The sequence below is a fragment of the Bradyrhizobium sp. 195 genome (assembly GCF_023101665.1).
GTDB lineage: Bacteria > Pseudomonadota > Alphaproteobacteria > Rhizobiales > Xanthobacteraceae > Bradyrhizobium.
In genome coordinates this window covers 1,944,099-1,999,209 of record NZ_CP082161.1, presented here as the reverse complement: position 1 = coordinate 1,999,209, position 55,111 = coordinate 1,944,099, and the positions used below count along the sequence as shown (strand labels likewise).

56 protein-coding genes (2 of these 56 only partly in view) are annotated in these 55,111 nt (G+C 64.8%); 27 read left to right on the top strand and 29 right to left on the bottom strand.

Translation table 11 applies throughout. The features are described from left to right. Positions 1 to 10, top strand: the final stretch of a protein-coding gene (locus IVB26_RS09235; RefSeq protein WP_247971379.1) for a heme ABC transporter ATP-binding protein. 791 nt of this gene lie to the left of the window's left edge; the window shows 10 of its 801 coding nt (coding positions 792–801); its start codon lies off the left edge, out of view; its stop codon occupies positions 8 to 10. A gap of 59 nt (positions 11 to 69) precedes the next feature. Here IVB26_RS09235 and IVB26_RS09230 read toward each other — a convergent pair whose 3' ends face one another. Both IVB26_RS09230 and IVB26_RS09225 read right to left on the bottom strand, forming a co-directional pair. Then, positions 70 to 1,746 (bottom strand): mucoidy inhibitor MuiA family protein, encoded by a 1,677-nt coding sequence (locus IVB26_RS09230; RefSeq protein ID WP_247971378.1) that lies wholly within the window; start codon positions 1,744 to 1,746, stop codon positions 70 to 72. 170 nt (positions 1,747 to 1,916) lie between these two features. Beyond that, positions 1,917 to 2,537, bottom strand: a complete 621-nt coding sequence (locus tag IVB26_RS09225; RefSeq protein ID WP_247971377.1) for a response regulator transcription factor — start codon at positions 2,535 to 2,537, stop codon at positions 1,917 to 1,919. 204 nt (positions 2,538 to 2,741) lie between these two features. Here IVB26_RS09225 and IVB26_RS09220 point away from each other — a divergent pair, with 204 nt between their 5' ends. Continuing rightward, the gene (locus IVB26_RS09220; protein ID WP_247971376.1) at positions 2,742 to 3,779 is read left to right on the top strand and encodes an AraC family transcriptional regulator; all 1,038 of its coding nucleotides are present in this window, start codon (positions 2,742 to 2,744) and stop codon (positions 3,777 to 3,779) included. A gap of 2 nt (positions 3,780 to 3,781) precedes the next feature. Here the strand turns inward: IVB26_RS09220 and IVB26_RS09215 are convergent, their stop codons facing one another. Then, positions 3,782 to 4,993 (bottom strand): NnrS family protein, encoded by a 1,212-nt coding sequence (locus IVB26_RS09215; RefSeq protein ID WP_247971375.1) that lies wholly within the window; start codon positions 4,991 to 4,993, stop codon positions 3,782 to 3,784. 129 nt (positions 4,994 to 5,122) lie between these two features. Here IVB26_RS09215 and IVB26_RS09210 point away from each other — a divergent pair, with 129 nt between their 5' ends. Next, positions 5,123 to 5,833, top strand: a complete 711-nt coding sequence (locus IVB26_RS09210) for a Crp/Fnr family transcriptional regulator (protein WP_247971374.1) — start codon at positions 5,123 to 5,125, stop codon at positions 5,831 to 5,833. A 109-nt stretch (positions 5,834 to 5,942) separates the two neighbouring features. On the opposite strand, the gene IVB26_RS09205 is transcribed toward IVB26_RS09210, so the two are convergent. Together IVB26_RS09205 and hemN are read right to left on the bottom strand one after the other, a co-directional pair. Continuing rightward, the gene (locus IVB26_RS09205; protein ID WP_246931101.1) at positions 5,943 to 6,140 is read right to left on the bottom strand and encodes a DUF1858 domain-containing protein; all 198 of its coding nucleotides are present in this window, start codon (positions 6,138 to 6,140) and stop codon (positions 5,943 to 5,945) included. A gap of 217 nt (positions 6,141 to 6,357) precedes the next feature. Beyond that, positions 6,358 to 7,710: an oxygen-independent coproporphyrinogen III oxidase gene (hemN, locus tag IVB26_RS09200; RefSeq protein WP_247971373.1), complete on the bottom strand. Its 1,353-nt coding sequence runs from the start codon at positions 7,708 to 7,710 to the stop codon at positions 6,358 to 6,360. A 202-nt stretch (positions 7,711 to 7,912) separates the two neighbouring features. Here hemN and IVB26_RS09195 point away from each other — a divergent pair, with 202 nt between their 5' ends. The 4 genes from IVB26_RS09195 to IVB26_RS09180 all read left to right on the top strand — a co-directional run bounded on the left by IVB26_RS09195 (position 7,913) and on the right by IVB26_RS09180 (position 11,169). Beyond that, positions 7,913 to 8,113: a hypothetical protein gene (locus IVB26_RS09195; protein ID WP_247971372.1), complete on the top strand. Its 201-nt coding sequence runs from the start codon at positions 7,913 to 7,915 to the stop codon at positions 8,111 to 8,113. A gap of 25 nt (positions 8,114 to 8,138) precedes the next feature. Next, entirely contained in the window at positions 8,139 to 8,966 is an 828-nt protein-coding gene (locus IVB26_RS43500; protein WP_458309343.1) for a copper chaperone PCu(A)C, read from the top strand. A 170-nt stretch (positions 8,967 to 9,136) separates the two neighbouring features. Beyond that, positions 9,137 to 10,234 carry a copper-containing nitrite reductase gene (gene nirK, locus IVB26_RS09185; protein ID WP_247971371.1) on the top strand — a complete coding sequence of 366 codons (1,098 nt, stop codon included), beginning with the start codon at positions 9,137 to 9,139 and terminating at the stop codon, positions 10,232 to 10,234. A gap of 56 nt (positions 10,235 to 10,290) precedes the next feature. Next, positions 10,291 to 11,169 carry a formylglycine-generating enzyme family protein gene (locus tag IVB26_RS09180; RefSeq protein WP_247971370.1) on the top strand — a complete coding sequence of 293 codons (879 nt, stop codon included), beginning with the start codon at positions 10,291 to 10,293 and terminating at the stop codon, positions 11,167 to 11,169. Between the two features lie 102 nt (positions 11,170 to 11,271). On the opposite strand, the gene IVB26_RS09175 is transcribed toward IVB26_RS09180, so the two are convergent. From IVB26_RS09175 to IVB26_RS09165, 3 genes are all read right to left on the bottom strand, one after another. Further along, a complete protein-coding gene (locus tag IVB26_RS09175; RefSeq protein WP_247971369.1) occupies positions 11,272 to 11,907 on the bottom strand; it encodes a GNAT family N-acetyltransferase in 636 nt (211 codons plus the stop codon). A gap of 22 nt (positions 11,908 to 11,929) precedes the next feature. After that, positions 11,930 to 12,580, bottom strand: coding sequence for a 3-oxoacid CoA-transferase subunit B (locus tag IVB26_RS09170; protein ID WP_011089829.1), 651 nt, complete (start codon positions 12,578 to 12,580; stop codon positions 11,930 to 11,932). 68 nt (positions 12,581 to 12,648) lie between these two features. Next, positions 12,649 to 13,356 (bottom strand): CoA transferase subunit A, encoded by a 708-nt coding sequence (locus IVB26_RS09165; RefSeq protein WP_246925096.1) that lies wholly within the window; start codon positions 13,354 to 13,356, stop codon positions 12,649 to 12,651. Positions 13,357 to 13,642: 286 nt separating this feature from the next. Between IVB26_RS09165 and IVB26_RS09160 the strand changes: the two genes are divergently transcribed. From IVB26_RS09160 to IVB26_RS09140, 5 genes are all read left to right on the top strand, one after another. Further along, positions 13,643 to 15,535, top strand: coding sequence for an AsmA family protein (locus tag IVB26_RS09160; RefSeq protein ID WP_247973122.1), 1,893 nt, complete (start codon positions 13,643 to 13,645; stop codon positions 15,533 to 15,535). Positions 15,536 to 15,742: 207 nt separating this feature from the next. Next, the gene (locus IVB26_RS09155) at positions 15,743 to 17,128 is read left to right on the top strand and encodes an ABC transporter substrate-binding protein (protein WP_247971368.1); all 1,386 of its coding nucleotides are present in this window, start codon (positions 15,743 to 15,745) and stop codon (positions 17,126 to 17,128) included. Positions 17,129 to 17,223: 95 nt separating this feature from the next. Continuing rightward, entirely contained in the window at positions 17,224 to 18,096 is an 873-nt protein-coding gene (locus IVB26_RS09150) for a carbohydrate ABC transporter permease (RefSeq protein WP_247971367.1), read from the top strand. Beyond that, entirely contained in the window at positions 18,093 to 18,944 is an 852-nt protein-coding gene (locus tag IVB26_RS09145) for a carbohydrate ABC transporter permease (protein WP_247971366.1), read from the top strand. Before IVB26_RS09150 ends, IVB26_RS09145 begins: the two co-directional genes overlap by 4 nt. Positions 18,945 to 19,058: 114 nt before the next feature. Beyond that, a complete protein-coding gene (locus tag IVB26_RS09140) occupies positions 19,059 to 20,051 on the top strand; it encodes a hypothetical protein (protein ID WP_247971365.1) in 993 nt (330 codons plus the stop codon). On the opposite strand, the gene IVB26_RS09135 is transcribed toward IVB26_RS09140, so the two are convergent. The 5 genes from IVB26_RS09135 to IVB26_RS09115 form a co-directional block, all read right to left on the bottom strand. Further along, positions 19,984 to 20,796, bottom strand: coding sequence for an ABC transporter permease (locus IVB26_RS09135; protein WP_247971364.1), 813 nt, complete (start codon positions 20,794 to 20,796; stop codon positions 19,984 to 19,986). The genes IVB26_RS09140 and IVB26_RS09135 overlap by 68 nt on opposite strands. Positions 20,797 to 20,800: 4 nt before the next feature. Further along, positions 20,801 to 21,715 (bottom strand): ABC transporter permease, encoded by a 915-nt coding sequence (locus tag IVB26_RS09130; RefSeq protein WP_247971363.1) that lies wholly within the window; start codon positions 21,713 to 21,715, stop codon positions 20,801 to 20,803. Continuing rightward, a complete protein-coding gene (locus tag IVB26_RS09125) occupies positions 21,712 to 22,872 on the bottom strand; it encodes an ABC transporter ATP-binding protein (RefSeq protein WP_247971362.1) in 1,161 nt (386 codons plus the stop codon). The genes IVB26_RS09130 and IVB26_RS09125 overlap by 4 nt, the downstream gene beginning before the upstream one ends. 169 nt (positions 22,873 to 23,041) lie before the next feature. Further along, complete coding sequence (locus IVB26_RS09120) at positions 23,042 to 24,493, bottom strand: glycerol-3-phosphate dehydrogenase (RefSeq protein ID WP_247971361.1); 1,452 nt, start codon at positions 24,491 to 24,493, stop codon at positions 23,042 to 23,044. A gap of 139 nt (positions 24,494 to 24,632) precedes the next feature. Continuing rightward, positions 24,633 to 27,320, bottom strand: coding sequence for a sensor domain-containing protein (locus IVB26_RS09115; protein WP_247971360.1), 2,688 nt, complete (start codon positions 27,318 to 27,320; stop codon positions 24,633 to 24,635). A gap of 202 nt (positions 27,321 to 27,522) precedes the next feature. On the opposite strand from IVB26_RS09115, the gene IVB26_RS09110 reads away from it, so the two are divergent. Next, positions 27,523 to 28,626, top strand: coding sequence for an NAD(P)/FAD-dependent oxidoreductase (locus IVB26_RS09110; protein WP_247971359.1), 1,104 nt, complete (start codon positions 27,523 to 27,525; stop codon positions 28,624 to 28,626). A 108-nt stretch (positions 28,627 to 28,734) separates the two neighbouring features. Here the strand turns inward: IVB26_RS09110 and IVB26_RS09105 are convergent, their stop codons facing one another. Continuing rightward, positions 28,735 to 28,914: a YdcH family protein gene (locus tag IVB26_RS09105; RefSeq protein ID WP_247552770.1), complete on the bottom strand. Its 180-nt coding sequence runs from the start codon at positions 28,912 to 28,914 to the stop codon at positions 28,735 to 28,737. A gap of 330 nt (positions 28,915 to 29,244) precedes the next feature. On the opposite strand from IVB26_RS09105, the gene IVB26_RS09100 reads away from it, so the two are divergent. The 3 genes from IVB26_RS09100 (at position 29,245) to IVB26_RS09090 (ending at position 30,056) form a co-directional block, all read left to right on the top strand. After that, entirely contained in the window at positions 29,245 to 29,451 is a 207-nt protein-coding gene (locus IVB26_RS09100) for a YdcH family protein (RefSeq protein WP_008546179.1), read from the top strand. A 112-nt stretch (positions 29,452 to 29,563) separates the two neighbouring features. Continuing rightward, the gene (locus IVB26_RS09095; protein WP_247971358.1) at positions 29,564 to 29,782 is read left to right on the top strand and encodes a hypothetical protein; all 219 of its coding nucleotides are present in this window, start codon (positions 29,564 to 29,566) and stop codon (positions 29,780 to 29,782) included. A 22-nt stretch (positions 29,783 to 29,804) separates the two neighbouring features. Next, the gene (locus IVB26_RS09090; RefSeq protein WP_247322107.1) at positions 29,805 to 30,056 is read left to right on the top strand and encodes a hypothetical protein; all 252 of its coding nucleotides are present in this window, start codon (positions 29,805 to 29,807) and stop codon (positions 30,054 to 30,056) included. Positions 30,057 to 30,115: 59 nt separating this feature from the next. On the opposite strand, the gene IVB26_RS09085 is transcribed toward IVB26_RS09090, so the two are convergent. Then, a complete protein-coding gene (locus IVB26_RS09085; protein ID WP_247973121.1) occupies positions 30,116 to 30,754 on the bottom strand; it encodes a GGDEF domain-containing protein in 639 nt (212 codons plus the stop codon). Between IVB26_RS09085 and IVB26_RS09080 the strand changes: the two genes are divergently transcribed. The 3 genes from IVB26_RS09080 (at position 30,657) to IVB26_RS09070 (ending at position 32,574) form a co-directional block, all read left to right on the top strand. Continuing rightward, positions 30,657 to 30,890, top strand: coding sequence for a hypothetical protein (locus IVB26_RS09080; protein WP_247973413.1), 234 nt, complete (start codon positions 30,657 to 30,659; stop codon positions 30,888 to 30,890). The genes IVB26_RS09085 and IVB26_RS09080 overlap by 98 nt on opposite strands. 92 nt (positions 30,891 to 30,982) lie before the next feature. Beyond that, the gene (gene purE / locus IVB26_RS09075; RefSeq protein WP_247971357.1) at positions 30,983 to 31,471 is read left to right on the top strand and encodes a 5-(carboxyamino)imidazole ribonucleotide mutase; all 489 of its coding nucleotides are present in this window, start codon (positions 30,983 to 30,985) and stop codon (positions 31,469 to 31,471) included. Next, entirely contained in the window at positions 31,468 to 32,574 is a 1,107-nt protein-coding gene (locus IVB26_RS09070) for a 5-(carboxyamino)imidazole ribonucleotide synthase (protein ID WP_247971356.1), read from the top strand. The genes purE and IVB26_RS09070 overlap by 4 nt, the downstream gene beginning before the upstream one ends. A gap of 94 nt (positions 32,575 to 32,668) precedes the next feature. Here the strand turns inward: IVB26_RS09070 and aqpZ are convergent, their stop codons facing one another. Then, positions 32,669 to 33,391 (bottom strand): aquaporin Z, encoded by a 723-nt coding sequence (gene aqpZ, locus IVB26_RS09065; protein WP_246930118.1) that lies wholly within the window; start codon positions 33,389 to 33,391, stop codon positions 32,669 to 32,671. A 260-nt stretch (positions 33,392 to 33,651) separates the two neighbouring features. On the opposite strand from aqpZ, the gene rpsU reads away from it, so the two are divergent. Both rpsU and IVB26_RS09055 read left to right on the top strand, forming a co-directional pair. Further along, the gene (gene rpsU / locus IVB26_RS09060) at positions 33,652 to 33,948 is read left to right on the top strand and encodes a 30S ribosomal protein S21 (RefSeq protein ID WP_008546194.1); all 297 of its coding nucleotides are present in this window, start codon (positions 33,652 to 33,654) and stop codon (positions 33,946 to 33,948) included. Positions 33,949 to 34,077: 129 nt separating this feature from the next. After that, complete coding sequence (locus IVB26_RS09055) at positions 34,078 to 34,728, top strand: tetratricopeptide repeat protein (protein WP_247971355.1); 651 nt, start codon at positions 34,078 to 34,080, stop codon at positions 34,726 to 34,728. A 27-nt stretch (positions 34,729 to 34,755) separates the two neighbouring features. Here IVB26_RS09055 and IVB26_RS09050 read toward each other — a convergent pair whose 3' ends face one another. From IVB26_RS09050 to IVB26_RS09010, 9 genes are all read right to left on the bottom strand, one after another. Further along, on the bottom strand, positions 34,756 to 35,718 hold the full coding sequence (locus IVB26_RS09050; protein WP_247971354.1) for a hypothetical protein: 963 nt from the start codon (positions 35,716 to 35,718) through the stop codon (positions 34,756 to 34,758). Between the two features lie 93 nt (positions 35,719 to 35,811). Then, entirely contained in the window at positions 35,812 to 36,096 is a 285-nt protein-coding gene (locus IVB26_RS09045) for a cupin domain-containing protein (RefSeq protein ID WP_247971353.1), read from the bottom strand. Between the two features lie 170 nt (positions 36,097 to 36,266). After that, positions 36,267 to 37,601, bottom strand: a complete 1,335-nt coding sequence (locus IVB26_RS09040; protein WP_458309360.1) for a sodium:proton antiporter — start codon at positions 37,599 to 37,601, stop codon at positions 36,267 to 36,269. A 97-nt stretch (positions 37,602 to 37,698) separates the two neighbouring features. Further along, positions 37,699 to 38,496: an alpha/beta hydrolase gene (locus IVB26_RS09035; RefSeq protein ID WP_247971352.1), complete on the bottom strand. Its 798-nt coding sequence runs from the start codon at positions 38,494 to 38,496 to the stop codon at positions 37,699 to 37,701. 211 nt (positions 38,497 to 38,707) lie between these two features. Beyond that, a complete protein-coding gene (locus IVB26_RS09030; RefSeq protein WP_247971351.1) occupies positions 38,708 to 40,105 on the bottom strand; it encodes an NAD(P)(+) transhydrogenase (Re/Si-specific) subunit beta in 1,398 nt (465 codons plus the stop codon). A gap of 39 nt (positions 40,106 to 40,144) precedes the next feature. Beyond that, positions 40,145 to 40,462 carry a proton-translocating transhydrogenase family protein gene (locus IVB26_RS09025; RefSeq protein ID WP_018317801.1) on the bottom strand — a complete coding sequence of 106 codons (318 nt, stop codon included), beginning with the start codon at positions 40,460 to 40,462 and terminating at the stop codon, positions 40,145 to 40,147. Between the two features lie 11 nt (positions 40,463 to 40,473). Continuing rightward, positions 40,474 to 41,601, bottom strand: coding sequence for a Re/Si-specific NAD(P)(+) transhydrogenase subunit alpha (locus tag IVB26_RS09020; protein ID WP_247971350.1), 1,128 nt, complete (start codon positions 41,599 to 41,601; stop codon positions 40,474 to 40,476). 141 nt (positions 41,602 to 41,742) lie between these two features. Continuing rightward, the gene (locus tag IVB26_RS09015; protein ID WP_018317799.1) at positions 41,743 to 41,895 is read right to left on the bottom strand and encodes an aa3-type cytochrome c oxidase subunit IV; all 153 of its coding nucleotides are present in this window, start codon (positions 41,893 to 41,895) and stop codon (positions 41,743 to 41,745) included. Positions 41,896 to 42,049: 154 nt separating this feature from the next. Next, positions 42,050 to 43,969 (bottom strand): M3 family oligoendopeptidase, encoded by a 1,920-nt coding sequence (locus IVB26_RS09010; RefSeq protein WP_247971349.1) that lies wholly within the window; start codon positions 43,967 to 43,969, stop codon positions 42,050 to 42,052. 127 nt (positions 43,970 to 44,096) lie between these two features. Here IVB26_RS09010 and IVB26_RS09005 point away from each other — a divergent pair, with 127 nt between their 5' ends. The 4 genes from IVB26_RS09005 (at position 44,097) to IVB26_RS08990 (ending at position 50,763) form a co-directional block, all read left to right on the top strand. Continuing rightward, positions 44,097 to 45,593 carry a sigma-54-dependent transcriptional regulator gene (locus tag IVB26_RS09005; RefSeq protein WP_247971348.1) on the top strand — a complete coding sequence of 499 codons (1,497 nt, stop codon included), beginning with the start codon at positions 44,097 to 44,099 and terminating at the stop codon, positions 45,591 to 45,593. Positions 45,594 to 45,939: 346 nt separating this feature from the next. Further along, a complete protein-coding gene (locus IVB26_RS09000; RefSeq protein WP_247971347.1) occupies positions 45,940 to 48,108 on the top strand; it encodes a L,D-transpeptidase family protein in 2,169 nt (722 codons plus the stop codon). Positions 48,109 to 48,380: 272 nt separating this feature from the next. Further along, positions 48,381 to 50,000 carry a DUF882 domain-containing protein gene (locus tag IVB26_RS08995; protein WP_247971346.1) on the top strand — a complete coding sequence of 540 codons (1,620 nt, stop codon included), beginning with the start codon at positions 48,381 to 48,383 and terminating at the stop codon, positions 49,998 to 50,000. Between the two features lie 229 nt (positions 50,001 to 50,229). Continuing rightward, on the top strand, positions 50,230 to 50,763 hold the full coding sequence (locus IVB26_RS08990; RefSeq protein WP_247971345.1) for a hypothetical protein: 534 nt from the start codon (positions 50,230 to 50,232) through the stop codon (positions 50,761 to 50,763). Positions 50,764 to 50,822: 59 nt separating this feature from the next. On the opposite strand, the gene IVB26_RS08985 is transcribed toward IVB26_RS08990, so the two are convergent. The 3 genes from IVB26_RS08985 to IVB26_RS08975 form a co-directional block, all read right to left on the bottom strand. After that, positions 50,823 to 51,248, bottom strand: a complete 426-nt coding sequence (locus IVB26_RS08985; RefSeq protein WP_247971344.1) for a DUF1801 domain-containing protein — start codon at positions 51,246 to 51,248, stop codon at positions 50,823 to 50,825. 98 nt (positions 51,249 to 51,346) lie between these two features. Further along, on the bottom strand, positions 51,347 to 51,619 hold the full coding sequence (locus tag IVB26_RS08980) for a DUF2312 domain-containing protein (RefSeq protein ID WP_014492426.1): 273 nt from the start codon (positions 51,617 to 51,619) through the stop codon (positions 51,347 to 51,349). 204 nt (positions 51,620 to 51,823) lie between these two features. Then, a complete protein-coding gene (locus IVB26_RS08975) occupies positions 51,824 to 52,129 on the bottom strand; it encodes a DUF1244 domain-containing protein (protein WP_247971343.1) in 306 nt (101 codons plus the stop codon). Positions 52,130 to 52,315: 186 nt separating this feature from the next. Here IVB26_RS08975 and IVB26_RS08970 point away from each other — a divergent pair, with 186 nt between their 5' ends. Next, the gene (locus IVB26_RS08970; protein ID WP_247322062.1) at positions 52,316 to 52,909 is read left to right on the top strand and encodes a DUF1036 domain-containing protein; all 594 of its coding nucleotides are present in this window, start codon (positions 52,316 to 52,318) and stop codon (positions 52,907 to 52,909) included. Continuing rightward, positions 52,906 to 54,342 (top strand): pyruvate kinase, encoded by a 1,437-nt coding sequence (pyk, locus tag IVB26_RS08965; protein WP_247971342.1) that lies wholly within the window; start codon positions 52,906 to 52,908, stop codon positions 54,340 to 54,342. The genes IVB26_RS08970 and pyk overlap by 4 nt, the downstream gene beginning before the upstream one ends. 151 nt (positions 54,343 to 54,493) lie before the next feature. Here the strand turns inward: pyk and IVB26_RS08960 are convergent, their stop codons facing one another. Beyond that, positions 54,494 to 55,111 carry the 3' portion of a TetR/AcrR family transcriptional regulator gene (locus tag IVB26_RS08960; protein WP_212088150.1) on the bottom strand. It continues 63 nt past the right edge of the window, so 618 of the gene's 681 nt are visible here — the last part of the coding sequence; its start codon lies off the right edge, out of view; its stop codon occupies positions 54,494 to 54,496.

Sequence of the window (55,111 nt, the reverse complement as noted above, 5' to 3'; positions counted from 1 at the left end):
GCCGCGGTGAAGGTGTGCCCCCTCCCCCGCAAGCGGGCGAGGGGGCACACCTCGTTCGTGGCCGGCAACCTACCCCGCCGGCACGATCACCATGCCCTTGTCCTTCGGCCAGCGGATGCGCCAGGCGAAGTTGATGTCCTTGACCTCACCGGCCTTGGCGTCGAACGACCATTCCAGCACGCCGCGCTTGTCACGGATGTCTTTTGCTGTGGGCGGCGTGGTCGCGGGCAGCATCTCGACGACGATGTCCTCGCTCTCGCTGACCGGCAATTGATCCTCGATCGCGACCTTGATCGGGAAGTCGTGACCATTGCGGATGGTGGTCTTGAACGAACGCTCGTCGGTCTTGGACGTCGTGACCAGCAGGCCCGCCGAGCCTTCGTTGCGCTTGAGCACGGCGCGCTCGATTCGGACCTTGTCGTCGGCGCCAAAGCCGAGCCGCACGATGTCGTCCTTGGCAGAGGCCGAGATCTTGCCGCGACCGACAAAGACGCCGTCGCGATAGATCGCGACCTTGCCCGGCAACAGCGTCGTGTCATCCGTCTGCTTGAAGCTGGCTTCGAGGAAAGCGGTCGGATCCAACACCGGCGCAGCGCGGACAGCGAGATCGGCCGGCACCGTCATTACCGCGATGCGCAGGCTCTTGGCGCCCTCGGCGGCGCCAAGGCTGACGCGACCGGGAATCTTGAAGGTGGCCTGGAAGTCGCCGATCTCGGCGACGGCCTGCTGTTCGTCGGCGCGTTCACGCGGCTCGGCCGACTCCGCGACCTTGGCCATCGCGGGCGATTGTGCCTGACGCGTCATCGGCGCGGGCCGCGCCAGATCGGAGGCCGTGCCGAGTGCCATTGGCCTCTGCGGTTGCGGATATTGCGCCACGAGCGAGCCCAGCTCCGGCGCGCTGCCGCCGCGGCTGATGCGAACCGTGGAGACGCCGAGCGTGACGTTGGACCAATCCTCCCCGGTCGATTGCGTGATCTCGGCGCGACGGACCAGCTCCAGTTGCGCCTTGCGGTCCTTGGCGCCGGTGTCGAGCCGGGCGTCGTAGAGCGGCATCCAGCGCGCATTGCGCACATTGTAGGTGACCCGCAACGTCGCCTTGGTCGCGGCCGGCGCGGCAATGTCCATGCGAACCTCGAGCTTGCTCGCCGGCTTGGCCTTGCGCTCGGCTTCGAGCTGGGCGATCTGACGATCGATCTCGCGCAATTTGCGCGTCGCGTCACGGATGGCCGTATCGGCGCTCGCAATTTCCTCACCGACCGCGGCAAAGGCCGTGCGCCATTCCGCAATCGGCCGCGCCTCGCCCTTCTCTCCGATGCCGACGGGGGCGGCTTCTGCAAAGTGCTCCGCGAACTTGCGGCGGGCATTGGCCGAGTCGATCGCGCCTTGCAGGTCGGCGCGCTGGTCGCTCAGGGCTTCGAGCCGCTTTTCCAGCTCGGGGAGGTTGACCGGCGCCGCGCGCGGCGGCCGCGCATCGATCGTGCCGATGGTGAGTTTGGCTCCGCCTTCACCCTCGACCCGGATCGAGGACGTATCGAGGGCCAGAGGAAAGTCCTTCGCGACCAGCGTCGAGTCCCCGGATGGCAGGTCGACGGTGATGATGCGGGTGACTGTGGCGCCATCGGGATAGACGGTGACGGTGTCGATCGCCGAATTGGTGTCCAATTCGGCGGCCCATGACGGCGATGCCGTCGCCATGGTCACCAGAACCAGGCTCGTTGTCGCCAAACATCTCGCGGTGATGCGCATAAAGTCCCTCCTGCCGGTATCGCCGCGCCGCCAGCCGGACGCACGCGATCAAATGCCTCGCCAACATGGTTGGACGCGGCAGGGAAGGAACCGGTTCGATTGGGGTTTCCGTGGGGCGCCGTCGCGGCGGCACCATGGCCGCGGAACGTGTGACAGTGCCGCGGCAGTCCTCACGCCTGGGTTGGCGAGCCCTGGCCGAAAATGCGCCGCAGCAGATCGGTCACGTTCTTCGCGCCGGCTTTCTTCAGGATGCCGGCGCGGTAGCCTTCGACCGTCCGTGCGCTCAGATGCATGCGGCGCGCGATCTCCTTGTTGGTCAGGCCGGCGGCAAGGTGCTCGAGCACGTCGACTTCGCGCGCTGTCAGCGGCTCGCAACCGGCCAGCCAGCGTTGCCGGCTCGCGCCGGGCTGCGCGAATTCATCGATGGCGGCATCGATCCGGCCGACGATATCGTGGGTGCGGAACGGCTTTTCGATGAAGTCGGCCGCGCCGCTCTTGATGGCGTCGACCGCCATGGCGATGCTGCCATTCGCCGAGGTCACCAGCACCGGCGCCATGCAGTTTTCCTCGCGCAGCCGCCTGAGCATGTCGAGGCCCGAGCGATCGGGCGGCAGCTCCATCAGCACGCAGGCCGGCATCCGGGCCTTTGCCTCGGACAACAGAGACGCACCGTCAGCGAAGCAGATCACGTCGTAGGCGCTCTGTTGGAGCGCAGTCGAAAGTTGTTCGCGGGAGGCAGCGTCGGTATCGATGACGAATACCTCACCCTTGGAAAGCGTGTTTCCCGGCATAATCCCGATCCAGCAATGTCTTGGTCAAATGGCCCGAGACGGCGGCGGGCTCCATCACCCGGGCGCGACGTCGTGAGCACGGCATTCACGCCAGTGCTTCGGTTTCCCCTATGTATGTTTCGCCCGGTTCCTGGATTTGACGGATCGAGACAGAAACTTTACATTTCGGGACATCTGCGGGAATGGCTGGCAGGAACGGTTCGCATGACCGACCTCGTTCGCAGCGCAGGCTTGAGCTATTACCCGGAGATCGCCCGGTCGGTCGGGCTCGATCCCAAACAGATGATGCGCAAGGCCAGGCTGCCGCTGGCCTGCCTCGACAAGCCAGACACCCCCATTGCCGTCGCCGGCCTGCGCCATCTGCTCGAATTGTCGGCAGAGGCGTCCGGCGCCGAAGATTTCGGCTTGCGTCTCGCCGAGCGCGGCGGCCTGACCAATTTCGGTGCGGTCGGCCTGATCGTGCGCGAACAGGCGACCGTCGGCGAGGCGATCGAGGCGTTTTCGCGCTTCATCCATATCCATCATGACGGCATGCGGCTGGGCGTTGCGCGCGGCAAGCAGACCGTGACCGTCACGCTGCACCTGCGCGGCCGTCAGCCGATCGCGCCGCGCCAGTCGATCGACATGGCGCTCGGCAGCGTCCACCGCATCATCCAGTCGCTGTACGGGCATGACTGGCGGCCGCAGGAGGTCCACCTGCATTATCCGCCGCCGCGCGATCGCAATCGCTATCGCGACTTCTTCGGCTGCCGCGTCACCTTCAACGCGGAGGACGATGCGATCCTGCTGTCGGCGCACGACATGGAGCGCCGGATCCCGAGCGCGCATCCCCTGATCGCGACTTATCTGCGCAAGCGGATCGAGGCGATCGAGACACGGCCCGCGAGTTGGGAGGGGAAGGTCGACGAGGTCGTGCGGACCCTGCTCGCCAACGGCGACTGCACGGTCGAGCGCGTCGCCGAGCATCTCGCCTGCACCCGCCGCACCATCCACCGCCACCTCGCCGCATCAGGCACCAGCTTCTCGTCCATCCTGGATGCGCAACGCGCGGGTCTCGTGACCCAGTTGATCGACGACCCCGGCCGGCCGCTGGCCGACATCGCGGTGCAGCTTGGCTTTTCCGCGCAGAGCGCCATGGCGCGCTGGTTCCGCGGCCGGTTCGGCTGCACCATCACCGACTGGCGCAAGGGCGTGCGGCCAGAGGCAGCGCCGTCCGATGCGCCCTCGGCGACCGCAGCCTGAGTTCAGCGTGCCGGCGCGGGCACGCCCATCGTGGCGAGGGCACGCCGCCGGCTACCGGCGAGCAGCGGGCCGAACGCGACGGCAAATCCGAGGAACGCGACGAGCCAGCCGCAGGCGGCGATGTGCAACAACGCATCGCTATGCGCGGGCAACGCCACGGCGGCAACACGGGCCAGAGCCGCGATGACGATCGCAGCATAGATTCCCTGGATTGCCGGCGAAGCCGTCAACGCCTGGCCGGTATGGCCGAGGCTCGCGCGAGTCATCACTGCGAGCGTCATGGTTCCCGCCGCACCCGTCATCCAGGCGTGGATGCCGGCGCTTGGCGGCAGCGTTCCGAGAACCGCCAGGGCGTGCAGGATGAAGCCGAGCGGCACGAAGACGTAGCCGACATGCAGGATCACCAGCAGCCGCTCACGGAAGGTGCGATCGCCGGCCCAGCGCGCAAGCCGCACCAGATGCAGCCCGCCGACCAGCGCCATCAGAACACCGGTGACGGCATTCAACGGTGCCACGACCCACGAGATGAGCGCGAGCGCGCTCAATCCGATCACTGCGCCATCGAAGCGCCCGAACGGCACCGGCAGACGGCCAGGATTGAACTTGACCAGCCAGTTGCGGGTGAAGCTCGGAATGATGCGGCCGCCGATCAGCGCGATCAGAAGCACGACCACACCGATGCCGACGCGGATGCTGACATCGGCCGCGCCCTGGTAATGCGCCTCGAGATGAAAAGCGACATTGCCGGCGAGCAGAACGGACACCAGCACCACGACGGGCAGGTTGCGCCAGTTGCCGCCTGCGATGATCTCGCGCGCCGCGGCGGCGACGACCAGCGTCAGGAAGGCGGCATCGACGACCAGTGCAAACGCCCAGCCGATATCGGCCGACAACGTCACCGCGGCACGCCCGGCAAGCCAGACCATCAACAGCGCCCCCAGCGAGGTGCCCTGGATCGGCAACCGCCCGGTCCAGTTCGGAATCGCCGTGAACAGAAACCCGGTGATCACCGCCGGCAGGAAGCCATAGAGCATCTCGTGGACGTGCCAGTCGCGCGGCGCGAATGCGGAACTCACCGACAATTCGCCATAGAACATCGGCAGCCAGGCGAGGATCGACAGCCCCGCCTGGATCGCGGCGAGCAGGAAAAAGGGCCGAAAACTGTTCGCAAACAGCGGCCAGCCCTGAAAGTTGCGGGATCGGGCTCCAGCCATGGGGTCAACTCCAATAAAATTCAGACCGTTGTCTGAAAAATACTGCCAGCCGGCCTCCCCGTTTTGCGCTATCGCAAACTACCGGACGATTGCAGGTGCCATCACACTCCCCAGCGTCAAGGAGGCAAAATGGCCAAAGTCGACACATCGCTGGTTGCGCATTTGCCGCTGTTCGCCGGGGTGACGCCGGAAGCCCTGGACGAGATCCTGCGTGAGGCCCGCTCGGCGCGCTATCCCAAGAACAGCGCCATCTTCGAGCAGGGCGCGGACGCACAATCCTTCTTCCTGCTGCTGCACGGCCATGTCCGCGCCGCCAAGACCACGCCGACCGGCGAGCAGATCGTGGTACGCTATGTCGCGCCCGGCGAAACCTTCGGGCTGGCCATGGCGATCGGTGCCACACGATATCCGGCGACGGCAATCGCGGTCGACGACAGCGTGGTGCTGATCTGGCCGACCTCGGCCTGGCCGCGGCTGATCGAGCGGTTTCCCTCGCTTGCCGCCAACACGCTCCAGACCGTCGGCACGCGCCTCCAGGAGAGCCACACCCGCATCCTGGAAATGTCGACCCAGCAGGTCGAGCAGCGCGTCGCCCATGCGCTGCTGCGCCTCGCCAAGCAGTCCGGCAAGAAGCTCGACCACGGCATCGAGATCGACTTCCCGATCAGCCGCCAGGACATCGCGCAGATGACCGGCACCACGCTGCACACCGTCAGCCGCATCCTGAGTGCTTGGGAAAGCCAAGGCCTCGTCGAGAGCGGCCGTCAGCGCATCATCCTGCGCGATCCGCACGGGATCGTCGTGTTGGCGGAGCGGAGCCCCGACAGTGGGCCGGCGTGAGCACACCAAAACGTCTCGCCCAGGATAGGGGTGAGGGGCGCTTCCGCTTACGGCGAAAGCCCTCCCTCACCCGGGAATCCGCACGCGCCGGCGCGAATTCCTGACTGCTTCACGCCGGCACGCAATCGCACAACGCGGCGAGGAATTTTTCGCGGTCGATGCCATGCTCGCGGCAGGCATCATCCACCGTGTGGAAGGTTGCGATCGGGCAACCGACACAAGCCATCCTGAAGGCCAGAAACACGCGGATCGTGTGCGGCGCCGTGCGCATGATGTCATCGACCAGATCGTGGGATCCAAAAGACATGGACAACTCCGTTCCGATAAGACGATAACGGAGGGGAGCGGAGTTTCTATGTGGAAGCGCAAGCTGGTGCTGCTTCTCTCCGCTGCGGGGCGCGACGAAATCGCGAACGTTGATACGCAATTGCGCATCTGAGAATCCATCGACCAGCAAGCGCCAAGGAGCGAAATGGATTCCGGGCTCGCGCCAAGAGGCGCGCCCGGAACTGACGGAGAGAGGGTTACACAGCGCGGCTGTGCAGTTGCTTTGCCGGATTCAGGTGCGCGTCGAACGCGGCGGCGACGCTCCGAACCAGGAAGCGCGAATCTTTTGCGACTGCGAGGCGATTGCCCTCCAGCCTGACGACGCCGTCGGAGATCAGCGGCTTCAGACGCGCCGCCGAGTTCAGCATCTCCCCGGCCTCTGCACCATGGCGCGCGCAGATGTCGCCGAGGTCGGCGCTGAACTCGCACATGATCCGTTCGATGATGTCGGCGCGCAATCGGTCGTCGGCGGTGAGCCCATAGCCCTTCGCCGTGGCGAGACGGCCGGCGGCGATGTTCTGCGCATAAGCGCCGATCTGCACCTCGTTCTGGACGTAACCCTGCGGCAAATGCCCAATCGCGCTCGCGCCGAAACCGAGCAGGACTTCACCCTTGTCGGTGGTGTAGCCCTGAAAGTTGCGCCGCAATGTCCGGTCCTCGAAGGCCACGGCCATGGAATCGCCGGGCCGCGCGAAATGATCGAGCCCGATCTGCACGTAACCGGCCTCCTTCAACGCGCTGGCGATCGCGCAAGCCTGGTCGTGACGCGCTAGACCGTCCGGCAACACGGCCTCGTTGATCATCTGCTGATGCTTCTTGAAGCTCGGCACGTGCGCATAGCCGAACACCGAGAAACGGTCGGGCGCGAGCGCAAGGCTGCGCCGGACCGTATCCAGACACGACGCGACGGTCTGGTGCGGCAACCCGTAGATCAGGTCGAAATTCAGCCCCTCGATGCCGGCGCGCCGGAGCATGTCGACCACAGAAGCCGTCTGCTCGTAGCTCTGCACGCGGTTGATCGCCCGCTGCACCACGGGATCGAAGCTCTGCACGCCAAGGCTCGCACGGTTGACGCCGGAGAGCCGCATCGCCTCGACCATGTCGGCGGTCAATGTGCGGGGATCGATCTCGACTGCGATCTCGGCCGAGGGCAGCACGAAGAATTTTTGGCGCATCGTCGCCATCAACTCGGCGAAAGCCTCCGGCGCCATGATCGTCGGCGTACCGCCGCCGAAATGGATGTGCTCCACCTTGATACGGCGGCCGATGGTTTCGGCGGCCAGGGCGATCTCGTTGCGCAGCGTCCGCTGATAGCCGGCGATGAGTTCGTCGCGGCGGACGATCTGGGTATGACAGCCGCAATACCAGCACATCTCGCGGCAGAACGGCACGTGGAGATAGAGTGACGCGCTGGTGCCCGACGGCAGCTCCGCCAGCCACCGGGCGTAGGCGCCTTCTCCGATTTCCGACGAGAAATGCGGTGCGGTCGGATAGCTCGTGTAGCGTGGCAATCGTTCTTCGCCGTAGCTCGCCGCAAGATCAGCTCTCATGTCTTACCCATTCGTAAATTTCCGCCGTGTGCAGTCATCACGGCAAATCACGGAATGCGTTCCAATACCCCGGATCCGCGGAGGCGACCTTGCGCTCGCGCAAAGTCGGCCGGGGTGCCCAGACATTGCGCTCGCGCAAAGCGCAACGACCGTTTCCGGGCCAAGATTGTGGCAATTCGCACGGCATCCGGAGCGTTTGTCCATGAGGCTTCTCGCACTCGAACTGATTTTCTCCTTGCTCGACATCCGCGGCCATATCCCGCGTTTCGACGACTTCCGGCCGGCCCCGGTCGCACCGGCCCCGACCGGCACCGCGCGCGCTCTGGCCGCCGCGATCGCTGCCTTCGCCGTGCTGTCGCTGGCGATCTGGGCCGCGGTCCGGCTCGCCGTACATCTCTTCTAGCCGCATCTTTTCCAAGGCCTCGATCATGATCTCATCCAAGCGCGCATTCGCCGGCGCGGTCATCCTGACATGCCTTGTCGGGGCGCCCGCCTTCGCAGCCGACACGTCCAGTGGCGATCTCGTCATCACCAGGGCCTGGAGCCGGGCGACGCCCGGCGGTGCCAAAGTGGCTGGCGGCTATCTAACGATCGAGAACAGGGGCCACACGCCGGAGCGGTTGCAGGCTGCATCGGCCGCCCATGCGCTTCGAACCGAGATCCACGAGATGACCGTCAACGACGGCGTCATGACCATGCGCCCGCTCGACAAGGGGCTCGTCATCGCACCGGGACAAGTCGTCACGCTTGCACCCGGCGGCGGACATCTGATGTTCATCGGCCTCGATGTGCCGCTCCATGCCGGCGACCAGATGCCGGTGACGCTGGCATTCGAGCGCGCCGGCAAGGTGAACGTGACGCTCGACGTGCAGGCCATCGGCGCACAGGCTCCTGAAAGGACGAAGAGCACGGCGACGGTGCAGCCGGCGCATGGCTCGGTGCAGGCGACGACGGCGCCACCCGCAGCGACATCCGAAGCCGACGAAAGCTTCTTCACCCATCTGCATGCTGAAAAGGCCATGGCCAACGTCACGGTCTCGCCGGGGCGCGCCGGTCCGGTCGAGATCGCAATCCAGCTCGAAGATGCGAACGAATTGCCACTGAGTGCCGATGCGGTTGCGGTGACGCTCGGCAATCCCGAGCATGGCGTGGCACGATCACTGCAAGCGCCGAACGCGTCGGCATCGATCAATGGCGAGTCAGAATGTCGGCACCGCTGTCCGGCCGCTGGTCGCTCGGCCTCGACATCCGCATAACGCCCTCGGACGCGGTCAAGGTGGTGTCACCTATCCTGCTCCGTTGAGGCACCTAAGTACTGTAGCGGAGGCGAATCCGGCAAAAGCTTGTCGCAGCGCAAACACTCTTGCCACGATCGGCGCACACTGCATCCGTCATCAAAAACCTTTCCAGATGAAGGATGCTTCCGATGTTCACCCGCAGAGTCGCATTGATCGGCGCCGCCGCGACCGCCCTGATGCTGGCGACGCCCGCTTTGGCTGCCGATGATCTCAAACTGCCGCGTCAAAAGGTAGAGTTGGTCGCGCCGCCGTTCGTGCATGCGCACGAGCAAGCGACCAAGCAAGGTCCGAAGATCATCGAGTTCACGCTCTCGATCGAGGAGAAGAAGGTCGTCATCGACGAGAAGGGTACCACCTTCCAGGCGATGACCTTCAACGGCTCGATGCCGGGCCCCCTGATGGTCGTGCATGAAGGCGACTACGTCGAAACGACGCTGGTCAACCCCTCGACCAACACCATGCCGCACAACATCGACTTCCATTCCGCGACCGGCGCGCTCGGCGGCGGTGCGCTCACGCTGATCAATCCCGGCGAGCAGGTCGTGCTGCGCTGGAAGGCAACCAAGACCGGCGTGTTCGTCTATCACTGCGCCCCGGGCGGCCCGATGATCCCCTGGCACGTCGTCTCCGGCATGAATGGCGCCGTGATGGTGCTGCCGCGCGATGGACTGAACGACGGCAAGGGCCACGCGCTGAAATACGACAAGGTCTACTACATCGGCGAGCAGGACATGTACGTGCCGCGCGACGAGAAGGGCAATTTCAAGTCCTACGACTCGCCGGGCGAAGCCTTCACCGAAACCGAGGAGGTGATGAAGAAGCTGACTCCCACCCACGTCGTGTTCAACGGCAAGGTCGGGGCGCTCACCGGCAAGAGCGCGTTGACCGCCAATGTCGGCGAGAACGTGCTGATCGTGCATTCGCAGGCCAATCGCGACAGCCGTCCGCATCTGATCGGCGGCCATGGCGACTATGTCTGGGAGACGGGCAAGTTCGGCAATGCACCCGAGGTCGGACTCGAGACCTGGTTCATCCGCGGCGGCTCGGCGGGAGCTGCGCTGTACAAGTTCATGCAGCCCGGCATCTACGCCTATGTCACGCATAATCTGATCGAGGCCGCAGACCTCGGTGCCACCGCGCACTTCAAGGTCGAAGGCAAGTGGAACGACGATCTGATGACCCAGGTGAAGGCACCTGCCGAAATACCGGCCCCCAAAACCAACTAGACGCGACGAGGGGCCGGTCAACACCGGCCCCTTTTTTCTTCCTTCGGGGAATGACCATGCTGATCGCATTCAAGCTCAAACTGGCACTCGCATGCGCCGCCGGGCTCGCAGGGCCGATCGCGGTGGCGCCGCTGGTCTCGACAATGGCCGTCCACGGCACGGCGGCTGAGCCTGCGATCGTCAGGGTCGCGCCGGGCAGCGTGTCCTATCGCGAGGCCGGCGATTTCACGCGCGGCGGGCAGCAGGCCGAAGCGCCGCTGCGCGCGATGCGTATCGACCGGCCGCTGCACATCATGCGAAATCAGGTCTCGTCGTCCGACTATCAGCTTTGCGTGCAGGATGGCGCTTGCCGCGCACTGGATCGCGACGTGGCCGTCGCCCCCGATCGCCCCGCAGTGCAGGTGAACTGGCACGACGCCGAGGCCTATGCGGGCTGGCTATCGCGCAAGACCGGTCACCATTACCGCCTGCCGAGCGATGCAGAATGGGCCTTTGCGGCCGGCTCCAGATTCAGGGATGATGGTGTAGCGGTCGACGCGGAGGATCCTTCAAAGCGCTGGATCAGCCGCTATGAGCGCGAATCCGAACGCGACCTCTCCGACACCACGGCCTATCCGTTTGGCAAGTTCGGCCCGAACGAGCACGGCATCGAAGATCTCGCCGGCAACGTCTGGGAGTGGACCTCGACCTGCTTCGTGCGCTCGCGCGTCGACGCTTCAGGCAATGCGGGCCGGCCGACCGTGAACTGCGGCGTGCGTGTCGCCGAGGGCGCGCACCGCGCCTATGTCACCGATTTCATCCGCGATGCCCGCGCCGGCGGCTGCGCCCAGGGCGTGCCGCCTGCCAATCTCGGCTTCCGCCTGGTGCGCGAGGAGACGTCGTGGGTCGCAAGCGCGTCGGCGCGATGGAGCAAGGTGTGGGCAGTGAGGTCGTAGCCGCCTTTGCGTAGTCCGGATGGAGCGCAGCGCAATCCGGGATCAGACCATCTGCTCGCGAGATCCCCCGGATCGCGCTGCGCTCCATCCGGGCTAAAAACCTCAAATCTCCCGCGCGAACATGCGAAATCCGGGCGCGCCGATCAACGCCTCGAACGCGGGATCGCGCTTCTCATCCGCGAAGACAAAACCGGCCTTGGTATAGGCGCGCTCGGCCGGCATGTTGCCGATCAGGAACGAGATCGTCGCCCGGCCAAATCCGGCCGCCCGGCCCTTATCCAGCGCGTGCGCGATCAGTGCCTGCACGAGGCCGTGGCCGCGATAGGCCGGGTCAGTTGCAACATGTTCGATCATCCAGTCGCCCTCGCCGCCTTGAACCCAGCAGGCGCGCGTGTAGGCGCCGCGTCGCCGGATGGCTTCCAGCTCGGACGGATCGAGCCCTGTCTCGGCGGCAACTTCCTCGATCGCGCACCAGGCCGCCGGTCCCGTACCGGCTGCCGGCACAGCACAGAGCGCGGCGGCCGGTCTGCCATCGACCTCGGCGACCAGGAATTGCGAGACGTGCCACATCGACACGGCATGCGTGACCGCGATGCGCGCGATGAGGTCGCGACACTGCGCATCGGGCCAGCCGAGCGCGACATCGAACCAGCCGCGCGACCGATAGCCACGCTGCGATGACAGGATAGTCTGGGCGATGAATTCGGCGTCTTCGGGTCGCGCCGACCGTATCGTCACGCGCGCCCCCTTTGCGACGACCTTACGTGTTCTTCAGCGCGACACGGAACTCGGCTTCGGTCTTGGCCTTGACCTCGTCGAGCGAGACGCCGTCAGCGAGCTCGATCAGGGCCATGCCGCCGTCGCCATGCTTGTCGATGGTGAAGACGGCGAGATCGGTGACGACCATGTCGACCACGCGCTCGCCGGTCAGCGGCAGATTGCACTTCTTCAGCAGCTTCGAGCCGTCCTTGGCCGAATGCTCCATCACGACGACGACGCGCTTGACGCCGGCGACGAGATCCATCGCGCCGCCCATGCCCTTGACCATCTTGCCGGGGATCATCCAGTTGGCGAGATCGCCGTTCTGGGCCACCTGCATGGCGCCGAGGATCGACAGGTCCATGTGGCCGCCGCGGATCATGCCGAAGGAATCCGCGCTCGAGAAATACGAGGTCGAGGGCAGCTCGCTCACGGTCTGCTTGCCGGCGTTGATGAGGTCGGCATCCACCTCGTCCTCATAGGGGAACGGGCCCATGCCGAGCATGCCGTTCTCGCTCTGGAGGCTGACATCGACGCCGTCGGGGATGAAGTTCGAGACCAGCGTCGGGATGCCGATGCCGAGATTGACGTAGTAGCCGTCGCGCAGTTCCTTCGCGGCGCGCGCAGCCATCTGTTCACGGGTCCAGGCCATCATTGTGCTCCTGTCGATTCTTTAGTGGCGCATGATCTGATCGGAAAACCGGTGTCCACTTTTCCGGATCATGCGCTCGTGCGCGGGCGGGTGTTGCGGAATTCGATGCGCTTCTTGGCCGAGCCGACCTCGACGATGCGCTTCACGAAAATGCCGGGCGTGTGGATGTGGTCGGGATTGAGTTCACCGGCGGGAACAAGATGCTCGACCTCGGCCACCGTGATCTTGGCGGCGGTCGCCATCATCGGGTTAAAGTTACGCGCGGTCTTGCGGTAGATGAGGTTGCCGGCGGTGTCGCCCTTCCAGGCATGCACGATGGCGAGGTCGGCGAACAGGCCGCGCTCCATCAGGTACTTCTCGCCGTCGAACTCCTTCACTTCCTTGCCTTCGGCGATCAGCGTGCCGACGCCGGTCTTGGTGTAGAAGGCCGGGATGCCAGCGCCGCCGGCGCGGATGCGCTCGGCCAGCGTGCCCTGCGGATTGAATTCGAGTTCCAGCTCGCCGGCGAGGAATTGCTGGGCGAACAGCTTGTTCTCGCCGACATAGGACGAGATCATCTTCTTGATCTGCCGGGTTTCCAGGAGGCGACTGAGCCCGATGCCGTCGACGCCGGCATTGTTGGAGACCACCGTCAGGCCCTTGACGCCGGACTCGCGGATCGCGTCCGACAGCTCCTCGGCGATGCCGCAGAGGCCGAAGCCTCCCGACATGATCATCATGTTGTCTTTCAAAATGCCTGACAGAGCCGACTTGGCGTCGGGATAGACCTTGTTCATGCAAAAAAACCTCGACTGAACCTTCGGCTTGGAGGCGTCGCGCCCTATTGGCGGCGATTATTAGGCGAAATCCTCCAAAGCCGTCAATGATACGGGGTTCTCCGCACCGCGCCTGGGTGATAGAAGCTGCCCACGCCGTGGGCAGAACCGTCCGCGGCCTTGAAAGCGACAAGAAAACCCATCAAGTTGCGGGACTTAACACAATAGGGCTTAGGCGTGGGCATGCAGGTTTCCCGGCCGCCCTGCTGGCTCCAACGACCAACCCGATCAGGACATGCCATTGACCATGGCCCAAGGAATGAAGCGCCTCGGGACGCCGATCGCGGCGCTGCTCGGCGTGGCACTGATCGCCCTGATCGCGACCTCCTGGCTCATCAACCGCGACGCGCTGCGCAAGGCGGTCGAAGCGCAGATCCGCGATGTCACCGGGCTCGAGCTCAATGTCGCTGGGAACATCGACATCTCGGTGCTGCCGGCAAGCTACATCTCCTTCCACGACGTCGGCCTCAAGGACGGCGGCACCAGCAATCCCGCGCTCCATGTCGACGTGCTCACCGTCAATCTGCGGCTGCTGCCGTTGCTGCTGCAACGGTTCGAGATCGCCGACCTGACGCTGCTGCGGCCCCGCATCCATGTCAGCCTGAAGCCGGACGGCGAGAGCAACTGGACGCCCTTCATCCAGACCATCGCGCGCACGATGAAGCCCGGGGCCGAGAACCAGATCTCGTTCTCCGAAATCCGGATCCAGGACGGCGTGCTCGAATACGAGGACGCCGCCACGCACGCCACCGAGCAGTTCAACGACATCGACCTGTCGCTGGCCTGGCCCTCGATCTCGCGCTCCTTCGCCGCGACCGGACAGTTCGACTGGCGCGGCGAGCGTGTCGACGGTACGATCAGCTTCTCCGATTTCGTCGCCGCCCTCTCCGGCGAGCGATCGGGTTTGAAGGCGCGGATCGCCAGCGCACCACTCAAGCTCGCCTTCGACGGCAGCGTCGCCAACCGCACCAGCCCGATGATGGAAGGCACGCTCACGATCGACAGCCCCTCCTTGCGCAACGCGCTGCGCTGGACCGGGCAGCCGCAGCCCGCCAGCGGCGGTTTCGGCCGCTTCGTGCTGAAGGCGCGCGCCAACGTCGTCGGGGCCTCGATCGCGCTCACCAATGTCAATGTCGAGCTCGACGGCAACGCCGCCGAGGGCGTCATGACCTACGCCAATAACGGCCGACAGACCTTGCAGGCGACACTTGCCGCCGACGCGCTCGACTTCACACCTTACATCTCCACCTTCCGCCTGCTCGCGAGCGGCGCGCGCGACTGGAACAGGCAGCTGTTCGATCTCAACGGATTGTCCACCACAGATCTCGACATGCGCCTGTCGGCGGCAAAGCTGACGGTCGGGCCGACGAAGCTCGGCCGCACGGCGATTGGCGCCAATTTGCGCAACGGCACGCTGGCGCTCTCGGTCGGCGAGGCGCAGATCTATGGCGGGATCGCCAAGGGCTCGTTCGGCATCGCGCGCTCCGACACCGTCGCCGACATCAAGGCGCAATTCCAGTTCACCGACGTCGATCTCCAGGCCTGCGCCACCGAACTGTTCGGCCTCAACAAGCTGTCCGGCCGCGGCAACATCAACGTGTCGCTGTTCGCCTCGGGCTCGAGCCCGTTCGGCCTCGTGCAGTCGCTCGACGGCAGCGCCACCGTCACCGGGCACGACGGCGCGATCTCGGGCTTCAACGCCGAACAGCTCCTGAAGCGCCTGGAGCGACGGCCGCTGTCCGGCGGCGGCAATTTCCGCAACGGTTCGACGCCATACAGCAATCTCACCATCGCGGTAAAATTCTCCGACGGGATCGCCACCGCCGAGGACATCCGCATCGAAGGGCCGGCCGCAAAGATCACGCTGACCGGCACCGCCTCGGTGCCGACGCGCGAATACGACATGAAGGGCGTGGCAAGCCTCAATACGACGTCCGGGTTTCAATTGCCCTTCATGGTTCAGGGCCCCTGGGACGATCCGCTGATTTTCCCCGACCCTGAAAGCCTGATCCGACAATCGCCTGCGGCGTCTCCCTTCCTCGATCTTCTGAAGCAGCGCATTACCGGAGGCGGAAAGCGCCCCGCGCAGGATGGATCGCCGTCGGCGGAGAATGCCAAAGAGAATGCGAAGTCCAACTGAGGATCGCGTTCCTCTGCCGCTGCCCGATGATCGCGAATTGATCAGGGCGAATTGATGCGGCGATTGGATCGATGCACGCGTTAAGCATCCCCACAGGCCGACACACCACGACCTAGGTCTGACAACATGCCGCTAGATCGGATTATCGCCATGCGCTAGTGTTTTATACGACCGGTTAAAAACACCGGCCGTTTGAGGGAGAAAAACGTGAAATCCAAGGTTATTGGCGCAGTATCACTGGCGGTCGCTGCGGCCGGGCTGTTTGCAGCCGCTGCACCCGCATTTGCGCAGCAGAAGACGATCACGGTCTGGTGGGGCAAGGGCTTCTATCGCTCCGAAGACGACGCACTGATCGAGACGATCAAGAAGTTCGAAGCCAAGACCGGCATCAAGGTCGAATTGTCGCAATACGCGATCCAGGACATGATTCCGAAGACGGTCGCTGCGCTCGATGCCGGCACCGTGCCCGATGTCGCCTATTCCGATTCCTATGACGTCCAGGCGCAGGGCAAGTGGGCCTATGAGGGCAAGCTCGAGGATCTCTCCGACATCATGGAGCCGATCAAGGGCCGGTTCGTGCAGAACACGCTCGATGCGTCGATCCTCTACAACGACGTCGCCAAGAAGAAGGCCTATTACGGCTTCCCGCTGAAGCAGCAGAGCATGCACGTCCAGATCTGGAACGACATGCTGGAGAAGGCCGGCTTCAAGCAGGCCGATATCCCGAACGACTGGACGGGCTACTGGACGTTCTGGTGCGACAAGGTGCAGCCGGCGATCCGCAAGGCCACCGGCCAGCGCATCTATGCCGTGGGCCAGCCGATGGGCGTGGAATCCACCGACGCTTTCCAGTCGTTCTACACCTTCATGGACGCCTATCACGTCAAGCTGGTCGACGATGACGGCAAGCTCACGGTCGACGATCCCACGGTTCGCGAGAACCTGATCAAGGCGATGAAGGACTACACCGACACCTACATCAAGGGCTGCACGCCGCCGTCCTCGACGACCTGGAAGGATCCCGACAACAACGTCGCCTTCCACAACAAGACCATCGTGATGACCCACAACTTCACGATCTCGATCGCGGCGAAGTGGTTCGAGGATTCCTCGAACCAGGCACTGACGCCAGAGCAGCGCGAGGCCGGCAAGAAGGCCTATGAGCAGGACATCATCACGGCGTCCTTCCCTAAGGGGCCGGATGGTTCAACCATCCGCTACCGCTCCGACGTCAAGACCGGGCTGGTCTTCACCGCGGCCAAGAACAAGGCCGAGGCCAAGCAGTTCATCAGCTTCCTGCTCCAGGAAGAGAACGTCCGTCCCTACATCGAGGGCGCGCTCGGCCGCTGGTTCCCGGTGACGAAGGAAAGTCAGGAAAGCCCGTTCTGGCAGGCTGACAAGCACCGCAAGGCCGTCTACACGCAGTTCAAGGGCGGCACCGCGGCGTTCGACTTCACCAAGAACTGGAAGTTCACGATCCTCAACAACGAAAACGTGTGGGCGAAGGCGATGAACCGCGTCGTCAGCGAGAAGGTTCCGGTCGACAAGGCCGTCGACGAACTGATCGCCCGCATCAAGCAGGTCGCGGGTTAAAGTCATCCGCCCCTCTCCCCGCTCTGCGGGGAGAGGTGTAAGAACAATACCGGCCGCATTTTGCGGCCGGCTTCTCTTTGAAGAGTCCGAAAAGAATGGCGATCACGCTCTCTGGCGATCAGGCAATCCCCGGCCCGCCCCTGTCGTCGCGGCTGACCCCGGCGCAGGTCTGGGGCATCGTGCTGCTCGCGCCCTATTTGCTGGTTTTCCTGGCCTTCGTGGTCTATCCCGTCTGTTACGGGCTGTGGCTGGCGCGCGCTCCGGCAAACTATGTCGCGCTCTACAACGACCCGATTTTCGCGCGCGCCGCAATCAACACGCTGATCTTCCTGGTCATCGGCATCAACATCAAGATGCTGATCGCGCTATTCCTGTCCGGCTTCTTCGCCGTGCAGCGCCCCTGGATCAAATGGCTCTCGGTGATCTTCATCCTGCCCTGGGCGGTGCCATCGATTCCGACCATCCTGTCGGTGCGCTTCATGCTCAATCCCGAATGGGGCGTGATCAACCATCTCATCTTCTCCTTCACCGGCGATGACGGGCCGAACTGGCTGAACGACCCGACCGTGGCGCTCAGCATGGCGATCGCCGTGCACATCTGGAAATCCCTGCCGTTCTGGACGCTGATCCTGATCACCGGCCGCCTTGCGATCTCGCACGATCTGTTCGAGGCCGCCGAGGTGGATGGTGCGAGCTGGTGGCAGAAATTCCGCTATATCACCTGGCCATCGATGCAGACGCTCTACGTTACCTGCACGCTGCTCTCGATGATCTGGACGCTGGGCGACTTCAACAGCGTCTATCTGCTCACCGGCGGCGGCCCGGCCGACCTCACGCACGTGCTGGCGACGCTCGGCATCCGCTATCTCCGGCTCGACCAGCTCTCGCTGGCGATGGCATCCATCGTCTGCGCAATGCCGTTCGTCCTGCCGCTCGTGTACTTCATGATGAAACGGTTGTCGCGATGAAGCTCCCCACCTTGCGCGAAGTCGGGACCGAAGCGCGGCTCCTGCTGATCGGCATTCCCGTCTTTCTGTGGACGATGATCCCGATCTATCACATGTTCCTGTTCGCGATCTCCCCGAAGGAAGACGCGTTCTCGGGCAAGCTGTGGCCGGATCATCCGACGCTGCACAACTTCGAGATCGTGTTCAAGCAGCAGCATTATTTCCTGCGCGATTTCTACGTGCAGTTCTGGAATTCGGTGGTGATCGCGGCGGCCGTCGGCGCGTTGACGCTGTTCATCGCCACCGCGGCGGCGTTCTCGATCTCGCGGCTGAAGGTGCCGGGCGGGCGCGTGGTGCTCAACCTCGCGCTCTTCACCTATTTCATCCCGGCGGCGTTCCTCGCCGTGCCGATGTACCGGACCATGGGCAATTACGGCCTGCTCAACAATCACTGGTCGCTGATCCTGGCGATGGTGACGATCGCCAGCCCCTACGCGATCTGGGTGCTCAAGCAGGCCTCCGACAAGCTGCCGGTCGAGCTGGACGAGGCCGCCGTGATGGACGGCGCGACGACGCTCCAGATCTTCCGTCTGGTCTACCTGCCGCTGATGATGCCCTCGCTGGTCGCGATCGGGACTTATGCAGTGCTGCTGGCCTGGAACGAATATCTCTACGCGTTCCTGCTGCTCTCCAACGACCGCGAGATCACCCTCCCCGTCGCGCTCGGCAACTTCCTCGCCGCTGACGATTCGCCCTGGGAGCTGCTGATGACCACCGGCTTCATCTACGCGCTGCCGCCGGCCGCGGTCTATTACGCCTTCCGCCGCTACATGGTGGGCGGGCTCACGGCGGGCGCGGTGAAGTCCTGACGCTGCAGGACGCATCGCGGCGCTGCAAGCAAGCCGTTTGAGTGACAGCGTGGGCAATTGAAGATTGTCCACGCCTGCTCTAACCTCCGGGTCCTCAGGCGGGGGCTCGGCATCATGCGCAGCAACGACGCGATCCATCTCGGCCTGATGCTGCTGGCGCTCGCAGCCGCCTATCTGGTCCCGTTCGAGCTGCTGCTGTTGGCCTATGTCGTGCTCGGCCCGGCGCACTATTTCACCGAGATCTCGTGGCTGCACGACCGCAGCTACTATCTGCCTCATCGCGGGATTGCGGCCGCCCTCGCAATCATCGCGGTGGTCGCGGCGCTGATCGACAACGCCTCGTGGTTCGGCTTTGCGATGTGGGGCGCGCTGGTCGTCTGCGCCATGCTGGCGGCCACCACCTCTGCGATCGAGAGCATGCTGCTGTTCATGGTGGCGATCGCGCTGTCCGCAATCATGTATTCAAGCGGATCGTCGCTCGCCGTCATCGGCATCCTGATTCCAACGCTCATCCACGTCTCGCTGTTCACGCTGATCTTCATGGTGCTCGGCGCCTACAGGTCCGGCAGCCGCGCACAGGCCGCGCTGGTGGTGGCCTACCTCGTCGCGATCGCCACGATTCTGCTGCTGCCGCCGGCCGCCGAAATCCGGATCGCGAGCTTTGCCCGCGTCGGCCAGGATTATTTCGGCAATGTCGGCCCGGCCTTGGGGCGGCTGTTCGGCGTACCCGGCCTCGTGCTCGACACCAGGCTGACCAGCCTGCTCGCCTTCGTCTACACCTATCACTACCTCAACTGGTTCATCAAAGCCGACGTGATCCGCTGGACCGCGGTGCCGAAGGCGCGGCTTGCGGCCATGGCGGCCGCCAGTGCGGCGGCCACCGCGCTCTATTTCTACGACTACGCGTTCGGCTTCACCTTCCTGCTGGCGCTGAGCCTGATCCATATCCTGCTGGAGTTTCCGCTCAATGCGCTGGCGCTACGGCAGCTCGGCGCCGTGGTCCAGGATGCAACCCGCGCGCGGTTCGCCGGACGAACGGCTACAGCGGCGCTGCGCTCTCGCCCCGCGAGCTCGACAGCTTCGAAGCGAGCGAAGCGATCACGATGACAATCGCGATCAGGGCGATCACCAGCGTACAGATCGCGTTGATCTCGGGCTTCACGCCCAGCCGCACCTCCGAGTAGATCCTGATCGGCAGCGTGGCCGAGCCGGGACCGGTGGTAAAGCTCGCAATCACGAGATCGTCTAGCGACAGCGTGAACGCCAGCATCCAGCCCGCGACGATGGCCGGCGCGATCAGCGGCAGAGTGACGGCCACGAACGCGCGGGCCGGATCGCAGCCAAGGTCCATCGCGGCCTCCTCCAGCGAACGATCGAGCGAGCCGAGGCGGGACTGCACGACCACCGCCACGAAGCACATCGTCAGCGTGGTGTGGGCGATCGTCACGGTCCAGAAGCCACGCTCGGCGTTCAGCGCAACGAACAACAGCAGCAGCGACAATCCCGTGATTACCTCCGGCATCACCAGCGGCGCATAGAGCATGCCGGAAAACAGCGTCCGGCCGCGAAACCGCTCGCCGCGGGACAGCGCGACCGCCGCGAGCGTGCCGAGCAGCGTGGCGATGGTGGCGGAGGAGACCGCAACCCGCAGGCTCATCCAGGCCGCCTCGATCATGGCGCGGTCATTGAAGAACTCGTGATACCAGCGCAGCGACCAGCCGCCCCACACCGTCACCAGCCGCGAGGCGTTGAAGGAATAGATGACGAGGATGAGGATCGGCAAGTAAAGGAACGCCAGCCCCAGCGCGAGCGAGGCGATGTTGAAGCGGGAGAGGCGGGAGACCTTGCGCATCGTCTCAGCGCCCCTGTTCCAGCTGCCGCTTCTGCAGCCGCTCATACAGCAACAGCGGCACCAGCAGCACGACCAGCAGCACGATGGCCGCCGCGGACGCAACCGGCCAGTCCTTGTTGGTGAAGAATTCGAGCCACAGGGTCTGGCCGATCATCAGCGCGTTGGAGCCGGCCAGAAGGTCCGGAATGACGAACTCGCCGACGATGGGAATGAAGCACAGCAGCACGCCGGCGCCGACGCCGGGCAGCGACAGCGGGAAGGTGACGAGCCAGAACACCTGCCAGGGCGGCGCGCCGAGGTCACCGGCAGCTTCCTCCAACGCCGGCTCCATCTTGGCGAGCGTGGCGTAGAGCGGCAGGATCATGAACGGCAAATAGGAATAGACGATGCCGATATACATCGCGCTGTCGGTTGAGAGCCACACGACGGGCTGGCTGACCAGATGCAGCGCCAGCAGGATCTGGTTGAGCAGGCCGTCGTGCTGGAGGATGTTGATCCAGGCATAGATGCGGATCAGGAACGAGGTCCAGAACGGCACGATCACCAGCACCATAGCCACCGCCTGCCAACTCCTCGGCAGGCGCGCCATGCCATAGGCGATGGGGTAGCCGATCAGCAGCAACAGCGCAGTCGCGGTAACGGCGACGGTGAGGCTGCGCACGTAAGCGAACACGTAGATATCGTCGGAGATCAGCAGCCTGAAATTGTCGATCGACAACGCGGCAAGGGCCGTCTTCAGCGCCTCCCATCCCGCCGTCAGGTCGAACAACGGATCGTAAGGCGGCTGCGCAATCGCCGTCTGCGACAGGCTGATCTTCAGCACGAAGGCGAACGGCACCAGGAAGAACAGCATCATCCAGAGGTAAGGCGCGATAGCTGCAAAACGCGCCGGCCGCGCGAAGATGCGACGGGAACTCATGATTGCAGCACCACGCAGTCGTCGGGCGTGAACCAGGCGACGACGTTCTGGTTCACACTGTAGGCGTCGACGTCGAGGCGCGCGCTGTTGATGACTGAAGCTTGCACCGTTCCGCCGGTCTCGAGCTTCACCTTGTACGTGGTCGTGCCGCCGAGATAGCAGATGTCGGCGATCACGCCATCCAGACTGTTGATCGCCATCTCACGACCGGCCCTGGACACCGGCCCGCGGCGCGAGAGCTTGACCTTCTCGGGCCGGATCGCGACCGACATTTTCGTCTCGCCAACGGGCTCGCGCGGCTCGGCCGTCACCAGCGTGCCGGCCTCGCGCGTGGCAATCACCAGGCGATGACCGTCACGCAGCTTGAACTCGCCTTCGAACACATTGACGTCGCCGACGAACTCGGCGATCCAGCGCGAGCGCGGCGCCTCATAAAGTTCGCGTGGCGCGGCGACCTGCGCCAGCTTGCCGGCCTTCATCACGCCGATCCGGCTCGCCATCGTCATCGCCTCCTCCTGGTCGTGGGTGACGATGATGAAGGTCGTGCCGAGCCGGCGCTGCAGCTCCATCAGCTCGGCTTGCGTGCTTTCGCGCAGCTTCTTGTCCAGCGCCGCGAGCGGCTCGTCGAGCAGCAGCAGTTGCGGCCGACGCGCCAATGCACGCGCGAGCGCCACACGCTGGCGCTGGCCGCCGGAGAGCTGGTCGGGCTTGCGCTTCTCCAGTCCTTCGAGCTTCACCAGCGCAACCATCTCGGCCACGCGCGTGGCAATATCGGCGCGCGCCAGACCGGCGCGCTTCAGGCCGAAGGCGATGTTGTCGCGCACCGACAGATGCGGAAACAGCGCGTAATTCTGGAACATCATGTTGACCGGGCGCTCATGCGGCAGGGCCTGCGCGATGTCCTTGCCGCCGAGCAGGATACGCCCCTCGTCCGGCGCCTCGAAGCCGGCGAGCATGCGCAAAAGCGTGGTCTTGCCGCAGCCGCTGGGGCCGAGCAGCGCAAAGAATTCACCGGCCTTGATGTCGAGCGACACACTATCCACAGCCCGGAACGTCCCAAAAGACTTGGCGACGCCCTCAATGCGCAGCAGCGGCTGGCCGGCGGCAGCGTCGGCCGCGCCTGTTGCGGCGTTCGTTTTGGGCAATTCGTCGGTCATGTTCCCTGCCAACCCCGATTCCGCCGCACGCTAGCGGCCGATCGGGCTTTGCTCAACCATGTCGGAGATACCTTCCATTGCAGCCCTGTAGCCCGGATGGAGCGAAGCGTAATCCGGGGCGGTGCATCGAAGGAAAGACTTTCCCGGATTGCGCTTCGCTCCATCCGGGCTACGCCATAAATGCGGCCAGCGCGTCGCGGTCCGCTGCCGGCATCGTCAGGCCGAGCTTGGAGCGGCGCCAGAGAACGTCATCCGGAAAGCGCGCCCATTCGTGGGTCATGAGATAGCGCACCTCGGCGCCGGTCAGTTCGGGGCCGAAGGCTGGGCCGAGCTCGTCACGGCTCTTCGCCTCGCCGAGCACGGCCGACAATCGCGAGCCATAGGCCGCGACCAGGCGCTGGGCCTGCGTCTCCCCCAGAAAGCGCCAGCGGTCGCGGGCGAGGTCGACTTGGGTGTCGAAATGGTCCCAGACAAAATCTCCGCCGGGCAGCGCTGCACCGGCGGTCCAGCGCGGCGACATCGGATAGAACGGCGTCAACTTCGTCACCGCCCGCTCCGCGCGCAGGCGCGAGGTAGTGACGTCGCCGCCGAACATCGTGATCAACGGCGCCCTGCGCCGGCGGGCATGGAACAGGGTTGTGCCGTCACCTCGCCGCGCGGACGCCGGCGTCAAATTGACGCCGGAGACCGTCCGGACCACGTCGATCGGGGTGACGCGCTCGCGGAAATAGCGGCTGGCCGCTTCGCACAGATAGGTCACATCAGCCCCGCGCATCGCGACGATTGCAGGATCGCCGGTGAAATCATGCGTGACCGTGCCGATCAGCGTGAACTCCCGCTCGAAAGGGGATGCGAAGATCAATCGTCCATCGCTGTTCTGGAAGACGTAGACGTTGTCCGAATCGAACAGCTTGGGCACGATGATCTGGCTCATCTGCAGGGCGGCCGTTGCGGGCTGCGGCTGGCGCAGCACGGTGTCCGCGACCATCGGCGTCCAGCCTCCGGTGGCGTTGGCGAGGGCCCGGGCCGTGATCGTGCGGCGGTGGCCACGATCGACCACCGCGAGCCGCCAGGTGTCGGTTCGATCGGCACGCACGCAGCGCGCCCCGGTCCGGATCGCAGCGCCGCGTTCGGCGGCATCGAGCGCCGTGAGCACCACCAGGCGGGAATCATCGACGACGCAGTCCGAATATTCGAACGCCGTGCCGAACGGGCGCTTCAGCGCGTTGCCGACCGGATGATGGGTGATGTCGAGGGTCGCCGATCCAGGCAGGCCGCTGCGGCTGGTGAGGCTGTCGTAGAGGAACAGGCCGGCGCGCAGCAGCCATGGCGGACGCTCCTCGGCATGCGCCGGGATCACGAACCGCATCGGCCGGACCACATGTGGCGCGATCCGAAGCCAGGTCAGGCGCTCGGCGAGGGCCCGGCGCACCCGCCAGAATTCGCGCCGCTCCAGCACCGACAGATCGCCGTGGATCAGACGCGGTGTTGCCGACGACGCTGCGCCGCCGAGATCGCCCTGCTCGAACAGGATAACCCGCAGGCCGCGGCCCGCCGCATCGCGGGCGAGGCTGACACCGTTCAGACCGCCGCCGATGATCGCAAGGTCGTAATCCGCCATGAAGCCGTCGAATGGGAGCGAAGCGCCCAATCATCACTAGAGCCATTTCCGTTCCGATGAAATCGGAACGGGGCTCTAGATTCTTGCTTTGACGCGTTTTCTTGACGCGAACCGGTACCACTTCGCTCGAAAAAACGCTCTAGCCGGTCTTGAGCGCAAGCTGCATGACCTCGGCGCGGCCGACGAGCCCGGCATATTTCCCGATCGGCAAGGGCTTGCCGAGCAGATAGCCCTGCACGCCGTCACAGCCCTCCTTGGCGAGGAAGGCGAGTTGCTCGACCGTCTCGACGCCCTCGGCGATGATCGACATGTCGAGGCCGTGGCCGAGATCGATCACCGCGCGAACGATCGCAGCCGATTGCGGGTTGCGGCCGAGATTGATGATGAAGGCGCGGTCGATCTTGATCTTGTCGAACGGGAACGCCTGGAGGTAGCTCAGCGATGAGTAGCCGCTGCCGAAATCGTCCATGGAGATCCGCACGCCGAGCGCCTTCAGGCGGCGCAGCAGAGCGAGGCCCCGGTCGAAATCTTCGATCAGCACGCCCTCGGTAATTTCCAGCTCGAGCCGGCCGGGTGCAAGGCCGGTCTCGATCAGGATCGAATGGACGAGGCCAACCACGTCGCCGTGCATGAACTGCGCCGGCGACAGATTGACCGCGACCTGGAGCGGCTTCGGCCAGGACGCCGCCTCGCGGCAGGCCTCGCGCAGGATCCACTCGCCCATCTCGACGATCAGGCCGCTCTCTTCGGCGATCGGGATAAATTCGGCCGGCGAAACCTGGCCGCGCACCGGATGCTGCCAGCGCGCCAGCGCCTCGAAGCCGATGGTCTCGCTCTCGGCGACGCTGTGGCCCGCGGCCCCCTGCGGCTGGAAGGCGAGCGAGAGCTCGCCGTTCTTGATCGCCATCGAGAGATCCTGGTGCAGCACGCGGCGATTGCGGATCTGCTGGTCCATCTCGGGCTGGTAGAGGCTGATCGTGCCGCGGGACTTCTGCTTGGCGCGGAACAGCGCCGCACCGGCATTGGCGAGCAGCGAGGCGCCATCGCTGCCGTTGTGCGGGAAGACCGCCATGCCGGTGGTGGCGCCGGCGCGGACCGCCCGGCCATCGATCTGGAATTCCCTTGCGACGGCCTCGCCGAGCTGCTGTGCCAGCGCAAGGCCCGCGTCCGGCTGCTTGCCGTCGATAATCAAGCCGAATTCGTCCCCAGACAGGCGCGCCACCACGCCGCCACGGGCGGAATCCTGAAGCCGCTGGGCCACCTCGACCAGAAGCTTGTCGCCGAGCGCATGGCCGAAGACGTCGTTGACCTCCTTGAGGCCGTCGAGGTCGACACAGAGGACGGCGAACTCCTCGCCGGTGCCTTCGCAGGCTTCGATCATCTGGGTCAGGGCCTGAAGGAAGGCGGCGCGGTTCGGCAAATCGGTGAGGCCGTCGTGATAGGCCATGTGCGCCATGCGCGACTCGGTCTGCCGGCGGTCGGTGACGTCCTCGTGGGTCTTGATCAGATATTGCGGCTCGCCGGCATCATTGAGCACGGTGGCGCGGCGGGTCAGGAACAGCCGCAGGCCGTCCTTGGTGGAGATCGGATGCTCCTCGGTGATCATCCCGCGCTTCTTGATCGCGGCCTCGTCGCGCGCGATGATCAGCTTGGCTTCCTTGGGGTTGAAGATGTCGGACGCGGTCAGGCCCGTGGCTTCCTCGCGCCGGCGGTTGAGGATCGTCTCAGCGCTGCGATTGGCGAGCAGATAGCGGCCGTCCTTGACCTGCTCGACGATCAGCGCCACCGGGATGTTGTCGACCACCAGATCGAGGAACTTCTTGGCGCTCTCCAGCTCCTTCGACAGGGAGCGGCGGTCTGTGATGTCCTCGAACACGAGCATCAGGAATTCGGGCTTGTTGTTCTCGTTGCGGACCACGATCCGGATCGAGGCGACCATGCGCCGCTCGCCGCCACGATCGACCTCGAATTCATTGCGGAATTGGCCATCCGGCGAATTGAGCGCCGCCCGGTCTGTTGCCTCGATGCGATCAGCCGAGACGGACGCGAACAGCTCGCGCGCATTCTTGCCGACGACATAATCGCGCGAGAACCCCCAGAACCGCTCATAGGCGCTGTTGGCGAAGATATAGCGGCCGTCCTCGATGTTCTTGGCGGCCACGCAGGCCGGCACGTTGTCGAGCACCGTTTCGAGGAACTGCTTGGTCGAGGCGAGCTGTCGCGACAGCCTGCGCTGCTCGCTGACGTCGAGATGCGTCGCCACCGAGCCGCCGTTCGGCAGCACGAAATATTTCGCCAGGATGGCGCGTCCGTCCGGCAGTTCGGTGATCAGGCCGTTGGTACTGGCCGCCTTCTCATAAAACTCATCGTCCGAGGCGACGCCGAGCACCCCGCGCGTGCGGCGCAGCTCGAGGAGCTCATGGCCGCTCATGTTGGCCCAGACGTCCGACCGCGTCAGGCCGTAGATCTCGAGATAGCGGTCGTTGCAGAAGATGACGCGTCGCTGCGCATCCGTCATCACCACGCCCTGATTGAGATTGTTCATGGCGGAGGAGACGAAGGCGTTGCGCCGCAGCTGCAAACGCCTGGTCCGGCGCAGCGAGGAATGGATCCACAGCACGATCGCGGCGAGGAACGCGCAGACGACGATGCCCGCGATCAGGACTTCCCAGACCACGTTGGGTTCCAGCTGGCCGAGATAGCTCGGCGCGGCAAAACTGTCCGACAGCGCAAAGGCGCGCGCGGGCGCAACCGTGCCGGCCAGGCACACAACGGCCTGCACAGCAATCGGAAGCGTGCTGCCCTCGTGCCAGTTCTTCTCAGCCATCAGCCACCCGCGATTTCAACGTCGGATTGTCTGGCTTCACGGGTTTGGATCGGGTAAACGCCTGTACGCACAACAGAAAAATGTGACGTGAAATACGGCAATTGCCCTGACATGATAAATTCTTCCTTAACGGAAAACGGCCCCGCACCATTAGTCCCAGGCCTGATGGCACCAGCGCTTCCAGCGGACATCCTGCACAGCCATGGATAGGGTCGATTGCGTCGTCATCGGAGCCGGCGTGGTCGGGCTCGCGGTGGCCCGAAAGCTCGCGCAGGCCGGGCGCGAGGTCATCGTGCTCGAGGAGGCCGAGGCGATCGGCACCATCACCTCCTCGCGGAACAGTGAGGTGATCCATGCCGGCATCTACTACCGCGCCGGGAGCTGGATGGCGCGCATGTGCGTCGACGGCAAGCACGCGCTCTACCGCTACTGTGCCGAGCGCGGCATCCCGCACAGGAATTGCGGCAAGCTGATCGTCGCGACGAGCCCGCAGGAGACCGAGAAACTGCAATCGATCAAGGCCCATGCCGAGGCCAATGGCGTGCTCGACATGCAGCTGCTCACGGGCGAGGCGGCCCGCACGCTCGAGCCGGCGCTCGCCTGCGACGCTGCGCTGCTGTCGCCGTCAACGGGCATCATCGACAGCCACGCCTACATGCTCTCGTTGCGCGGCGAAGCCGAGGCATCGGGCGCGGCCTTCGCGTTTCACACCCCGCTGATCCGCGCCAAGACGGCGAACGGCCTTATCGAAATCGAAGCCGGCGGCGAGGCGCCAATGACGCTGCAATGCAGCCTCCTCGTCAACGCCGCGGGACTCTCGGCGACGAATGTGGCACGCAACATCGACGGCATGCCGCTGGACCGTATTCCGCCGGCCTATCTCGCCAAGGGAAATTACTTCAGCTGCAATGCCAAGGCGCCGTTCTCGCACCTGATCTATCCGGTGCCCGAGCCCGGCGGGTTAGGGGTGCATCTCACTCTGGATATGGCAGGCCAAGCGCGCTTCGGCCCCGACGTCGAGTGGATCGAGACGATCAATTACGAGGTCGACCCGTCACGCGCCGAGCGCTTCTATCCGGCGATCCGCAAATACTGGCCGACACTGCCTGACGGCGCGTTGATGCCGAGCTATTCGGGCATCCGGCCGAAGATCGTGCCGCCTGCTGTCGCGACCCAGGACTTCCTGATGCAGGGCCCGCGCGATCACGGCGTCGCGGGCCTGGTCAATCTGTTCGGCATCGAATCGCCGGGACTGACGTCGTCGCTCGCGATCGCCGATCACGTCGCCGAGCTCGCACGCACTTAAACCGCGCAAACATCTTTGCACGGTGCGCACCCTGCTGCAGGGATGAGCGCAAAGGCTCTCATCCCTGCGGGATAAGGGTACGATCAACTCTACGCTGTTACGGGGTTACTAGTGGAGCGTGTCGCCTTGCCTGAGACGCTCGATCTGGTCCTTGACCATCAACTTCCGGCGCTTCAACTCAACAATTTGCAGGTCGTCTGTTGAAAGGTGCACGAGAGCTTCGTGCAATTCGTTTTCGAGAAGTTTGTGCTTCCGCTCCAATTCAACGAGATGTGCCTGAATTGTCATTCGAAACCTCCTCGGTAGGGTTGAACCTCAGGATTCGATCCGGACAACGAAGTCTACATCACCGATTCGTTCTGTCGATGAATATCCGTCATCACAGCTTCATTTTTGAAAATTCATATGTAACGAAGCGTGAGTAAAGGAACCGCGTGGGAAAAATCCATGATATCAATGCGCTTGCGTAGCGGCGCTGCGATCGGCGGAAATATGTCGCTGGAGATCGGCGAACGGTGCTCGCAGATCGCTTGCGATCACGCCGCGCAAGGACGATAATTTCCACAGGGCATCCACAGCCTTAAATCTCACGCCTATCGGTTTTCGGCCACCGCAGACATGACCAATGAAGACGAGCGTGAGCTCGAAGCCGAGCTCACCCGGTTGCAGCAGGAACACCGAGATCTCGATGCGGCGATCGATGCACTGCATCAATCGCCCGCCCCCGACCTGTTGCGGCTACAGCGGTTGAAGAAGCGCAAGCTGTTGTTGCGCGATCGCATCGCGTTCATCGAAGACCAGATTACCCCCGACATCATCGCCTGATCTGCGAGTCGGCTTTTCGTCGAGCAACATGAATCCGCTTGACTCCAAAAGAACAAAATAGGAACATTTGAGCATCAGGAAACGCCTACGACGACTGACAAGGACAACGCAGATGTCTGCAACCGCCCTTCTCGACAACAGCCATTATGAACAGGCCTGCGATCAGGCGATCGCGATGTGCGACGGCAATTTGCGAAGCACCATCAAGGCGCTGATCATGGCGAACGAATATCTGGAAGCCGAGCTGGAAGAATTGCAGGCGGCGATTTCCGCCGGCTGCATTCCGGACACCTCGTGTAGCAAGATGCGGAGCAAGAGCAGCGCCGCCTGAGTTTCAACATTGGAGCAACGCCATGTCGGACGTGACCTATTACGTTGCAATGCCCTTTTTGATCGATGCCGACGGCTCGCCTGTCGCAGGCGCAGCGGAAGAATGCCAGAGTTCGACGGCCGCGCTGCGGCGCGCCGAGCTCTTATCGCGGGGTGCAGGCCATATCGGCGCGGTCGCCTTCAGCCGCAGCGGGGATCCCATGACCGGCGAATTCGGCGACGCCACGCTGCTGCGCAAATTCGGCAACGTGCCCGAAGATCTCGCCACGCTGTAAGGTTTAACGTTTGAGCATGATCTCTTCGGAAAACCGTTCACACTTTCCCGGATCATGCTCTAGCTGCTGACCAGCCTGATCAGCGGCTCGTGCCGCCGGTGCGCCTTGCGCACATACATGGCGGCATCCGCCTCCTCCAGGGCGCGGCCCGCATCGGACTGCGCCCCCAGCAGCGCGACCCCGGCGGAGGCGCCCGCGGTCACCTGCTGGCCACGAAAGACAAAGGACAATTCGTCGACCGCCTGCTCAAAGGTGGCCGCCTTCGCCTTGGCGTCTGTCTCGCTGAGATTCCAGAGCAGCAGCGCGAACTCGTCGCCCCCGAGCCGGCCGACCACGTCGGAAGCACGGACCTGCCGCGTCAGCGTGGCGGCAATCGCCTTGAGCACCTCGTCGCCGGCGCCATGACCGAACGAATCGTTGATCGGCTTCAACCGATCGACGTCGAGCACGATCAGCGCCCCACTGGCGCGGTAGCGCTTCATGTAAGCGATGGCGCGCGCCAGCTCGCGCTCGAAGCCGCGCCGGTTGGGAATCTCGAGCAGGAAATCCGTGTCGGCCGCAGCTTCCAGTTCCGCGACCCGGCGCTGCGCCTCCTTGAGCTTGGTCCGCAAGCCCCGGATCGTTGCCCTGACGCTATCCTTGGCTCCATTATCGGCCGACGCGGCGGGCGCCGGCGGCCTCGCCGAACGCTTGGTCAGCCGCTTTGGGGCGGCTTTGGATCGGCCGGCGCTGGTCTTCCGGCCCTTTTTGGCCTTCGCAGCGCTCGCCCTTTTTGGTTTCTTCATGGGCATCCTGCTCAATGAAGGCTTGCGGGGATTCACCAAGACAGGATAGTGCATTCCGTTCTCCTTGCCACCGCCTTGCGAGCCGCCGGCCGGAACCGTTAATCTGGCCTATCCTTCTGTTTTTCGGGCACAATTAACGTCATGACCGCGCCGATCGCCATCATCATGGGAAGCCAGTCGGACTGGGACACGATGCGGCATGCCGCCGACACGCTTGCCGCGCTCGGCGTTGCCGCCGACACCCGTATCGTTTCGGCCCACCGCACCCCCGACCGGCTGTTTGCTTTCGCAAAGGGGGCCAAGGCTGCGGGTTACAAGGTCATCATCGCCGGCGCTGGAGGCGCAGCACATCTGCCCGGCATGGCGGCGGCGCTGACCGAACTGCCGGTGTTCGGCGTTCCCGTCGAATCCAAGACGCTGAAGGGCCTCGATTCGCTCTATTCGATCGTGCAGATGCCCGCCGGCATCCCGGTCGGCACCCTCGCCATCGGCAAGGCCGGCGCGATCAACGCCGCGCTGCTGGCAGCGTCCGTCCTGGCCTTGTCCGACCCGGCCTTGTCCAACCGCCTCGCCGCCTGGCGCAAGGCCCAGACCGAGTCAGTTGCCGAGCGCCCGGAGGACAAGGCGTGACCGACACCAGGCACGTGAAGCTGAAGCCCGGCGACACCATCGGAATCCTCGGCGGCGGACAATTGGGCCGGATGCTGGCCATGGCTGCGGCGCGGCTCGGCCTGCGCTGCCAGGTGTTCTCGCCCGATCCGGACTCGCCGGCCTTCGACGTCGTCTTGAACGCGACCTGCGCCGAATATGCCGACGTCGAAGCGCTCGAACTGTTCGCCAACGACGTCGACGTCATCACCTACGAATTCGAGAATGTGCCGGCCGCGGCCGCGATGGTGCTGGATGCGCGCCGCCCCGTGCTGCCCAACCGCAAGATTCTCGAGACCACCCAGGACCGGCTCGCCGAGAAGGATTTCGTCACCCGGCTCGGCATCGGTACGGCCGCTTACGCCGACGTCACCTCGGTGGCTTCGCTGCGCGAGGCGATCGTCCGGATCGGTCTTCCGGCGGTGTTGAAGACGCGCCGCTTCGGTTACGACGGCAAAGGCCAGGCCATCATCCGCGAGGGCGACGACATCGCCAAGGTGTGGACCAGCCTCGCCACCAAATCCGCGATCCTGGAAGCCTTCGTGCCATACGAGCGCGAGATTTCCGTAATCGCCGCGCGCGCGGCCACGGGCGAGGTCGAGTGTTTCGACGTCACCGAGAACGAGCACCGCGACCACATCCTGAAGATATCGCGCGCTCCCGCGCCGATCCCGGATTCGCTCGCCGAAGAGGCGCGCAGCATCGCCAGCAAGATCGCAAGCGCGCTCGACTATGTCGGCGTGCTCGCCGTCGAGATGTTCGTGCTCGCCAATGGCACCGGACCGAAGGTGCTGGTCAACGAGATCGCCCCGCGCGTGCACAATTCCGGGCACTGGACGCTCGATGGCGCATCCGTCTCGCAATTCGAGCAGCACATCCGCGCCATCGCCGGCTGGCCGCTCGGCAAGCCGGTGCGCCACGGCGAAATCGTCACCATGACCAACCTGATCGGCGACGAGATCAACGATCACGAAAACTGGCTGACCGTCCCCGGCGCCACGGTGCACATCTACGGCAAGGGCACGCCGCGCCCCGGCCGCAAGATGGGCCATGTCACCGAAGTCAGGCCGACGAAGAGCAAGTAGCGGGACCGCAGCATTCGCTGCGATCCCGCTCGGCGATTTTTGTTTGAGCGTTTTCTTGACGCGAACCGGTATCCACTTCGCTCGAAAACGCTCTCTACGCCGTCTTCGCGCCCGCGACGACGCCTGCCGGCTCCTCGCTGAGCCAGCGATAGATCACCCCGCCCAGCGCGCCGCCGATCAGCGGCGCGACCCAGAACAGCCAAAGCTGCGCCGTCGCCCAGCCGCCGACGAACAGCGCCGGGCCCGTGCTGCGCGCCGGGTTCACCGACGTGTTGGTGACGGGGATGCTGACGAGATGGATCATCACCAGCGCGAGCCCGATCGCGAGCGGTGCGAAGCCTGCGGGGGCGCGGCCATGAGTGGAGCCCATGATGATGAACAGGAACATCATGGTCATCACCACCTCGGTGAGGAAGCACACGATCATGCTGTACTGGCCCGGCGAATGCGCATCATAGCCGTTGGACGCGAAGCCCTTGCTGACGTCGAATCCGGGAGCGCCGCTGGCGATGACGTAGAGCAGCCCCGCCGCCACGATCGCACCGGCGACCTGGGCGATCACATAGGGCAGGATCTGCCCGGCGGGGAAACGGCCGCCGGCGGCAAGACCGACCGTGACCGCCGGGTTGAGATGGCAACCCGAGATGTGGCCGATCGCATACGCCATGGTGACGACGCTCAGGCCGAACGCGAGGGAAACACCGACCAGGCCGATTCCGACCTGAGGAAAGCCGGCGGCGATCACCGCGCTGCCGCAACCTGCGAATGTGAGCCAAAAAGTGCCGATGGCTTCAGCGGCGTATTTCTTGATGTCCATGTGTCGTCCCCTACTTTCAAAGTTTCCGGAACAAGGCTCCGAAAACGGCCCCACCCTTGGCGTCAAATCTCCCAAATCAGGGCCGCACGGAGGTATTTTGCCTTATTTAATGGCTGAACTTGGCCCGAATCCACGCTTGGCCGGTGGACATCCCCGCTTTTGTCTGATACATCCGCGCCCTCAAGGTTAAGGGCTTGCGCGTTTCGCCATCCCCTTCGTCTTACCAGAATTCAAATCCGATCCACTGAAGAGGATGCCGCGTGCAGGTTCTCGTTCGCGATAACAATGTCGATCAAGCCCTCAAGGCGCTGAAGAAGAAGATGCAGCGCGAGGGTATTTTCCGCGAGATGAAGCTCCGCGGTCACTACGAAAAGCCCTCCGAGAAGAAGGCCCGCGAAAAGGCCGAAGCAGTGCGCCGCGCGCGCAAGCTGGCCCGCAAGAAGCTGCAGCGCGAAGGCCTGCTGCCGATGAAGCCGAAGCCGGTGTTCGGCGCCGGCCCCGGCGGTGATCGCGGCGGTCGTGGCGGCCCGGGCGCAGGTCCGCGCGGTCCGCGCTGATCGACCTACCGCATTTAGCAAGATTTCAGTTTCCGATGACGCGGGCCCCAGGCCCGCGTTATTGTTTGTGAGCGGTGCCTTTCTGGGACGGGGCACTACCTATGCGGCACCGGCGCGAGCGATCCGTAGATGGCCTCCCCTTTCCCCGAGCGCGGCTTGGCACGGCTAAGCCAGATCTGGCAGCGGCCGTTCGCGCTGGCTTTGATGGGGATTGCGCTGTGCGGCTGCTCCTTCGATCTAGGATCGCTGATGCCGGAGAAGGACAAGCCTCAGGAAGCACCCAAGGCGGCTGCGCCCGCCGAGAGCGCGGTAAGCGCAGGCAACGTCACCGAGGCTCAGACCCACACCGCAAAAGCGCAAGCCCTGGCGAAGTCCGGCGAGACCGCGGCAGCGCTCGACGAGTTCAATCGCGCCGTCGGACTCGATCCCTATAATGCGCAGGCGCTCTATGGCCGCGCCCTGATCTACCAGGCCAATAACCAGCACGATTTCGCGATCGCCGATTTCACCGCTGCGAGCGGGCTCAACCCGCAGAAGGTCGAACCCCTGCTCGGCCGCGCCACCAGCTATCTCGCGCTCGGCAAGGTCAAGGAGGCCGTAGCCGATCTGGATGAGGCCTCTGAGGCCGATCCGCACAACGCGCAGGTCTGGACCACGCGCGGACAGGCCTATGAGCGGCTGGGCGACAAGGCCAAGGCGGCGGCGTCCTACACCAGGGCTGTCTCGCTTCGCCCACGCGACGACGCCGCGCGCAGTGGCCTCGCCCGCGTCGGCGGCTGACGATTTGGGCGCAGCGCAGGCGCTGTCTTAATCGGGGGTGGCGCTCTTCGGCAGAACCGAGTGGAACATCGACTTCATGCCCGAGAGCATCTCGTCGGCGACATTCGTCTTCTTCGGCCGCGGCAAGGAAGCGCCGGCGTCGGCGCGCAGATCGAGCGGCGGCGCGATCATCGGCACGGGAATGTCAGCCGGCGGCGTCATCCGATTCGGATCATTGTTGCTGACGGAGGCCGTGTAGGGCGGATTGGCCGACGAGGAGCCATCACTGCCATAGGCCTCGGATGAGGGCGTCGATACCGTGATCGGCGGCGGCAGCGGACGGACCGTAGCCGGTTCCATATTGATGACCCGCGGGGCCTCCGGCGTACGGGCGGCCTCCCGCACGGCGGGCTCTGTCGACTTCTCGGCTGCCCTGGTCTCGGACGGCCGAACCTCGGCGGGCTTGGTTTCGGAAGATCTGGTCTCAGCCGACTTGCCTTCGGACGACTTGCCTTCAGCCGACTTGCCCTCCGGCGACTTGCGCAGGCGCTCGATCGCGGCACGCACGAGATCGTTGGCGTCGGGGGCCGGGGCCGCAGCAGCCGGCGCCGAATTGGCCTCGACCACCGGAGTGGCGGGAGCGGTGGCGGCCGGGGTAGACTTGGCCGCCGCCTTCTCGCGCGCCGACGGCTTGCCGCGCGGACTGGCCTCGGCCGGGGCTACATCCGCGGCCTTGTGCTCGACGGACGGCTGATCGGCAGGCTTTTCAGCCGCCGGCTTCTCCGTCACACTCTTCTCGGGAATGCCTTTGGCCTTGACGCCGGGCGCCGGGAGATTGGCGACATCGGCCGGCTTGCCGTCCTTGCCGGCCTCGGCCGGGGCCACGACGGCCGAAGGGGCATCAGCCGCCGGCTTGGCGTTGATGTAGTGGTTAACGATGTACGCCCCGATGATCGTGGCGAGCACCGAGGGGAAAATATCCATCGAGATTTTAGCGAGGTATTTCAGCATTCCGGCCACTCCCCGCGCGATCTGATGCGGGAACTTTGGGGCATTGTAAGGGATCAACTGCGACGGATCGATGGCAAGTGGGTAAGGCCGGACTTACGGCTTTAGCTCGATCTCAAGGAACACGATCTCGGTTGAGGTTTCGTTAAGTACATCATGTTGGACGCCAGCCTTGCGGAAATAGGATTTTCCGGCCGCAAGCTGCGCCTTGGAGCGCTCGCCGCCGGGCGCCACGATGGTCATCTCTCCCGCGACCAAGGGAACAATGACGTAGTCCATGCCGTGGGTGTGGTGCCCGGTGGCACCGCCGGGCGGAAGGCGCCATTCCGTCACCCGGACCTCCTCATTGTCGACCTGAACCTCGGACTTGGCGGCAAGCATCGGAACTCCCCTGTCGCGCTTCAGGGCACGAAGACCCATGAACAGTTAGACCGCAAATACCACCATATGGACCAGTCCGAACAGGACATTGGTCCTGCCCGTGCCGATTATGCGCGCTCATCCACCGCTTCCATTTGCTTCAATGAGCAGCAGCAAATCAGGCGCGAGATTCAGTGCCAGTGCAGGATCGGCGCCACGGGCAGCAGTGTCAGCAGCAGGAACAGGGGGATCAGGACGGCGCCCGCGCGCAGGAGATAGCCGAAGAAGCTCGGCATTTTGATGCCGTTCTCGCTGGCAATGCTGCTCACCATGAAGTTCGGCGCATTGCCGATATAGGTGAGCGCGCCCATGTAGACGGCCCCCATGGAGATCGAGGCGAGCGTGCCCGAGAGCTGATGCATCAGCACTTGCGGGTCGCCGCCGGCGAGCTCGAAAAACAGCAGATAGGTCGGCGCATTGTCGAGGAACGCGGACATCAGTCCGGTGAACCAGAAATAGGCGACCTCGCGGGGCGCGCCATCCGGTCCTGTCACCGCCGACAACAGCCAGGCGAATGCACCATGATGGCCGGCATTGAGCATGGCAATCACCGGGATGATGGTGACGAAAATGCCCGCGAACAGCTTTGCGACCTCGCGGATCGGCTCCCAGGTGAAGCCGTTGGCCTGCCTGTGCTCGTCGGGGGTGAGCCACACCGACAACGCCGCGATGGCCAGCAGCGCCAGATTGCGCACGACGTCCTCCAGTTCCAGCTTGGTACCGAGAATGTCGAACGCAATGCCGGGCTTCCACACCGCCGAGGCAAGAAGGCTCGCGACGATGGCCGCGATCAGCACCAGATTGACGAGGCCGCGGATGCGGACCGCCTGCGCGGGGCCGGCCTCGCCGGGCGGCGGCTCGCTGCGGAAGCGCCAGACGTCAATGGCGACGAAAATGGTGAGCAGCAGTCCAGCCACGATCGCGGTCTGCAACCAGATGGTCCGCGTGGTCCAGAAGAAGTCGACGCCGTGCAGGAAGCCGACGAACAGCGGGGGATCGCCGAGCGGGCTCAGCGCGCCGCCGACATTGGCGACCAGGATGATGAAGAAGATGACGACATGGGCGTTGTGGCGCCGCGGCCGGTTGGCGCGGATCAAGGGACGGATCAGGATCATCGCGGCGCCCGTGGTCCCGACGATGCTCGCCCCCAATGTGCCGAGCGCGAGGATGCCCAAATTGGTCGCCGGCGTCGCCTTGATGTCGCCGGAGATGAGAATTCCGCCGGCCACGACATAGAGCGCGAACAGCAGCACGATGAAGCCGAGATATTCGGCGAGCATGGCGTGGACGAGCGCCGCCAGCGTGGCCATGCTCCCGGCAAAGATGACGAGCGCGGCGAGTGCCAGCAGCGCCCAGGCCGCGGTGATCTTGCCGTAGTGATGATGCCAGATCTTTGGAAACAGCAGCGGCCCCAGCGCGATCGACAGCAACAGGCCGGCAAAGGGCAGCGCATAGGGCCAGCGCATCGTCGCGCCGTCGAGCCCGGTTGCAGCAAACACCTGCTGTGGCAGAAGCGTCAAGCAGAAGACGGCGAGCGCGGTACCGCGCCGTGCAAACAAACCGTCAGCCGCCAATAAAATCTCTCGCCGTTTCGATTGCGCCATATTGATCGAGATTGTCGTGTCCGCCTCCCGCCATGCGAACGAACCGCTTGGGCTCATGGGCGAGTGCGTACAGACGCTCTCCGAACGCGATCGGAATGGCAAGATCATCGGTGCCATGCATCACGAGGAGCGGCACAGTGACGCGCGCGATGCGCTCGTCCGAATGAAACGGATCGCGCATCAGAAGCCGGACCGGAACGAACCAGAACGATGACGCCGCGATGTCGGCCGTCGATGTATAGGGGGCTTCCAGGATGAGTTTTCCAACGCGATGCTCCGAGGCGATCGCAACTGCCACGCCTGTCCCCAGCGAAAAGCCCCAGGCGACGATTCGTTCCGTCGCATAGCGCGCGGTGGTGAAGGCGTAGGCGGCTGCGGCATCGCGCAGCAGGCCGTGTTCGCTCGGGGCACCGCTCGAGCCGGCATATCCGCGATAGGACAGCGCGACGAGGCCGGTGCCATCGGCCGTAATCGCCTTGAAGCTGCTGACGCGGCCGGCGAGAAAATCACCATTGCCGGGAAAGTACAGGATCACGGGACGGCCGGGCTTTGCCGGCACGTGCCAGACGATGATCTTTTCGTCGTCCGACGTCGTCAGGATGTGCTCTTCCGCCTCGGGAAGGCCTGCGGCATCGGGGGCGGTGCGACCGACGGTCGGAATCGGAAACAGCATCCCGCGCTGACGGACATAGAGCACGACGAGACCGGCGCAATAGACGGTCACCAGCAGGATGGCGATCCACTTGAAGATGGTCATGCTACGCGGCGAACCTTTCGGCTCAGGGCTTGCGACGGCCCCGCAGCAATTTCATGACCTCGGGCCGGAGGCTCGCCGGAACGTCGCGACAGCCGCACGCCGCCTTGTGGGCGGCGTGCTCTGCAACGCGCGGCTCGCGCGTCGCCTTCAGTGGCATGCGATGGACCGGTGCCATTCCCTATTGATGGCCACGGTCCGCGCGCCTTGCGCGCTACATCGCCTTGACGATGTTCTCGGTGACCTTCTTGGCGTCGCCGAGCAGCATCATGGTGTTGTCGCGGTAGAACAGCGGATTGTCGATGCCGGCATAACCAGACGCCAGAGAGCGCTTGATGAACATGACGGTGCCGGCCTTCCAGACCTGAAGCACGGGCATGCCGTAGATCGGCGAGGTCTTGTCCTCTTCGGCCGCCGGGTTGGTGACGTCGTTGGCGCCGATCACGAAGGCGATGTCGGCCTGCGCGAATTCGGAGTTGATGTCCTCGAGCTCGAACACCTCGTCATAGGGTACGTTGGCTTCGGCCAGCAGCACGTTCATGTGGCCGGGCATGCGGCCCGCCACCGGGTGAATGGCGTATTTCACCTCGACGCCTTCCTTCTTCAGGATGTCGCCCATCTCGCGCAGCGCATGCTGGGCCTGCGCCACCGCCATGCCGTAGCCGGGCACGATGATGACCTTCTGTGCGTTCTTCATGATGAAGGCCGCATCGTCCGCCGAGCCGAGCTTGGCGGGCTTCTGCTCGCCCGTGCCGCCGCCGGCCGCGGCGGTCTCACCGCCGAAGCCGCCGAGGATGACGGAGATGAAGGACCGGTTCATCGCGTGGCACATGATGTAGGACAGGATCGCGCCCGAGGAGCCGACCAGCGCGCCGGTGATGATCAGCGCCGAATTGCCGAGCGTGAAGCCGATGCCCGCGGCAGCCCAGCCGGAGTAGGAGTTCAGCATCGAGATCACGACCGGCATGTCGGCGCCGCCGATCGGGATGATCATGAGCACGCCGAGCGCCAGCGCCAGGATGACGATCAGCCAGAAGTCGAACGCGCCGCCGGTCAGGACGAGGCGGACGATGAAGAACACCAGCGCCACCGCAATCGCGATGTTGATGATGTGACGGGCGGGCAGGATGATCGGCGCACCGCTCATGCGCGCGGACAGCTTCAGGAACGCGATCACCGAGCCGGTGAAGGTCAGCGCGCCGATGGCGACGCCGAGCGACATCTCGACCAGGCTCTGCGGATGGATGTTGCCGGGGGTACCGATGTCGAAGGCCTCGGGCGCGTAGAACGCACCGGCGGCGACCAGCACCGCGGCCATGCCGACCAGCGAGTGGAAGGCGGCAACCAGTTCCGGCATCGAGGTCATCGGAACACGGCGGGCGATGACCGCACCGATCGCGGCACCGATCGCGATGCCGACGATGACGAGCACCCAGGCAAGACCGTCTGCCGGCGGATGGTTGGCAAGCGTGGTGGCGACCGCGATCGCCATGCCGATCATGCCGAACAGATTGCCCTGGCGCGACGAAGCCGGGCTCGACAGCCCGCGCAGCGACAGGATGAACAGCACTCCCGCCACGAGATACAAAAATGCAGAGAGGTTGGCGCTCATCTCAGGTCCCCATTGATCCCTTCAGCCCGAGGTGGCCGCTTACTTCGACTTCTTCTTGTACATCGCCAGCATGCGCTGGGTGACAAGGAAGCCGCCAAAAATGTTCACGCAGGCGAAGATCAGCGCGACGAAGCCGAAGGCGCGCGCCCAGCCTGAGCCGCTCGAGACGTTGGCGACGCCGCCCGCGAGCAGTGCGCCGACCACGATCACCGAGGAGATCGCGTTGGTCACGCTCATCAGCGGCGTGTGCAGCGCCGGCGTCACCGACCACACCACGAAATAGCCGACGAAGACGGCGAGGACGAAGATCGACAGCCGGAAGATGAAGGGGTCGACGACCTGTGCAGCATGCTCCATGGCGGATCTCCTTAAGCCTTCGGCTGGAAGTTCGGGTGGATCACGGCGCCGTCCTTGGTCAGCGCGGTGGCCTTGACGAGCTCGTCGTCCCAGTTCACGGCGAGCTTCTGTTCTTTCTTATCGACCATGGTCTCGATGAAGGAGAACAGGTTGCGCGCGTAGAGGCTGGACGCGGAAGCGGCGACGCGGCCGGCCACGTTGGTGTAGCCGACGATCTTGATGCCATCGAGGTCGACGACCTCGCCGGCCCTGGCGCCCTCGACATTGCCGCCGCGCTCGACGGCGAGATCGACCAGCACCGAGCCGGGCTTCATCGACTTGACCATGTCGGCACTGACCAGCTTCGGCGCGGGCCGGCCCGGGATCAGCGCGGTCGTGATCACGATGTCCTGCTTCTTGATGTGCTCGGCCGTCAGCGCAGCCTGCTTGGCCTGATACTCCCTGGACATTTCCTTGGCGTAGCCGCCGGCGGTCTGGGCGTTCTTGAACTCCTCGTCCTCGACGGCAAGGAACTTTGCGCCGAGCGATTCGACCTGCTCCTTGGTGGCGGGCCGCACGTCGGTCGCGGTCACGATCGCGCCGAGACGGCGCGCGGTCGCGATCGCCTGGAGGCCGGCGACGCCGACGCCCATCACGAACACTTTTGCGGCAGGCACGGTGCCGGCCGCCGTCATCATCATCGGAAAGGCGCGCCCGAAGGCCTCGGCGCCTTCGATCACGGCGCGGTAACCGGCAAGGTTCGCCTGCGAGGACAGCACGTCCATCACCTGCGCGCGCGTGATGCGCGGCATCAATTCCATGGCGAAGGCGGCGACGCCGGCATCGGCGATCGTCTTCAGCGCGGCCTCGTTGCCATAGGGATCCATGATGGCCACGACGAGCGCGCCGCGCTTGTACTGCGACAGCTCGGAGGCTTCGGGGCGCTTCACCTTGATGATGATGTCGGCATCCTTCAGCGCGTCGGCGCTGACGGTGGCACCGACGGCGGTGAATTCGGAATCCGGCAGGCCCGACTTGAGGCCGGCGCCCGGCTCGACGGCGATCTCGGCGCCCAGCGCCTTGAACTTCTTCACCGTATCAGGCGAAGCGGCGACCCGCGGCTCCGACGGATCGATTTCCTTGGCAACGGCGATCTTCATAGGCCCTCCGGCGGCGCGGGACAGCGCGCGCGCAAAACTAAGCGTTACTCCCGCAGCGTTCGATACCGGTTTTAAGACCGGCTTGGATGCAAATATTCTGGGCAGCGGCTGCCGCTGGCGTGTGCAGCCGCCGTCGATAGATCAGGTCAGGAAGATCGCCATCAGAATCACGATGAGCGCGACCGAGGCCGTGCCGTACTTCACCAGCTTGATGAAGCCCTCGTAGGTCTGCTCGTGGGCAACGTAGTCGTTGCCGTCGGCGGTGCTGTACGCCACTTCGCTATGATCAGCCATGGATTGTCCCCAGTCGAAAGTCGAATTCTTGGGCTGGGATACCGCAAAGCTTCGGGCAGGGCAACGGCACCGGGGCGCGGTTTTCCGCAAATCAGGTCATTTGGAATTCCGATGGCCGGGAATTGGGCGCCGGCGCGGGAATCGACCCGTCGCCTCAGCCCATCGCCTCCAGCTCGTCGATCATCCCGGCGATGACCGAGAGTCCGCCGTCCCAGAACTTCGGGTCCTTGGCATCGAGCCCAAACGGCCGCAGCAGCTCGGAATAGTGTTTGGTGCCGCCGGCGGCGAGCATGTCGAGATAGCGTTCGGCAAAACCCTCGGCCGCGTTCTCGTAGACCGCATAGAGCGAGTTCACGAGACAATCGCCGAAGGCGTAGGCGTAGACGTAGAACGGCGAGTGGATGAAGTGCGGGATGTACATCCAGTAGTTCTCGTAGCCCGCCTTGATCTCGATTGCCGGCCCGAGGCTCTCGCCCTGCACCGACAGCCAGATCTCGCCGAGCCGCGTCGCGGTGAGCTCACCATTCTTGCGCTCGGTGTGGACCGCGCGCTCGAACGAATAGAACGCGATCTGGCGCACCACGGTGTTGATCATGTCCTCGACCTTGCCGGCCAGCAGCGCCTGGCGCTGCTTGGCGCTCTTGGTCTGCGCCAGCAGCCGCCGGAAGGTCAGCATCTCGCCGAACACGCTTGCGGTCTCGGCCAGCGTCAGCGGCGTCGGCGCCATCAGCGCGCCGTTCTTCGCCGCCAGCACCTGATGCACGCCATGGCCGAGCTCGTGCGCGAGCGTCATCACGTCGCGCGGCTTGCCCTGGTAGTTCATCAGCACATAAGGATGCGCCGACGGCGTTGTCGGATGCGAGAACGCGCCCGGCGCCTTGCCCGGCCGCACCGGCGCGTCGATCCAGCGGTCGGTGAAGAAACGCTCGGCGATGTCGGCCATTTCAGGCGAGAAACCGCGATAGGCGGTCAGCACCATGTTGCGTGCATCGGGCCAGCCGATGACGTCGGTCGCGGCAAAGGGCAGCGGCGCGTTGCGGTCCCAGTAAGCGAGCCGCTTCTTGCCGAACCACTTCGCCTTCAGCGCGTAATAGCGATGCGACAATTTTGGATAGGCGGCGCGCACGGAAGCGACCAGCGCATCCACCACCTCGCGCTCGACGCGGTTGTTCAGATGGCGGGAATCCGCGACGTCCTTGAAGCCGCGCCAGCGGTCGGAGATGTCCTTGTCCTTGGCGAGCGTGTTGGTGATCAACGCAAAGGTGCGCTCATTGGCCTTGAAGGTCTTTGCCAGCGCCTCGGCCGCGCTCTTGCGCTTTGAGCCGTCGCGGTCCTGCAACAGATTGAGCGTCGGCTCGATCGCCAGTTCCTTGGAGCCGACCTTGAAGCGCAGGCCGGAGATGGTCTGGTCGAACAGCCGGTTGAAGGCGGAATAGCCGGTCTGCGACTTCTCGAGGAAAAGCTGCTCGAGCTTGTCGTCGAGCTGATACGGCTTCTCCTTGCGCAGATCCTCGATCCAGGGCCCGTAGTGTGCGAGCTCGGCGGCCTGCATCGCCCGGTTCAAGATATCGTCATCGACGCGGTTGAGCTCGAGCGCGAAGAACAGCAGATGCGTGGACGCCGCCGTCAACCGCTCGGAAACGTCGCCGTAAAACTTTGAAATCGCAGGGTCCACACTATCGCCGGCATGAACGAGGCCGGCGAATGAGCCCAGACGGCCGGCAAGATCATCGATCGCCTCATAGCGTCGCACGGCCTCCGCGAGCCATTTTCCGCCATCTTCGTTTGCTGTCCCTGTCGCGAGCTTGCCCTTGTAGTCGGTCTCGAACGCGACGCAATCGGCATCCATCTTGTCGAGATCGCGCGCCACTTCCGGCGCGTCGATCCCGGAATAGAGATCGGCGAGGTTCCACTCCGGAAGCTTGCCGGTTTTGCTCGCAGGCTTTGCGGAGGGTTTTGCCTTGGCGGATTTCCTGGCGGATTTCTTGGCGACGGATGTCTTGACGGTTGGCTTGCGGAGAGCAGACTTTTTGAGAGCAGACGTTTTGAGGGCAGGCTTGGAGCGCGAATTCATTGTGTGGGAAACCTGTGTTCAACAATCGCGAAGGCGGGCGGGGGCATCAAGGTTTAAGAGTGCGTTAATCGGCTTCGGCCAGAGTGCCCCGATTCGAGACAGATAGTAGTAGCGTGCGGGGAACACCATGGCTGCCAGTATTTTGATCGCCGACGACGACGCCGTAGCCCGCCGGCTGGTCGAGAACATGGTGCAGAAATGCGGCTATGAGACGGTCGTCGTGGATTCCGGCGACGCCGCGATCGCCGCCCTCACCGCCCCCGACGCAGCGGCGATCGACGCCGTCGTCCTCGATCTTGTGATGCCCGGCCTCGACGGCATGGGCGTGCTGGCGAAGATCCGCGAAGCCGGCCTCAGCGTCCCCGTCATCGTGCAGACCGCCCATGGCGGCATCGACAACGTGATCTCGGCGATGCGCGCCGGCGCGGCCGATTTCGTGGTCAAGCCGGTCGGTGTGGAGCGGCTCCAGGTCTCCTTGCGCAATGCTCTCAACGCCTCCGCACTCAAGGGCGAATTGCAGCGCATCCGGCACAGCCGCGAGGGCCGGCTGACCTTCTCCGACATCAACACCCGCTCCGAAGCGATGGCAGGCGTGATGCGCGCCGCGCAGAAGGCGGCGAACTCCGCGATTCCCGTTCTAATCGAAGGCGAGTCCGGCGTCGGCAAGGAGCTATTCGCGCGCGCCATCCATGGCAGCGGCGAGCGCAAGGCAAGGCCGTTCGTCGCCGTCAATTGCGGCGCGATCCCCGATAACCTCGTCGAGTCCATTCTGTTCGGCCACGAAAAGGGTGCTTTCACCGGCGCCACCGAGCGGCACATGGGCAAGTTCGTCGAAGCCCATGGCGGCACGCTGTTTCTGGACGAGGTCAGCGAGCTGCCGCTGACCGCGCAGGTCAAGCTGCTACGCGCGCTCCAGGAAGGCGCGGTCGAGGCAGTCGGCGGCCGCAAGCCCGTCAAGGTCGACGTCCGCATCGTCTCGGCGACCAACCGCCGGCTGCTGGAGCGGGTGAAACAGGGACACTTCCGTGAAGACCTGTTCTATCGCCTGCACGTGCTGCCGCTGACGATCCCCTCGCTCCGGGCCCGGCGCGAGGACATCCCACATCTGCTCCGGCATTTCCTGGCGCGCTTTGCCGCCGAGGAGAACCGCCAGATCACTGGCATCAGTGGCGAGGCCATGGCGCATCTCGCCCAGCTCGACTGGCCCGGCAACATTCGCCAGCTCGAAAACGCGGTCTACCGTGCGGTGGTGATGAGCGAGGGCGACCAGCTCGGCCTCGGCGATTTCCCTCTGCTGGCTTCGCAGCCGCATCCCGTAACGGAGATTCCGACCGCGCCGTTGATGCTCGAGCCGGCGGCGACTCCTTCGGTAGTGTCAGGTAACGAAATACCCATCGCGCCGCTTCCGGCCACGGGAACTCTTCCCATGCTGACCCCGACCGGCGATGTCCGCGCACTCGAGGATATGGAGAACGAGATCATCCGCTTCGCGATCTCGCATTATCGCGGCCAGATGTCCGAGGTGGCCCGTCGCCTCAAAATTGGCCGGTCCACCCTCTACCGCAAACTCGACGAGGCCGGGGTGCCCGGACATGGCGGGAAAAGCGGCGAAGAGACGCACTGAGCCTCATGCGAACGGAGGTTCGCGGGACGATGCGAGACCGCCTGTAAGCCATTAGCAGGGCGACAGAATTCAACGACGGCTTGAACCGTGACCTGGAAGTGACAGACACAGGGAAAAGCGCGTGGCGCAACCGCACAATCCGTTGCCAAGAGGCTCCCTTGAAGTCAGTTTGGCGTGAGTTGTCCCGGTTCGCGCTGGCTGCAAATCCGGGGCCTGTATATCGTCTGCGTATGAATCGTTGCGTGCAGGCGTGCAACTTTCGAGAGGCCGGCGCGATTTAGCCGAAGCTCATAGGCGATAACGAAGCTGTTCCACGAGGGGCAGTTCACCCAAGGGGTGCGACACAATGCGTGACTGTTTGAACCACCGTGCGGGCTTTGACCGTGTCTTGATGACGGTCGCGGCGACCTTCCTCACGGTGTCGGCCAGCTCAGCCCTGGCGCAGGATCAGGCGCGCAGCAGCGCTGCCGAACTCGCGATCGAAGCCGCGATCCCGCGTCCCGAGCCGGCCAACGTCCCGCCGCCGACCGCGTCCGACATCAAGCTCGACACCACCGCGACGCTTCAGGACTCCACCAAGGAGCCCGTGAAGGCCGCAGCCGCACCGGCGCCCGACCAGGTCGAGACCAAGCCTTCCGACATCGCCACCTCGCCTGCCACCGAGGCGCCCAAGAGCGAGCCCGCAAAAACCGAGCCCGCCAAGGCTGACACCGCAACCGCCCCGCCGGTCGCTCCTGCGGCTCCCGCTGCGGCGCCGGCCGCCGAGCCGGTCAAGGCTGCAAGCAACGTTCCCGCCGCCGACCAGCCGCTCGCCGACAAGCTCAAGGACATCATCGGCGCCAAGACGTCGCGCTATTTCGACCGCAAGAACGAGCGCGCGGCGATCGAGAAGTTTTATGGCGCACGGGACTTCGCGCCGGTCTGGACGCAAGGCGGCAGCCTGACCGCTGCGGCCAAGGGCGTCGTCGCGCGGCTGAAGGACGCGGCCTCCGACGGCCTCAACCCTGCCGACTATGCGGTGCCGGATTTCGCCAGCGCCACCACGCCCGATGCGCTCGCCGATGCCGAGCTGAAGCTCACCGCCAGCATGTTCGACTATGCGCGCCAGGCCCAGAGCGGCCGCATGCATTGGTCGCAGGTCAGCGGCGACATCCTCTATCCCGAGCATCCGGTCGACCCGAACGAGGTGCTCGCCAAGGTCACGACCGCGACTGACGCCTCCACCGCGCTCGACAGCTACAACCCGCCGCACAAGCTCTACAAGGAGCTGAAGGCGAAGCTCGCGGAGCTTCGCGGTCAGGGCAATGGCCCGGTGATCGAGATCGCCGACGGTCCGGCGCTGAAATACACCGCGGCGGGCAAGAAGCAGGCCGAGATCGTCGTGGAAGATCCGCGCGTGCCGCAGCTGCGCGCCAAGCTCGGTCTCGCCGAGAACGCGAACGACACCCGCTATGACGCGGCGGTCGCCGACGCGGTGCGCAAGTTCCAGAGCGGCGCCGAGATGAAGGCAACCGGCATCCTCGACGACAAGACGGTCAAGGCGCTCAACACCCCCAAGCGCGACAAGCAGATCGACGTGGTGCTGGTCAACATGGAGCGCTGGCGCTGGCTGCCGCGCGACCTCGGCGCGCCCGCGTTGGGCGATGCCTATGTGATCCTCAACATTCCCGACTACACGCTGAAGGTGATGCAGCGCGGCCAGCAGGTCTGGACCACCCGCGTCGTCACCGGCAAGCCCGGCACGCATGCGACCCCGCTGCTCACCGAGACGATGAAGTACATCACGGTCAATCCGACCTGGAACGTGCCGCCGTCGATCGTCTACAACGAGTACCTGCCGGCGCTTCAGCAGGACCCGACCGTGCTCCAGCGCATGGGCCTCAAGCTCGAGCAGAACCGCGACGGCTCGGTGCACATCTCGCAGCCGCCCGGCGAAGCCAACGCGCTCGGCCGCATCCGCTTCAACTTCCCGAACAAGTTCCTGGTCTATCAGCACGACACGCCGGACAAGAACCTGTTCGCGAGGGAAGACCGCGCCTTCAGCCATGGCTGCATGCGCGTACAGAACCCCGACCAATACGCCTCGGTCCTGCTCAACATCGTCATGCCGAACGAGAAATACACGCCCGAGCGCGTGCGCAGCATGTACGGCAAGAGCGAGATCGACCTGAAATTCCCCACCCCGGTCCCGGTCAACATCACCTATCAGACCGCGTTCGTGGATGACGCCGGGAAGCTGCAATTCCGCAAGGACGTCTATGGCCGCGACGCGACCATGATCAACATCCTGAAGAACAACCGCGGCAAGGACCTCGAGGCCGTCGTGGCACACTCGCAGCCGAGCTACTCGCGCCCGGCGACGACCCTGCCCTCAGGCGTGGCGGTGGCCAACAATGGTGGCGGCTTCGGCTCGTCCGGTCCAAACTTCTTCGAGCGGCTGTTCGGAGGCGGAGCCCCGACCCCGCCGCCGGCCCCGGTCGGCCGCCGGCCCCAGCAGCGCGTGTTCACCCGCTAAGCCCGATTTGACGAATTCTGCAACGAAATCAGCGGCCCCATCCCATGGATGGAGCCGCTTAACGTTAACCATTGTCCACCTGGGCCCGGCCCGCGGGCGTTTTTTTGCCACAGTCAACCGGTTAGGATTGTATCCTGACTTGGTTTGGGGGGCGGGAAGGTCAACCTCGAATTAACCTTCTCGCTTTAATAAAGCGTTCATCCTCTTTCGCGCGCCAACGGGGTTGGCGGGAGAGTCCATTTTGAACGCTCGTCGACTGGGTGGGCTCAAACGTGCTGACTGGTCTTGCACGCAAATTCGCTGTGCTGTCGTTGTCCCATGCGGGAGTGAAGGCCGGATCCAGGATCAGCCTTGCTGCCGCACTGCTGCTTGCTGCCGCAGGTTCGGTTCATAACGCCGCCGCGCTGAACGAGACCAAGACGCTCTCGTTCCACCACACCCATTCCGGCGAAGACCTCACCGTCACCTTCAAGCGCGACGGCCGCTACGACGAGGCGGCGCTGAAGCAGCTCAACCACTTCCTGCGCGACTGGCGCACCCAGGACGAGACGGTCATGGATCGTCGCCTCTTCGACATCCTTTGGGAAGTCTACCGCGACGTCGACGGCAAGCAGCCGATCCAGATCATCTCCTCCTACCGCTCCCCCGCCACCAACGCCATGCTTCGCCGCCGCTCCTCCGGTGTGGCGCGCGCCAGCCAGCACATGCTGGGCCATGCGATGGACTTCTACATTCCCGGCGTGCCGCTGGAGCAGATCCGCTTCGCCGGCCTGCGCCTTCAGCGTGGCGGCGTTGGCTTCTACCCGACCTCCGGCTCGCCCTTCGTGCATCTCGACACCGGCAGCGTCCGGCATTGGCCGCGCATGACGCATGACCAGCTCGCCCGCGTCTTCCCGGATGGAAAGACGGTGCATCTGCCGACCGACGGCGTGCCGCTGAAGAACTATGAGCTCGCCAAGGCCGAGATCGAGCGACGCGGCAGCGGCGACGAGTCCGGCAGCAAGCCGAATTTCTTTGCCGCCCTGTTCAAGGGCAAGTCGGCAGCTCCGGCCAGCAGCAGCGACGAGGATGACGAGGGCGCGCCCGCCCCGGCCGCGAAGCCGGCGGCGGCCCCGACCGTCGTCGCAGCCGCAGCCAAGCCCGCCGAACCGGTGCCGACGCCGCGCGCCAAGCCGCAAATGGCCGCCACGATCCAGCTCGCCTCGGCCGATGCACAGCTCGTTGCGCCGCCCAAGCCGAAGCCCGCGCCGGTGGCTGACAAGCCGGCGGCCGGCAAATCTGTTGACGGCAAGCCGGAGACCCCGGCGGACATCATCAATGCCCGCGGCTTCTGGGATGATGTCCCGGCCGCGCCGCAGCAGGCGACGCCGGCCCAGGTCGCCGCATTGAAGGCCCGTCAGGCCCTTGCCGCCGCCACCGACCCGCAGCCAACCGCGAGTGTCTCCAATACAGCGCTTCAGGCGCTGGCCTACGCGCCGGCCGCCTCTCCAGTCGATCGCGCCAATGTCGTCGCGGCCTCCGCACCGATCCCGCGTTCCACCCGCCCCGCGTCGCGCAGCCTCGCTCAGGCGACGGAGATCAACACGGTGGTCGGCAAGAGCGTCGACGGCATGGTCGCGACGGCGACCCGCCTCTCCGCCGCCAAGGGCGAGAGCATCTGGCTCAAGATCGTGATGCTGTCCCCGAGCGCCAGCCGTGCCATGTCGGTCACGCTGATGGGCGAGCTCGACACGGCCGCACTACGCGCCTATTTCGTCAAGCCACGGGCCGTGATCGCGATGGGCTTTGTCGACGATCCGATGCACGGCCTGTCCTGTGACAGCTTCTCGGGCAGCGCGACCACGAAGCTCGAGACCACGTCGTTCGTCGTGCGCACCGCCGCGTTGCGCTGAGGCTTCTAGGCCTTTCCACCCGGACTAGCGCTTCCTGCGTCCGCCCGTCTGCGACGACGGATGAACGGATCTTGCCCAGGCCTGGTCGCATCTGCACCAAGGGAAATTCCCCCACTTCCGACGGGTAATCACCCGGTATCGCTGCACATTCCAGACGCGCATCGTGGCATTCCGCGAAAAGCCCAGAGGGCCTCGAGGACATGTCGCTACAGCGATGCAGGAGCGCGCGATGTCAGTTCCGTGCAAGTCTGAGCTCAACCTCCTGAACCACGACGAGCGCGACGTCGTCATGAATACGCACCATCCCATGGTCGGGGAGATGGAGCGCGATGGACTCGAGCGCCTTCGTGCCCACCTGCGGGATCTGCGCGACAGGGAGCGTACCTTGTCGCGGCATCGACGCCGCGAAACCAAGGGCACAGCCGATCCGCGCGGCAAGAGCTTCTCCGGAACGGCAGAGCACGCCAACCGGCGGCAATCGGTCTTCACTGCGGCCATCAAGCGCATCAAGAACGAGCTGAGGCGCATCCGAAAGTTTGAAGCACGACGGGAGCTCGGGGAAGCGGCGCGACGGGCGTTGGCGCTCCGTCGGGCACGCCAGTTTTCCCGGCCGCAGGCGCCCCCAACTTCACATGACGGCATGCGGTCCATCCCAAGCCGTCGCCGAATTTACAAACTTCCGCGGGAAAAAATCGGAAGAGTCTCCCAGGCCAACAAGCGATCGCAGGCTCGACGCGACTCCAAACGCGGACGCAGCCATTGAGACGGAGATCTCCGTCCAACAACCGGATTTCGCTTTCGCTCATCCGGGCCACTAGTCCGCTAACGCGCTCTCTTCCCCGACCGACCCAGATGATACGTCAGCGCCAGCGACAGGCAGACCGATAGCTCCCGCTTCGGCAGCGCGCCCGACGTCGGCACCAGCAATGCCCGCGTCTGCCGGTATTCGAACTGGTCGGGAAAGCGCTCGCGAAAGGTGTCGACCACCGTTGTCCTGCAGTTGAACAGGACGGCCGCGTGGTCGGAATCCTTGAGACGTCCGAGCCGGATCGTGGAGCCGCTGCCGGTCTCCTCCGTCAGATAGGCCGGCTCGCCCCATTTCAGGGATTCGGTGAGCTTGCCGACATCGTCATGCGCCGCAGCGGCCGCGAAGATCAGGTCGCGCACCTGCAGCAGCCGTTTGCCGATCGGCGCCGGAAGAGCGCCGAAGGCGCGACTCACCTCACGCGGCAGCAATGGCGCAATCATTCGCGTCCCCGTTCCCAAACGAATACGCGCAATTTGTAACCCGGATGGAGCGAAAGCGTAATCCGGGCTACGTCAGCAATGCTTGAGGCGCCAACGCCTCAGAGCATTCCGAGCGCCTGCATGTAGGTTTCGAGAATGGTCTCGGCCTCGGCCCGCTCGTTCGGGTCCTGCTTGCGCATGCGCACGATGGTGCGCAGCGCCTTGACGTCGTAGCCGTTGCCTTTGCTCTCGGCATAGACGTCGCGAATGTCGTCGGAGATCGCCTTCTTCTCTTCCTCCAGCCGCTCGATGCGCTCGATGATGGACTTGAGCTGGTCCTTGGCAAATTTCGTCGCGGGCTCGTCGTCGCGGACGGCGGCGGAGGTGGCCATCTAGGTACTCCCAATGGAACTGGCAAAACGAGGTGACGCCGGCATCCTCACCGCGCGTGCTGGGTAGAACCCTTAGGGTTGGCGTCCCCCTCGTTCAAGCAAGCATCGCGCTCGTCCACAGCGCGCCCACACCTTCCTGCGGCAGCTCAAAGAAACCTGTTGTGTGGTGCGACTCAGCGCGCGGCGAGGTCGGGCCGAGGCTGCTCAATGCCCGTGGGGATGGACCTTCTTCATCGTCTCGAGCTGCTCGGGCGTGGCCGTGCCCTGGTATTTCGACTTCCAGGTCTCATAGGGCATGCCGTAGACGGCCTCCCGGCTCTCGTCCTTGCTCAAGGCGACGCCTTGGGCGTCCGCGGCTTCCTTGAGCCAGTTGGACAGGCAGTTGCGGCAGAAACCCGCGAGATTCATCAGGTCGATGTTCTGGACATCCGTTCGCGTCTTCAGATGATCGACCAGGCGGCGGAAAGCGGCCGCCTCGAGTTCCGTTCTGGTTTTGTCGTCGATTGCCATGTCTGTATCCCTTGGTATCCCTTGGGCCTGACCCGATGGAGGTCACCCTTACGGGATCAGGTGGGCCCTGTCACAGATTTTGCCATATCCCGGCGCAAACCGGCCCGACGACGGAATTGCCGCTCGCTTGGGGCCGTTCCCGGCCTTACGCCAAATCGTCAATGATCTGGTATAGCTACCGCGACAATGATTGCCGAATCTCCCCGCTCCCCGCTTCGCCTGCTCGCCCGGTTGGTCCCGGTGCTGGTGATCGCCTTGCTGTGTCTTTGTGCCAGTCCGGCCTCCGCCGATTTCCGCCTCTGCAACAACACCTCGAGCCGGGTCGGCATTGCGCTCGGCTACAAGGACGCCGAGGGCTGGACCACCGAAGGCTGGTGGAATATCTCGTCCCGTTCCTGCGAGACCCTGCTGCGGGGAACGCTGGTCGCCCGATATTATTACATCTACGCGATCGACTATGACCGCGGCGGCGAGTGGTCGGGGCAGGCCTTCATGTGCTCGCGCGACAAGGAGTTCACCATCCGCGGCACCGAGGATTGCCTCGCGCGCGGCTATGACCGGACCGGCTATTTCGAGGTCGACACCGGCGAGCAGCGGGCGTGGACGGTGCAGTTGACCGACGCCAACGAACAGCCCGCGCAACAACGCGTACCCGGCCTGCCTGGTCCGGTCGGCCCGGGCGGGGTTCCGGGTTTGCCCAATAGCCCGCCCGGTGGTACGCCCCCCGCCGCGCCTGGCCTCCCGCCAGCTCCCTCGCCACCGTCTGGAAGTAAGCCATGAGGCGTCTTCGCCGTATCAAGATTCTCGCGACCCTGGGACCGGCCTCTTCAGATCTCGCGATGATCCGCCGCCTGTTCGAGGCCGGCGCCGACCTGTTTCGCATCAACATGAGCCACACCCCGCATGACAAGATGCGGGAGCTGGTGGCGACGATCCGCAACGTCGAGAGCAGCTACGGCCGGCCGATCGGCATCCTGGTCGATCTCCAGGGCCCGAAGCTCAGGCTCGGGGCCTTCGCCGAAGGCTCGGTCCAGCTCCAGAACGGCCAGACCTTCACGCTCGATTCCGACAAGGCGCCCGGCGATACCACGCGCGTCCACCTGCCGCATCCGGAGATCCTGGCGGCGCTGCGGCCCGGCCACGCGCTGCTGCTCGACGACGGCAAGGTGCGCCTGATCGCGGAGGAAACCTCCAAGGAACACGCGGTGACGCGTGTCGTGGTCGGCGGCAAGATGAGCGACCGCAAGGGCGTCAGCCTGCCCGACACCGACCTGGCGGTCTCCGCCATGACGTCGAAGGATCGCGCCGACCTCGAGGCGGCGCTCGTCACCGGCGTCGACTGGATCGCGCTGTCCTTCGTGCAGCGCGCCGACGACGTGCTCGAAGCCAAGAAGATGATCCGCGGCCGCGCCGCCGTGATGGCCAAGATCGAGAAGCCGCAGGCGATCGACCGCCTCGCCGACATCATCGAGGCCTCCGATGCGCTGATGGTGGCGCGCGGCGACCTCGGCGTCGAGCTGCCGCTCGAGCGCGTGCCGAGCCTGCAGAAGCAGATGACGCGGATGGCGCGCCGTGCCGGCAAGCCGGTGGTGGTCGCGACCCAGATGCTGGAATCGATGATCCAGTCGCCGGTGCCGACCCGCGCCGAAGTCTCGGACGTCGCCACCGCCGTCTATGAGGGCGCCGACGCCATCATGCTGTCGGCGGAATCGGCGGCCGGCAAATTTCCGGTCGAGGCGGTCTCGACCATGAACCGCATCGGCGAGGAGGTCGAGCGCGACCCGACCTACCGCTCGGTGATCACGGCGCAGCGCCCCACGCCGGAATCGACCGCCGGCGATGCCATCGCGGATGCCGCACGGCAGATCGCCGAGACGCTCGATTTGCCCGCCTTGATCTGCTGGACCAGCTCGGGCTCGACCGCCGTGCGTGTCGCGCGCGAACGGCCGAAGCCGCCGATCGTGGCGATCACCCCGAACATCGCCGCCGGCCGCCGGCTCGCGGTGGTCTGGGGCGTGCATTGCGTGGTGGCGGAGGACGCGCGCGATCAGGACGACATGGTGGGCCGCGCTGGCCAGATCGCGTTCCGGGACGGCTTCGTCCGCGCCGGCCAGCGCGTGATCATCGTCGCCGGCGTCCCGCTCGGCATCCCCGGCACCACCAACATGGTGCGTATCGCCTCGGTCGGCCCCGAGGGCGACGCGAACATTTAGGTCCTCAAGGGCCCGCCAAACAAAAAGTCGAAAAACAACCCCATGCAAAGTAGCCGGGGCTTCCGGCAAGCTTGCTGCGGTCCTGCAAAAAGGCTTGCTCAGTCAACGACCTGAGCAGGGTCAGGCTGCAGCGCCGGTCGCGCGGCCGATTTTACGCGCCAACCAGCGCCTTCGTCGTCGGCAGCAACGTCTGCTGCACCACCAGGCCACGGGCGCGGGCGTCCATGACGCCGACCGCCCGCAGTGCCAGCAGCGTCACGGTCTGCACCGCGTCGCGCATCTTGACGGGATCGTCGAGATTGTCGGGCGCTAGTGGCCCGACCAGGGCCTCATGCAGCGCGCCGAGCAACGCGGTGGCGGCGAGCGCAGTGTCTTGCGCCGGCAGGTGACCGGCACGCACCGCAGCGTCGATCCGGGATGCGATCTCTCCTGCGATCTCGCGCCGGCTGGCAAGCCTGGAGGCGCTGACATCGACATCGACGGGCTCGGCCAGGATGCCCCAGGCTAGCCTGCGCTGCGACAGGGTATGGACCGCCACGGTCGTCACGGCAGCGGCCAACGCCGAGGATGGTCCCGGCGCGGCATCGGCCGCCCGGCGGATCGCCGCGAGCTCGTCGCGGGAGACCTCGGCAATCAATTCGGAGATCAGCTCGGCCTTGGAGGGAAAGTAACGGTAGACCGTACCGGCCGCGACATTGGCCCGGACCGCGACCGGCGCGATCTGCACCGCCGCCATCCCGCCTTCCGCCGCCGTCTCCCGCGCCGCCGT

What these genes read in the sequence shown, in the direction of transcription:
- IVB26_RS09230 (WP_247971378.1), bottom strand. Translation starts at nt 1,746, where the DNA reads ATGCGCATCACCGCGAGATGTTTGGCGACAACGAGCCTGGTTCTGGTG.
- IVB26_RS09225 (WP_247971377.1), bottom strand. Translation starts at nt 2,537, where the DNA reads ATGCCGGGAAACACGCTTTCCAAGGGTGAGGTATTCGTCATCGATACC.
- IVB26_RS09220 (WP_247971376.1), top strand. Translation starts at nt 2,742, where the DNA reads ATGACCGACCTCGTTCGCAGCGCAGGCTTGAGCTATTACCCGGAGATC.
- IVB26_RS09215 (WP_247971375.1), bottom strand. Translation starts at nt 4,993, where the DNA reads ATGGCTGGAGCCCGATCCCGCAACTTTCAGGGCTGGCCGCTGTTTGCG.
- IVB26_RS09210 (WP_247971374.1), top strand. Translation starts at nt 5,123, where the DNA reads ATGGCCAAAGTCGACACATCGCTGGTTGCGCATTTGCCGCTGTTCGCC.
- IVB26_RS09205 (WP_246931101.1), bottom strand. Translation starts at nt 6,140, where the DNA reads ATGTCTTTTGGATCCCACGATCTGGTCGATGACATCATGCGCACGGCG.
- hemN (WP_247971373.1), bottom strand. Translation starts at nt 7,710, where the DNA reads ATGAGAGCTGATCTTGCGGCGAGCTACGGCGAAGAACGATTGCCACGC.
- IVB26_RS09195 (WP_247971372.1), top strand. Translation starts at nt 7,913, where the DNA reads ATGAGGCTTCTCGCACTCGAACTGATTTTCTCCTTGCTCGACATCCGC.
- IVB26_RS43500 (WP_458309343.1), top strand. Translation starts at nt 8,139, where the DNA reads ATGATCTCATCCAAGCGCGCATTCGCCGGCGCGGTCATCCTGACATGC.
- nirK (WP_247971371.1), top strand. Translation starts at nt 9,137, where the DNA reads ATGTTCACCCGCAGAGTCGCATTGATCGGCGCCGCCGCGACCGCCCTG.
- IVB26_RS09180 (WP_247971370.1), top strand. Translation starts at nt 10,291, where the DNA reads ATGCTGATCGCATTCAAGCTCAAACTGGCACTCGCATGCGCCGCCGGG.
- IVB26_RS09170 (WP_011089829.1), bottom strand. Translation starts at nt 12,580, where the DNA reads ATGGCCTGGACCCGTGAACAGATGGCTGCGCGCGCCGCGAAGGAACTG.
- IVB26_RS09165 (WP_246925096.1), bottom strand. Translation starts at nt 13,356, where the DNA reads ATGAACAAGGTCTATCCCGACGCCAAGTCGGCTCTGTCAGGCATTTTG.
- IVB26_RS09160 (WP_247973122.1), top strand. Translation starts at nt 13,643, where the DNA reads ATGGCCCAAGGAATGAAGCGCCTCGGGACGCCGATCGCGGCGCTGCTC.
- IVB26_RS09150 (WP_247971367.1), top strand. Translation starts at nt 17,224, where the DNA reads ATGGCGATCACGCTCTCTGGCGATCAGGCAATCCCCGGCCCGCCCCTG.
- IVB26_RS09145 (WP_247971366.1), top strand. Translation starts at nt 18,093, where the DNA reads ATGAAGCTCCCCACCTTGCGCGAAGTCGGGACCGAAGCGCGGCTCCTG.
- IVB26_RS09140 (WP_247971365.1), top strand. Translation starts at nt 19,059, where the DNA reads ATGCGCAGCAACGACGCGATCCATCTCGGCCTGATGCTGCTGGCGCTC.
- IVB26_RS09135 (WP_247971364.1), bottom strand. Translation starts at nt 20,796, where the DNA reads ATGCGCAAGGTCTCCCGCCTCTCCCGCTTCAACATCGCCTCGCTCGCG.
- IVB26_RS09130 (WP_247971363.1), bottom strand. Translation starts at nt 21,715, where the DNA reads ATGAGTTCCCGTCGCATCTTCGCGCGGCCGGCGCGTTTTGCAGCTATC.
- IVB26_RS09125 (WP_247971362.1), bottom strand. Translation starts at nt 22,872, where the DNA reads ATGACCGACGAATTGCCCAAAACGAACGCCGCAACAGGCGCGGCCGAC.
- IVB26_RS09120 (WP_247971361.1), bottom strand. Translation starts at nt 24,493, where the DNA reads ATGGCGGATTACGACCTTGCGATCATCGGCGGCGGTCTGAACGGTGTC.
- IVB26_RS09115 (WP_247971360.1), bottom strand. Translation starts at nt 27,320, where the DNA reads ATGGCTGAGAAGAACTGGCACGAGGGCAGCACGCTTCCGATTGCTGTG.
- IVB26_RS09110 (WP_247971359.1), top strand. Translation starts at nt 27,523, where the DNA reads ATGGATAGGGTCGATTGCGTCGTCATCGGAGCCGGCGTGGTCGGGCTC.
- IVB26_RS09105 (WP_247552770.1), bottom strand. Translation starts at nt 28,914, where the DNA reads ATGACAATTCAGGCACATCTCGTTGAATTGGAGCGGAAGCACAAACTT.
- IVB26_RS09100 (WP_008546179.1), top strand. Translation starts at nt 29,245, where the DNA reads ATGACCAATGAAGACGAGCGTGAGCTCGAAGCCGAGCTCACCCGGTTG.
- IVB26_RS09095 (WP_247971358.1), top strand. Translation starts at nt 29,564, where the DNA reads ATGTCTGCAACCGCCCTTCTCGACAACAGCCATTATGAACAGGCCTGC.
- IVB26_RS09090 (WP_247322107.1), top strand. Translation starts at nt 29,805, where the DNA reads ATGTCGGACGTGACCTATTACGTTGCAATGCCCTTTTTGATCGATGCC.
- purE (WP_247971357.1), top strand. Translation starts at nt 30,983, where the DNA reads ATGACCGCGCCGATCGCCATCATCATGGGAAGCCAGTCGGACTGGGAC.
- aqpZ (WP_246930118.1), bottom strand. Translation starts at nt 33,391, where the DNA reads ATGGACATCAAGAAATACGCCGCTGAAGCCATCGGCACTTTTTGGCTC.
- IVB26_RS09055 (WP_247971355.1), top strand. Translation starts at nt 34,078, where the DNA reads ATGGCCTCCCCTTTCCCCGAGCGCGGCTTGGCACGGCTAAGCCAGATC.
- IVB26_RS09050 (WP_247971354.1), bottom strand. Translation starts at nt 35,718, where the DNA reads ATGCTGAAATACCTCGCTAAAATCTCGATGGATATTTTCCCCTCGGTG.
- IVB26_RS09045 (WP_247971353.1), bottom strand. Translation starts at nt 36,096, where the DNA reads ATGCTTGCCGCCAAGTCCGAGGTTCAGGTCGACAATGAGGAGGTCCGG.
- IVB26_RS09040 (WP_458309360.1), bottom strand. Translation starts at nt 37,601, where the DNA reads ATGCGCTGGCCCTATGCGCTGCCCTTTGCCGGCCTGTTGCTGTCGATC.
- IVB26_RS09035 (WP_247971352.1), bottom strand. Translation starts at nt 38,496, where the DNA reads ATGACCATCTTCAAGTGGATCGCCATCCTGCTGGTGACCGTCTATTGC.
- IVB26_RS09030 (WP_247971351.1), bottom strand. Translation starts at nt 40,105, where the DNA reads ATGAGCGCCAACCTCTCTGCATTTTTGTATCTCGTGGCGGGAGTGCTG.
- IVB26_RS09025 (WP_018317801.1), bottom strand. Translation starts at nt 40,462, where the DNA reads ATGGAGCATGCTGCACAGGTCGTCGACCCCTTCATCTTCCGGCTGTCG.
- IVB26_RS09020 (WP_247971350.1), bottom strand. Translation starts at nt 41,601, where the DNA reads ATGAAGATCGCCGTTGCCAAGGAAATCGATCCGTCGGAGCCGCGGGTC.
- IVB26_RS09015 (WP_018317799.1), bottom strand. Translation starts at nt 41,895, where the DNA reads ATGGCTGATCATAGCGAAGTGGCGTACAGCACCGCCGACGGCAACGAC.
- IVB26_RS09010 (WP_247971349.1), bottom strand. Translation starts at nt 43,969, where the DNA reads ATGAATTCGCGCTCCAAGCCTGCCCTCAAAACGTCTGCTCTCAAAAAG.
- IVB26_RS09005 (WP_247971348.1), top strand. Translation starts at nt 44,097, where the DNA reads ATGGCTGCCAGTATTTTGATCGCCGACGACGACGCCGTAGCCCGCCGG.
- IVB26_RS09000 (WP_247971347.1), top strand. Translation starts at nt 45,940, where the DNA reads ATGCGTGACTGTTTGAACCACCGTGCGGGCTTTGACCGTGTCTTGATG.
- IVB26_RS08990 (WP_247971345.1), top strand. Translation starts at nt 50,230, where the DNA reads ATGTCAGTTCCGTGCAAGTCTGAGCTCAACCTCCTGAACCACGACGAG.
- IVB26_RS08985 (WP_247971344.1), bottom strand. Translation starts at nt 51,248, where the DNA reads ATGATTGCGCCATTGCTGCCGCGTGAGGTGAGTCGCGCCTTCGGCGCT.
- IVB26_RS08980 (WP_014492426.1), bottom strand. Translation starts at nt 51,619, where the DNA reads ATGGCCACCTCCGCCGCCGTCCGCGACGACGAGCCCGCGACGAAATTT.
- IVB26_RS08975 (WP_247971343.1), bottom strand. Translation starts at nt 52,129, where the DNA reads ATGGCAATCGACGACAAAACCAGAACGGAACTCGAGGCGGCCGCTTTC.
- IVB26_RS08970 (WP_247322062.1), top strand. Translation starts at nt 52,316, where the DNA reads ATGATTGCCGAATCTCCCCGCTCCCCGCTTCGCCTGCTCGCCCGGTTG.
- pyk (WP_247971342.1), top strand. Translation starts at nt 52,906, where the DNA reads ATGAGGCGTCTTCGCCGTATCAAGATTCTCGCGACCCTGGGACCGGCC.